Source organism: Chitinophaga rupis (genome assembly GCF_900109685.1).
Classification (GTDB): Bacteria; Bacteroidota; Bacteroidia; order Chitinophagales; family Chitinophagaceae; genus Chitinophaga; species Chitinophaga rupis.
In genome coordinates this window covers 173014-230684 of sequence record NZ_FOBB01000010.1, presented here as the reverse complement: position 1 = coordinate 230684, position 57671 = coordinate 173014, and the positions used below count along the sequence as shown (strand labels likewise).

Genomic DNA, 57671 nt, shown 5'->3' with positions numbered 1-57671 from the left:
TGCCCTCAGCGCCTGTCACAAGGTGGAGGTGCCGGTTTCCACGGAATTAACACCCGATGTTTTTCCGCAGGATTCCGCACAGTTCGTACAGGCTGCGGGCCCGGCCTATGTTGCGCTACGCGGTAATTATGGCGTTGAGTATTTCTTTATGCAATCTTATAGTACGGATGAAGGCATTATGCCTGCCCGGGGCGGTAACTGGTATGATGGCGGGCAGAATAAGGAAATGCATTACCATAGCTGGACAAAAGACAACGGTTATGTGAATGGTAACTGGACCTGGCTGGTAACTACTATTGGCGCCACCAACCAGGCGCTGTCTATCCTGACTAAAAATATGCCGGCCGGCGCGTTTAAACAAACCAGCCTGGCTGAGCTTAAAATGGTGCGGGCGTTGGCTTATTTTATGCTGATGGATAACTATGGGAATGTACCTATAGATACCCTGTATGGCGATTTTACTCCCAAGCCTAATATACCCCGTGCACAGGTATTTAATTTTATTGAAAGCGAGATCAAAGCCGCTATTCCTTCTTTAAGCACCGTAACCGGTATTACCACCTATGGCCGGCCTAACCTGTACACCGCTTATGCCTTACTGGCTAAAATGTACCTGAATGCAGAGGTGTATACCGGCACGCAGCGTAATGATGATTGTATTGCCGCCTGCGACAACATCATTAAATCCGGTAGATATGCATTAGCGCCAAAGGATAGCTATCTTAAGATCTTTTATCCTGACAATGGACCGCTAACGCCTGAATTTATTTTTGCTATTCCTTACGATGCAACAGCAGCCAACACTTTTCCTTTCAGAAGTGTGAATATACATGCCCGTTACGATGTACCGCGCAGCGAAACCAAAAAATTCAGCCTGCCATTTACGCCGGGTGGTCCTGCAAGTACCCTGCCTGAATATTATGCCTTCTTTAATGATCCCAACGATGTCAGGAACGGACAATGGCTTACCGGTTTGCAGTATATGAATGACGGTGTTACGCCGGTAACCGTTGCCACTACTAACCTGGGCTATGACCAGTTTTATTCAGGAAGCGATCCTTCCGGTGCATTATTGTTCCATGTAAAGCTCACACCTGATATTGTTTTAAGGCAGGGCGATGCATCGCAATTTGATGTGGGTAACGATGAAATAGGCTGGAATATGGGGTACCGCAATATCAAGTTCTATCCCGATGCAAGCTCACCTACCCGTAACCAGAACAATGATATACCGGTATTCAGGTATGCGGATATATTGCTGATGAAGGCAGAGGCAATATTGCGGGGCGGTGCTGCCACCAACGGCCAAACAGCTTTATCTCTTGTGAACGATGTAAGGGCGCAGCGTACTACAACGGCCCCCTGGACGGCCGTAACGCTTGCCACTTTGTATGCAGAGCGTACGCGTGAATTTGCCTGGGAAGCCTGGCGCCGGAATGATATGATCCGCTTCGGCAAGTTTGAGGATAAGTGGGGCTTTAAGACTAATACCGAAACTTATCGCCGGATTTTTCCAATCCCTACCTCGGCATTAAGTCTTAATCTCGCGCTTACGCAAAACCCTGGCTATTGAGTGTTGTAAGCCATCGGTGAAGATTTTATATAACCCGGGGATCCGTTCCCGGGTTATTCAATTTCAGCATGTTATTTTATACCTAAAGCAAGGTCGATGATGAGAAAGTTTATTTTATTGTTATGCTGCGTAGCCCTTTTGCTGAAAGTAAATGCACAACCGGATGCACAGGCATCTTACGGGCTTATTAAAAGAATGCTTCCCCAACAGGCAGCTTTTTTCAAAGTGGAGGGCTTATCCCGGCAGGATGGAAAAGATGTGTTTGAAATTGAAAGCAGCGCCAATAGAATTATTTTGAGAGGCAATAATGGTGTGGCCGTTGCTGCGGCACTGTATTATTACCTTACTGAATATTGCCATTCCCAGGTCACCTGGAATGGTACCAACCTTCATCTGCCCCAAAAGCTTCCGGTTCTAAAAGAAAAGGTTCGCAGGCAAACACCCTATCAATACCGCTATTATCTTAACTACTGCACTTTTAACTACAGCATGAGCTGGTGGGATTGGGACCGTTGGGAAAAAGAAATTGACTGGATGGCGCTGCATGGCATTAACATGCCGCTGGCTATTACCGGTGAGGAATATACCTGGTACACGGTGTATAAAGAAATGGGCTTTAGCGACCAGGAGCTGGCCGACTTTTTTTGCGGCCCTGCTTATTTTTCCTGGTTTTGGATGGGTAACCTGGATGGCTGGGGCGGCCCGCTGCCGCTTAGCTGGATGCAAAGCCATAAAGTGCTGCAGCAGCAGATCCTTAAACGGGAAAGAGAGCTGGGTATGACACCCGTACTTCCTGCTTTTACCGGCCATGTTCCGGCTGCGTTTAAGAAAAGATTTCCAGGAGCAAAGCTGAAAGCAACCAACTGGACAAACGGTTTCTCCGATACCTACATCCTGGATTCGGAAGACCCGCTGTTTGCAACCATCGGAAAGAAATTCCTGGAAGCGCAAACCCGCTTGTTTGGTACTGATCACTTGTATTCCGCCGATACCTTCAATGAAAATGAGCCTCCTTCTGATGATCCCTCTTTCCTGTCAAAGCTGAGTGCAAGGATCTATGAAGGCATGCGGCAGGCAGATACTGCAGCTGTTTGGGTGATGCAGGGCTGGCTGTTCTACAGTGACCGGAAGTTCTGGAAAGCCCCGCAGATAGAGGCCCTGCTAAAGGCCGTTCCGGATAATAAAATGATATTGCTGGACCTTGCCGCAGAAATAGAGCCTGTGTGGAAAAGAACAGCTGCATTCTATGGCAAACCCTGGATCTGGAACATGCTTAACAATTTTGGCGGCAACGTAAACCTGTTTGGGAGAATGGACGGCGTTGCCGGCGGGCCTGCCATGGCTTTAAATGACAGCGCTTCCGGACGTTTATCAGGCATTGGCTTAACCATGGAAGCCATTGAACAAAATCCTGTGATCTATGAGCTGATGATGCAGCATACCTGGCAAATAAAACCTGTTGACTTAAACGAATGGCTGAAAAAATATGTGCTGAACCGTTATGGTGTTGCCAGCGACAGCCTGGTGAAAGCCTGGCAGGTATTAAGGGCCACCGCTTACAATGGAAAAGATATAAGGGATGGCGCAGAATCAATTATTACGGGCCGGCCCACATTTGATTCAACCACCGTATGGACGCGCACCCGGCTCAATTACCCGCCCGGAGAGCTGTTACCCGCGTGGGACTTATTCATTCATGCTGCAAAGAATGGCATAAATACAGACGGCTTCCGCTACGACCTTGTTGATATTACCCGGCAGGTGCTTGCCAATTACGCGCTTCCCTTACAGGCAAAATGGAAAGGCGCTTTTAAGGATAAGGACAGCACAGCGTTTGCGGAATACAGCCGCCGGTTCCTGCAGCTAATGAGCGATATGGATGCCCTGTTGGCAACACGTAAAGATTTTATGCTGGGCCCCTGGATTGCAAGCGCACGCCGTTGCGGCACTACCGCTGCAGAACAGGCGTTATATGAACGTAATGCCCGTGACCTGGTAACGCTATGGGGCGATGCCGAGAGCCCCTTACATGAATATGCTAACCGGCAATGGAGCGGTTTAATAAATGATTTTTATAAAAAAAGATGGGCGCAGTTTTTTCAGATGCTGCAACAATCGCTGCGTATGCAAACGGAGCCAGACCTTAAATTGTTTGAACAGCACATTAAGCAGTGGGAGTGGAGCTGGGTAAATGAGCAAAAAGCATTTCCTGTACAGCCGGCAGGCAGCAGCATAAGCAAAGCATTACAGGTGTATGAAAAGTACAGGCCTGCCATTAGAGCAGCTTATGAGTAGGTAATGCGTGTTCAATGCCATCTGTTGCACACCGTGCACCAGCACATTCAATGTCCGCTGCTCACCTGCGTAAGTGAAATGAGAAAACGCATCACCATTTAAAAATTGAGTAAGTCCATTTGCTTTTTGTAATGACCGGGGGAGGTTCCTGTGATCCTTTTAAAGATCCTGGAAAAGTAGTATACATTTTCAAAGCCTGTTTGCGCCGCAATTTCAGAATAGGTCATCTGGGTTGTTACCATCAGGTATTGAGCCCGCTCGATCCTTTTTTCATGGATGTACTTTACAGGCCTTTCTCCGGTGTAGTGATAAAACAGGCGTGAAAAATAATCGGTATGCAGGTTCGCTGATTTTGCCAGCTGAGTGACCGACAGATCCTGATCCAGGTTTAGCTGAATATAATTGATCGCATGCAGGATCTTAGCCGGTATCTGACCCGCTTCGTTATGTTTAAAGATCTCCGGCGACAGAAAGCGGGAAACCAGCTGCAAAAGAATGCCATGTGTTTCTATAAAGGTTGACATGTTTTGCTGGTTATTGCGCTCCTGGTACTCTTTGTAGAAAATATTTTTTTCGTATACTTTGGGATTGTCTGACCGGTTGATCCCTCTGCCCGGGTTGATCTCCAATAAACGTTTAACGTTCATAATATCCATTTCTGTAGCTTTTATGCTGAAAATGGACCGGTTATTTGCAAATAGGGAGATGCCATCTGACGACTCTTCGAAAAACTGTACGAAATACTGTCTGAGATAGCTTTGGCAGGTAAGGTTACATAAGGTGAAGCTTGGTATGATGTATAAAAAACCCGGCTCAAGCCTGACATTAGCTGAAAGATCAGAAATTTCGCCGGCCCCTGCATCAATATAATATAGTCTGAAATAGGGGCTGATCACATTTTTATAATTCCATTTTGAGTCAAGCTCCACACGATCGACATTCAATAACGTAAAAGTTTGTTTAAGCGCCCGTTTGATCATACCGTGTAATAAATTAAATGAACTTTCTGCTCCCCTGATAGCAAAATAAGTAAATAGCCGGTTTTGTATAAAAAAAAGTCCGGTTAGGCTAAATATTTGGCAAACAGGGCTGTAACGATGCCAGCCCCAATGCCCGGCCCCTGGTCCCTGAAAATGTGTAAAAATTGCCGGCGGTCATATTTGAACTTTTTGAACCGCCGGATTTAATATCTTTATTATGTTAAGGCCTGCTACGCAAACGCCAGCAAGAAAGCTGGAAGAAACCCTGTTGAAACTGCCGGTAGCAGCACCCTATAGCAACACCACGTTTAATTAATACCATTTGACAAAAATGGAGGCTGTTGAATGGTTTATTTATGAATGGTTAAATAAATGTCTGTCAGACATTAATAATAGCCGCTGAAGAAGGGCTTGCTCCATTATGAACCACGTTAATGTTATGAAAAAACTGATTGCGCTTATCGGAATATTTATCTCCAATCCTTCCTCAGGTCAGCAATATAAAAGTCTTCCCATGTGGGATCATACCCTGCCTGTAGAGCAGCGTGTGGCCGACCTGGTTAGCAGGCTAACGCTGGAAGAAAAAGCAGCACAAATGCTTAATGCTGCCCCTGCCATACCCCGCCTGGGCATACCGGCCTATGACTGGTGGAACGAGACCCTGCATGGCGTTGCCCGTACTCCTTATCACGTAACTTCTTATCCCCAGGCCATTGCCATGGCAGCTACCTGGGATACCGCTTCACTATACCTGATGGCAGATTATTCGGCCACTGAAGGCAGGGCCGTTCATAACAGGGCAACTGCAGAAGGGAAGAACAATGAGCGGTATATGGGGCTCACCTACTGGACGCCCAATATTAATATATTCCGCGATCCCAGATGGGGCAGGGGACAGGAAACCTATGGAGAAGATCCGTACCTGACGGCAAAACTGGGAGCCGCCTTTGTACGGGGGCTGCAGGGCAATGATCCCAAATACCTGAAAGCAGCCGCCTGCGCCAAACACTTTGCAGTGCACAGCGGCCCGGAACCTTCCAGGCATTCCGATAATTTTAATCCTTCGCCACATGATCTCTGGGATACTTATCTGCCTGCCTTTCATGAGCTGATCGTGAATGCGGGTGTTGCAGGCGTTATGTGTGCATACAATGCAGTGAATAACCAGCCATGCTGCGGTAACGATCTGCTTATGACCAGCATCCTTCGCCGGCAATGGAAATTCACAGGCTATGTGACCAGCGATTGCTGGGCCATAGACGATTTTTTTAAGTACCACAAAACGCATAAGGATGCAACCGCCGCTGCGGCGGACGCCCTCATTCATTCAACAGATATTGAATGCGGCACCTCGGTGTACCATTCGCTGATAAATGCGGTACAAACCGGTTTGATAAGCGAAAAACAATTGGATACTTCATTAAAAAGATTATTTACCGTGCGCTTCCGGCTGGGCATGTTCGACCCGGTATCGGAGGTGAAATATGCGCAAACCCCAGGGTCGGTCCTGGAATCACCGGAGCATGATGCCCATGCCCTGAAAATGGCGAGGCAATCCATTGTGCTGCTGAAAAACACGGACGGCGTGCTCCCGCTCAGTAAGGCCATCAGGAAGATAGCTGTGATAGGTCCTAATGCCGATAATAAAATAGCTGTTCTTGGCAACTATAACGGCACGCCGTCAAAGGTGGTGACGGTTGTGGAGGGGATCAGGCAAAAACTGGGGCCTGGTGCAGAGCTGATCTTTGAAAAAGCGATCAATCACACCAATGATACTTTGCTGGCCTACCGGGATATGACGGCAATGCTTTCCTTTAAAGGCAGCCCGGGTGTGCAGGCCGAGTACTTTAATAATGAGCGGCTGGAAGGCGCACCTGTGCAGACCGTAATGGAAAAGGATATTGACCACTACTGGGCGGAAGGGCAAACACCTGTACCCAACATCGGCACCATCCATTATTCGGCCAGGTATACCTCCTTTTTAAAAGCAGCTGCTACAGAAACCATGAATTTTGAAATTGAGGGAGATGACGGGTACCGCCTGTTCATTAATGATAAAATGGTTGTTGATGCCTGGACCAGAAACCGTTGGGGCGCAAGGCCGTTTACATTGCCCGTTCAAAAAGATAGCAGCTACAAGCTGGTAGTGGAGTTCTACCAGAATGAGGGGAACGCCTCGATCCGGCTGAAAACAGGCGACAGGGTTAAAACAGACTTCGCAGCCCTGGCAGCCAGGCTGCGGGAGGTAGATGCCATCATTTTTGCCGGTGGTATCTCTCCACAGCTGGAGGGAGAAGAAATGCCTGTAAAAGTACCGGGGTTCGATGGCGGGGACCGGACAACCATTATGCTGCCTGAAGTACAAACCCGGCTGTTAGAAGCCCTGCAGCAAACCGGCAAGCCGGTCATCTTTGTTATGATGACAGGCAGCGCCATTGCCATTCCCCGGGAACAAGCGCGTATACCCGCTATTGTGAATGCATGGTACGGCGGCCAGCGTGCAGGAACCGCCATTGCAGATGTATTATTCGGTGATTATAATCCTTCAGGACGCCTGCCCGTAACGTTTTATGCCTCCGACAAAGACCTGCCCGCATTCACTGATTACTCCATGCACAACAGAACCTACCGCTATTTCCGGGGTAAGCCTTTATACCCGTTCGGATACGGTCTAAGCTATACGAATTTCAGGTATAACGGACTTAAGGTAGCTGAAAGCGCCCGTAAGGGAGCACCGGTTAATATCAGCGTGGAGCTCACCAACACGGGAAAGCTTGACGGTGATGAAGTGGTGCAGCTTTATGTAAGCCATCCCGGAGTGGCAAACGCGCCGGTCAGGTCACTAAAAGGTTTTCAGCGCATACAATTGAAACACGGAGAAAGTAAGCACATATCATTTACCCTTACAGCAGAAGATCTTTCCCTCATTGATGAAAAGGGGAACCGCTATCAGCCGGAAGGGAAAACGGTGCTCAGCATAGGAGGGGGGCAGCCGGGTATGGACAACGCTGCTACAGGTAATGTGTTATCCCATGTTATAATGATCCAATAATCTGATCCGCCCGCAAAGCGGTATTTACAAAAGAAAATCATGCGATATGAAAAAGATAGTTTTTAATCTTGCCATTCTTTTATTGTTTACCATACCAGCTTTTACACAAGGCGTTATTGAACACGCAGCTCCTGGTTTTGATTCCCTGCGTGCAGGTATAGCGCATGGCCGGATTGATACCATCAGCTATAACTCAGCAACCGTGGGTAATCCGCGGAAAGCGCTGATCTATACGCCACCGGGATTTTCCAAAAAGAGCAAATACCCGGTGTTATACCTGTTGCATGGTATTGGCGGCGATGAAAAGGAGTGGCTGAAAGGCGGTACTCCGCAGGTAGTTTTGGATAACCTGTACGCCGAAGGAAAAATTGAGCCGATGATCGTTGTGATGCCCAATGGCAGGGCTATGAAAGATGACCGGGCCACCGGTAATATCATGGCTCCTGACAAGGTACAGGCGTTTGCTACTTTTGAAAAAGATCTGCTGAACGATCTGATCCCCTACATACAAAAGAAATATCCTGTTTATACGGACCGGGAGCACCGGGCCATTGCCGGCCTGTCAATGGGAGGTGGACAGTCACTGAATTTTGGCCTGGGAAACCTGGACAAGTTTGCGTGGATCGGAGGCTTTTCATCCGCGCCGAACACTAAAACGCCGGAGCAGCTGGTACCCCATCCCGTGGAAGCAAGGCAAAAGATTAAGCTACTCTGGATCTCCTGCGGGGCCAGTGATGGATTGGTTTCCTTTAGCAAACGCACGCATGATTACCTGCAAAAGAACAATGTGCCGCATATCTATTACATTGAGCCGGGCGTGCATGATTTCAAAGTATGGAAGAACGGATTGTATATGTTCTCTCAGCTGATCTTTAAACCGGTGGATACTGCTACGTTCTCAAAATATCCGGTGGTGGGCGCGCCTGCGGCAACCAATGTCCGCAATGCAAAATATCCGCAGATACTGGCTGACCACCGTGTTATTTTCCGGATCAAAGCGCCGGAAGCGCAGAAGGTGCAGGTTGACCTGGTCCGTAAGTATGATCTGGTAAAGGACACCGGCGGTTTATGGACCGTAACAACAGATTCCATCGGCGAAGGATTTCATTATTATTCCCTGCTGATAGATGGCGTGGCCGTTGCGGATCCCGCCAGTGAAACTTTTTACGGTATGGGAAGAAGGGCAAGCGGTATTGAAATACCCTTTGCCGGCGGCAGCTATTATGCGCTAAGAGATGTGCCGCATGGAGATATCCGCATCAGGAAATATTTCTCAAAGGTTACCGGTTCATGGCGGCAGCTGTACATTTATACCCCGCCCGGTTATGATGCAAATACAAACGAAAAGTATCCTGTGCTCTACATTTTACACGGTGGCGGGGAAGACGAAACCGGCTGGGCCACGCAGGGCAAAACGGATCTGATCCTGGATAATCTGATCGCTTCAAAAAAGGCGGAGCCAATGCTGGTCGTCATGCCGGATGCAAATGTAGGTGGCGCTGCGTTTGACGAATCTGTTTTGAAAACATTTGAATCGGAGCTGAAGGAGATCATTATTCCCCTGGTAGAAAAAAACTATCGCGCTGAAACAGATGCAGGTCACCGGGCATTGGCTGGTTTATCTATGGGCGGCATTCACACCCTTTACACCGGGATAAAGAATACGGAAATGTTTTCCTGGCTGGGAGTATTCAGCTCGGGCTGGATCCAGGCCAGGCAGGCTGATATTGCAGCGGCCCAGTACGATTTTATGAAAACCAATGCGGCCATGATCAATAGTAATCTGAAAGCGCTGTGGATCTCCATGGGCGGAAAGGAAGATATTGCCTACAGGAATTGCCAGCTGATGCTGACAAAGCTGGATGAGCTGAATATCAAACACACTTATAGCGAATACCCCGGCGGCCATACCTGGCCCGTATGGCGGAACAACCTGTTTAATTTTGCACAGCTGCTTTTTAAATAAAGATTGAGCGGAATATGGCATTGCCGGGCAGATGCAATACCCTGCACTGCTCCGGTCACTATCTAAGGGAAATTATCCTTATATTAGTATCGCAATTAACCGTCATGAAAAAAGTAACCCTGTCCCTTTTAGCGCTGTTTACAGCTGTTTTGTCCCTTTCCGCACAAGACTCTGCGAACCGTATACAAACTACGCACATCGCAAATATCCTGGACAATTATAGGAGCCTCAATAATTATTTTACTGCCACCGGTTTCCGGCCGGTAGGGAACACGGTTGGTAGTCCTTACCTATACGATGATTGGGGACGACTGTCAATAGACTCCATGGAAAACAAACCTGTAAAGCATTCAATGGTTTACGACGCCAACCTGGACCTGGAAAAAAACACCCTCATTATCCGCGCCGCCAGCGAGGGAAAGGCATATACCCCTGAAAGCCGCTATATACAAGCCTTTCACCTGGTTAAAAATGATGTGGCAGCACATTTTGTGAATGTGGATATAGATGGCCGTTTACAGTTTGTGCAGCAGCTTGCAGCAGGTAAATATTCATTAGTGAAAGCTGTAAAAGTTAAATTTGAACGCGCCAATTTTGTGGATAAAGGCGTAACGCAAACAGGACATAACTACGACGAATATAAAAGAAGCTATACCTATTTCCTCCTTAAAGACGGGATCCCCACTAAAGTAAGTTTAAAAAGAAAAAGCTTCTTATCAGCTGTAGAAAAGGATCCTGCAGCTGCAGCCGCTGCGAAAAAGTTCCTGGACAGCAACGACGCGTCTTTTGATGAACAAACCGCCGCTGGCCTTGTCAACGCCATTAATCAATGATAACATAGCTAGGATCTTTGCAGCCATCAGCCCTTAACAAGTGGTACTTTTGTCAATACGACACTTAATATTATACGTTTGCATTTTTACATAATTTGGGTATTTTTACTTTCATGCGCGACGATATCCCCGAATTGCAAAACAAAATATACCGCGGTGATACACAAGCATTTAAAGAATTATACGATTACTGCTGCGCTCCATTGCTGCAGTTAGCCCTGGCCATTGTTCATAACAGGGAAATGGCAGAAGAAATAGTAGCAGATGTGTTTATTGCCGTATGGAGAAAAAAGAAGGACCTCCATCAGGTAAGCAACCTGAAATGGTACCTCTATGCTGCCACCCGTAATATTGCGCTGAACTACCTCCGTAAATATGCCCATAAAAAAACGCTGCATCTTGATGAAGCATATTCGCTGGAATATGAAATAAACCCCGAAGCGCAGCTTATCAGCAATGAAATGATGCGGCATATTAATATGGCCATCAGTGAGCTGCCCCCGCAGTGCCGCCTGATCTTTAAACTGGTGAAAGAAGACGGGCTCAAATACCGGGAAGTAGCCGTTCTGCTGAATGTTTCCATAAAAACCGTTGAAAATCAGGTGGGCATCGCCCTGAAGAAGCTTACCAAAATGAAATCATTCCTGATCACGCCGCTGCCCGGCGGTCAGTGATCCTCCTTCAAAAAAAAATTCCTGCCCCTTTGGGGGTATTATCTCCTTCGTGTTGTCTTTTACCCCGGAGCGCACCCTTATTCAACCATTTTCAATAAGACTATGAGCAACGATCGTATGTGGATATTACTCGGAAAACAGCTCAGCGGCGATATTTCACCCGCCGAGCTGTCAGAGCTGGAAGCATTGCTGAAAGATGATCCGGAGGCCGCTGCTTCCGGGGAGCTTGCTGCCAGCATCTGGCAAACGCCTATACAGGAGGTAAGCGCCACTCATGATAGTAAAGAACGCATCTGGGATGCGGTGAGCCCGCAGCTGCAGCCGCGCCGCCAACGCACTATTGTGCGCAGGCTGGTGGCAGCAGCTGCTGCGGCAGCTGTATTGGGGGTAATATGGACCGGATGGAAATTTACACGTCCGGCTGCTCCTGTATTGCAGCAGCTCAGCTCCGCTCCGGGAGGAAAATCCAGGGTAGTGCTTCCCGACGGCTCCATCGTATTGCTCAATCGCAATACGCAGCTCCATTACGAAAAGAATGGCTTTGGTAAACAGCACCGGGAAATTACGCTCAGCGGCGAAGCCTTTTTTGATATCGTGAAAAGTGAGGGTGTTCCTTTTATTATCCATGCAGGAAAAGTGAACATCCGCGTACTGGGCACTGCTTTTAACGTGAAAGCCTATGCGGGCGACAGCGCCGTGTTCACTACACTGGTCCGTGGAAAAATAGCCGTATCGTTCCGGGAAAAAACCGTGGTGCTGCAGCCTGATGAAAAATTAACGGTACCGCTAACCCGCCCGGTGGCTGTCTTTCAGCAAAAGCACCTGGAAAAGGACAGCAGCGGTCAGCTCCCTGAAATATCCTGGCTGAATAATAAGCTGGTATTTGACAATAACACCTTTGGCGAGCTGGCAGCTAAAATGAACCAGTGGTACGGCGTTACTTTTCATTTTGAATCTGACAGCCTGGAGCAGCTGCGGTTTTCCGGCATCATTGATACAGAATCAGTAGACGAGGCGCTGAACATGCTGCAGCTCTCACGCCCTTTTAATTTCCAGGTTAACGGGAAAGAGGTCCGCATCAGTAACTGATAACGCATTATTCATCTTCAAAAATAAATACTATGACCTAAAAGCATTACACATCCACGCACTTTACTTTTTTCACCCTCTTACATTCCATGTTATGAAAATAATGTTCCTATGGGTTTTGCTGCTCACCGGCATCATGCCCGCATACGCTACCTCTGCCACCCAGGAAAAGATCAGCATCTCCCTGGAAAAGGTGAGCATTAAAACAGTGCTGAAAACCATTCAGCAAAAAAGCCGCTGCCGGCTTATCTACAACGACGACATTCTGCCGGAAAAACCACCGGTATCCATTCATGCCGAAAATGCCACGGTAGAAGAGCTGCTTACCCAAACCTTTGCCGGCACCACACTCCGCTACACTGTGATGAATAACAATGCTATTGTGATCGGATCCGGACATGTAAGCGCCGCCAGAATAAGCGGTACTGTAAAAAACGAACATGGCGATCCGCTCATTGGCGTATCCGTAAAAGTAAAAGGTACCAATGTTGGTACTATGACCAATGAGAACGGCCATTTTGAGCTGCAGGCTGCTACCGGCGTTACCCTGGTATTCAGCTACGTAGGTTATGAACAAACGGAAATAGTAAGCACCGGGGATCCTGTCAGCATTATCCTGAAAGAAAGCGCCAGCGGCTTAAATGAAGTAGTAGTGGTAGGTTACGGCACGCAGAAGAAAACTTCCTCTACCGCGTCTGTAGCAGCTGTGCAGGGAAAGGAGCTGGCAAAATCGCCGGTTACCAACATCTCCAATTCGCTGGCGGGTAATGTTTCCGGCATCAGCATGCGCCCGAATGGCGGTCAGCCGGGCAGGGATAATCCCGATATACATATCAGGGGCATTGCCACCACCGGCAACAATTCTCCGCTGATAGTAGTGGATGGGATCATCCGTAACAACATCAACGAAATTTCGCCCAGCTCCATTGCCTCCGTTACTGTATTGAAAGACGCTGCTGCAGTAGCTCCTTATGGATTAGGGGGCGCCAATGGTGTTATCCTCATAACGACCAAACGCGGCAACACAGGAATGCCAACGTTGGCATTGAATGCGTATTACGGTTTTCAAACGCCTACCTATTACCCTAAAATGCTGAATGCACAGGACTATATGCGCCTGCGTAATGAAGCCTACATGAATGAAAATCCCGGTGGTACACAACAACCTTTCAGCGATGAACTCATTAACACGTATGCAGATCTGAACGCTAAAGATCCCGATAAATACCCCATCAGCAATACCAAAGACCTGGTACGCATGCACGCGCCCATTCAAAACTACAATATGCAGCTAAGCGGCGGCACCAAAGTAGTGCGGTATTATGCCGGTCTTGGTTTCCTTAAGCAGGATGGTATGTTTGACCCGGTGAATTATAAACGTTACGATTATAACGTAAACATGGAAATAAGCGCCACGCCTACCACTACGGTATCACTGTCGCTCATTGGCGCTATTGAAAATACCAACAGCGTAGATGCCGCCACCACGCCGGGCCAGCTGTTCCGCAGCGCGTACAAGCTGATCCCCATTACCAACCTTTATTATAGTAATGGCCTCTGGGGCGAGTTTGCAGGTAACTCGCCGGTAGGGATCCTGAAAGCAGGCTACTCCCACCGCAGTGCCACCTCCCTGCTTAGCACCCTTGCCGTGGAGCAGCAGCTGCCTTTCATTAAAGGGCTTAGCATAAAGGGAACCTTCAGCTATGACCCCAATGACTTTACGGTTAAAGGATGGCATACGCCGTTTTACTTTTATTCACAGAATACAGCAACTACCCCTTACTCCTATACGAAACAGGTCTCTACTTCGGAAGGAAGCGCTGCTCCATACACCTGGCTGAACCAGGAATATTCAAAAAACCAGTACTTCACCTACCAGGGATTCCTCAACTATCATAACACCTTTGGTAAACACGATTTCACCGGGCTGCTGGTAGCAGAAGCGCGTAAGAATGACTCTACCGGCTTCTCTGCCCGGCGCAATAACTTTGCAGTGAACATCGACGAGCTGGGTATGGGCAGCTCCAACAAAAATGATTTTGACAACAACGGCTCTACCATTACCGGCAGCCAGCTTGGATTTGTATACCGCGTAGGTTACATCTACGATCAGAAATATCTTTTTGAAGCAGCCGGCCGGTATGATGGTCACTACTACTTCGCTCCCGGTAAACGCTGGGGCTATTTCCCCGCCTTCTCTGCAGGATGGATCATCTCTGAAGAGAATTTTATAGCGGATCATCCCTCTGCCCTGGAATATCTTAAACTAAGGGCATCCTGGGGAAAATCAGGCAACCTGGCAGGGAGGGCATTCCAGTACCTGAACGGCTATAATTTGTATGGTAACGCCTACGCCTATGGCAACGGCAGTATGGTGCAGGGATCCAACATCACCCAGGAAGCCAATCCCAATATTACCTGGGAAATATCCACCAAAACGGATATAGGGATAGACGCTACTTTATGGAAAGGTTTGCTTACACTGGAAGTAGATTATTTTCATGAAAGAAGGACCGGCATGCTGCTGCCGCCGGCAGTAACAGTGCCGGTAGAATACGGTCTGAGCCTCTCCGACGAAAACCAGGGCATTATGGAAAACAATGGTATCGACATTTCTGCCGGTACCACCCACCGTTTTTCCAATGGCCTGCAGCTAAACCTGAACGGCAATTTCAGCTACGCCAAAAATAAAATGATCCAGGTGTTTGAGACCTCCGCCACACACGATAATCCCAACCGCAGCAGAACAGGCCGGCCCATGGGTACGCAATTCGGCTATCATGCGCTGGGATTGTTTTCCCAGGCAGATGATAAGAACAGCGATGGCATTATTAACAGCGAAGACGGATATAACGTTACCCAGTTTGGTGTGCTGCATCCCGGTGATATCCGTTATGCAGATATAGGCGGCCCCGATGGCAAGCCCGATGGAAAAATAGACTCATATGATGAAACCGTGATCGGTAACCCGGTATATCCTTTCATTACCTACGGCTTCACGCCCAGTGCCTCCTGGAAAGGGTTTGACGTTAGCTTGTTCTTCCAGGGAGCTGCACTGGCCAGCCTGAACTTCCGCGGTTTTCAAACGGTGCCCTTTAACAACAACAATAGTAATTCGGCCTACGAATACTATAACAACCACTGGACGCCTAACACACCCGATGCAAAGTATCCGCGTGCAAACCAGTCGCCCTACGCCAATAACACCCAGAACTCTGATTTCTGGATGATGAAAACGGGTTACCTCCGTTTAAAAACGGCTGTGCTGGGATACACGCTTCCTGCCAAAATTTCCAAAGCGATGAAGATGCAGAGCGTTCGTTGTTATGTATCCGGGCAAAACCTGCTCACTTTCAGCAAGATGAAATTCATGGACCCGGAGGTAGGCTATACTGACCTGGAAACAGCCTATCCTAACCAGAAGGTATTTGTGTTTGGACTAAATGTGAATTTTTAGATTCATCCTGTTAAACTAAAATATTATGACCCGATTCATACGTCTCTTGCCCGCTGTTATACTGTTGCTCAGTATACTGTCATGCAAAAAGGAATTTCTGGAAAATACAGATAAGTCAAAGCTCACGGATGCCATCCAGTGGAGCACCGAAGGGAATGCCGATCTTTTCCTCAATGATATCTACAGCGCATTGCCTAACTATTGGAACCAGCCGGAAAACCTGGATAACTTTACCGACGACAATGATGCCGGATTTTATTATACATCCTATAACTGGAAGCAGGGCATTGTAGAAGCCTCCTCCAACGACTATACCGTATGGGGTGGCATCACTGGTTCCGGAGATCTCACCAACTGGACAACTACCTTCACCAACATCCGCAAATGCAACACCTTTATTACAGAGGTACGTAATAACGCAGCCAACTTCTCGCCGGAGTGGCTGAGCAAACGGCTGGATGAAGCCCGGTTCCTCCGCGCCTTTTTTTACAGTGAGCTGTGGATGCATATTGGCGGGCTGCCCATTATTACCGTTCCTGCCGACAGGCGTACTATGGACAGCGCTGCCATTTATACTCCCAGGAGCACCTTTGCGGAAACAGTGAATTTCATCACCACGCAGCTGGATTCCATTACGAAAGATGGTAACCTGCCGCCTAAATACAATAAAGGCGATGCAGATGCCGGCCGGGCCACCCTCGGCGCTGCGCTGGCCTTAAAGGGATGGGTGGAGCTTTATGCCGCCAGCCCTGCATTCAACGCTGCACAACCCGCCGCAGGTAATGATCCCCATAAAGTAGCCGGTTATAATGACTACGATGCTCAACGCTGGAGCAAGGCCGCTGCTACATTCAAACAGTTCATTGACAGCTATGGCAACGGTAATGCATATGAGCTGTTTCCCGATCCTTCCGCCATCTGGTACGAAGCCAATGAATACCATTCGGAAGTGGTGTGGGACCGGCAGGTAGTGGCCAACATAATGGGATCTTCCTTTGAACAATACGGCGGCCCGGTGTGGATCAACGGCGCCTACTACACCTGGGGTAACTACTGCCCCACGCAGGAGCTGGTAGACCAGTTTTTTATGGCAAATGGAAAATCCATCACTGATCCCACTTCCGGCTATGATCCGCAGCACCCCTACATAGGCCGTGAGAAGCGCTTCTACGACTGGATTGTGTATGACGGCGCGCCCTATAAAATGACCTGGATGGACAAAGGCGATACCATATATACCCGTATTGATAAGGTACGTCCTTCCAAAAACCAGATTGATTTTGGGACTGATGATGTAGGCAACACCGGCTACTATTTTAAAAAGCGGCTTAACCCGCTGGTACGGCCCGGCGGGGGCGCAGTAAGCGGCGCTAACTTTATTTATTACCGCTATGCGGAAGTATTGCTGGGATATGCGGAAGCACAAAACGAAGCTGTGGGACCTGATGCCAGTGTATACAATGCCATTAACCAGATCCGCAAAAGAGCGGGCCTGCCCGACCTGGCGCCCGGACTATCCCAGGCGGAAATGCGGACCGCAATTTATCACGAAAGGAGGGTAGAGCTCTGTTTTGAGCAGAAACGCTTTTATGATATCATCCGCTGGAAAACCGCCAGCACCGTGATGAATGTGGACAAACATGCTATGAAAATATCCAATACGGTACCCAATAACAATTCAGGCGTGTGGAAGTACGAAGTTGTGCCGCTGAACCATCCGCATGTGTTCACCCCGAAGATGTATCTGAACCCGGTGCCGCAGGATGCAAGAGACCGGAACCCGAAGCTGGTGCAGAACCCGGGATATTGAGTGTAGATATTCATTTAAAAAAGTTGCAGGTCATCCCTGCAACTTTTTTGTTTTTATAAGCTATATTGGTGAAGCCAACCCTAAACCGTATGAAATTAATAACAACATTTACCCTTTTTCTTTTATCAACCATTTCCTTTGCCCAGACAAAGGACCTTTCTACCCTCCCTTCTTATGACTGTTCTCTGAAAAAAGTAATGGCAATTATTGGCCGGCAAACAACAATTGCATCGCCGGATAACGGCACAGGGCTAGAGGCGATGCTTGCCGATTATTGCAGCACATTTGGAAATAACTGTGTCCGGAAAACAGAGGCAGCATTAACCGATAGTGACTATGCAAAAGATCTTTTAATGGTGGGCGTTTTGCATGATCTTAAAAAGTGGGTGCAGCTAAAAACACCCATTACGACCATTGCCAATGGATTTATAATTAATGACAAAACATTTAAAGATAGCGCAGATGGTTTCGTTTATGTAGATACCAACAGAATAATTATCAGCGGGAATAGTCTTAAAGCCGTTAAAGATGCGCAATTGGCGCTTACCGGCGGGCACGACATCTTAATTGTACAAAATGGAAAAATAACCTATTTCGGCAATAGAAAAGATGACACTCATTTCGATTGGTTTAACCTTCAGAATCTGAAAGAAAGCAACTACAATAAAGTGGAATCTGAATTATTTTCTGCCATTTATATTTCAAAAACATTTAAGGACACGATAGACTATCCAAAGTTGAATACAGAATTGAGATCGTATGCCCGGCAATTCCTGAGCATTTATAAGCTGAAAATGCCCGCAAAAAAGATCAGCTGGTTTGTTCATTCAAACATGAATGAATATGGTATTATGTCGGGTATGTTTGGATTAACCTGTCCTGGAAATAATTCAGCAGGGTTTAGTATCCGTGGCGAGATCCATACCAATGGATTTAATACAGGATTGGTTAAACATGAGTATTCACATTTCCTTTTCGATAATGCTATTCCCCAGGATAATAACCCTGCCTTTTTTGTAGAAGGTTGTGTTGAGTATGTAACGAATCTTAACGACAAAGATCTGTATAATGAGAGAGTTGAAGTGGCAAGGAAATTCAGGGATACTTTAAACTACACGGATCTGATAATAAACAACCGGGATTTTTATGGGCAGTATTCCAGCGCTAATTACTCCATCTGTGGAGTGTTTGTAAAGTATCTTATCGATAAATTTGGCGTTGAGGCATTCAAAAATTTCTGTTTGGCAGATAATAAGAAAATAAAGACAAAGGATCTTTTCAAAATGGATTTTGACACACTTGTAAATAATTACAAGAGTTGGTTAACCACACTATAAACAAGTTTTTACCTATATTACTATAGTTATTTTTGTTTGGGATACCTAGTAGATAAGTTGAATATTTAAGGCGGCATCTATCATTAAGATCTATAAATTCATTGTACTGTTATGAAAATAAAAGCATATGGAATTAAAGAGGAAGGTGGAAAGGCGGAGCCATTTTACTATGAAAGATCTGTTGGTGAAAATGAGGTAAGGATAAAGATCCTTTATTGTTCTATTGCAAGAGGGGATGTTCAATTCATCAGTAATGACTGGGGTGATACAAAATATCCGCTTGTTCCGGGCCATGAGATTGTGGGAACTGTTGAGGAAACCGGCTCCGGGGTAACTGCGTTAAAGGCTGGTGATCTTGTGGGTGTTGGTTATCAGCAGGAGGCTTGTTTTGCATGTGAGTGCTGTAAAGCAGGTAATGAGCAATTTTGCACGCAGCAAAAAGTAATTGGTGTGCATTGCTATGGTGGCCTGGCCGAACATATTGTTGTTGATAACCGGTTTGCCTTTAAACTTTCACCGGCGCTTCACTCAGCAAAGTCCGTCCCTTTGTTATCATCCGGACTTACCGTGTATACAGGAATTGTGAAAGCACAATTGCCGGCTAATTCCGTTGTAGGCGTTCTGGGAGCCGGTGGCCTTGGACAGCTGGCAATCCAGTTCTTACATAAAATGGGACATAAGGTTTATGCATTTTCCCATTCTTTGGAAAAGAAAGAAATGATTAACCAGCTGGGAGCTGAATTTATACTGAGCTCAAGCCCCGGTAATCTATCAGAATTAGATAAGAAATTTGATTTTATTATCTCCACGTTGAATGTAGAATATGATCTGGATGCTTTTTTGAAGATCCTTAAACCGCAGGGAAAGTTTTGCGTAGTGGCTTCACCTTTAAAAAAGCAGTCAATCAGCATTGGCCTGCTATACGATTATGCGCAGCGGACTATTTATGGAAATTATGTGGGGAGCCGCAAGGATATGGTGGAGATGCTTGATTTTGCGGCCAGGCATAATATTGAGAGCATGGTGGATGTTATGTCATTCTCTGAAATGAATGAAGCAATAGAAAAGGTGCGGACAGGAGAGGTAAAGATCCGTTTAGTATTGAAAAACCAGGAATAATATGAACTCACAGGAAAAAGTGTTACACTGTTATAATACGGTAGCGGATGACTACGCGGTTGAGCGTTGGGATGAGCTCAACAAAAAACATGTAGACCGGTTGTTACTAAAGGAATTTGCAGCTGCCAATAAAGACAAGGGACTCTGTGCCGATTTTGGCTGCGGCCCCGGACAAACAACAAAATTCCTGTACGACAATGGCATGAAAAATATCGTTGGTACTGATCTGTCGCCTGCGATGGTGAGTGTAGCCCGGAAGCTTTCCCCCCAGATTAATTTTGAAACAAAGGACTTGTTAAATATCGATTATCCGTCAGGGCATCTTGGAAGCGCGCTTGCATTCTATGCAATCGTACATTTTACGCTTGACCAGGTGAAAACCTGTTTCGGAGAAATAAACAGGGTGTTGAAACCCGGGGGAGATTTTTTATTTTCTTATCACGTGGGAGATGAGATCGTTCATTTTGACAAAGCGCATGATAAAGAAGTGGATATTGATCTGTTCTTCTTTAAGACAGATGATATAGTGGAATTACTTTATGAAACGGGGTTTAATGTCATTGATGCTATAGAAAGGCGGCCACATAAGGATATGGAATACCAAACCAGGCGGGCCTATATCTGGACTGAGAAGAAGTGAGGGGATGAGATTGCTATAAACTACTGGACAGTACCTTAAAATATTTGTGGGTCTTCCAATGCTTTTTACTGCCGATGACATAAAATTTTCTCCTGGCGCGGGTCACTGCTACATTGAGCATGTTAGGGGTCTTTGAAGCCCAGGCTCTGGAGCCATTGTTGCCGGGATCACTGCCCAATACCAAAAAAACGATGTCGGCTTCCTTACCCTGGAAGGTATGGATTGTTCCGCATTGCACATTGGAATTAATCTTGGATATTGCCTCAATGCAGGCTACAGCAACGGTCTTAAAAGGGGATATAACAAATATACTATCGCCCGGTTTTCCTAATAATTGGATCTTTTCTTTGAGCAGATCAATTTCCTCTTTTACTATATGCTTTTTATTAATGGTAGATCCGGTTATGTCAAACCATTGAGAATTACCGAGAGCACAATCGAACGGGACATCGTCAATGGCTTTTACCATTTGACCACTGTAGGCAATTTCATTAGAAATATCAAACATCGGGCTGTTACACCGCCGGTGCGTACGTAATGGGAATCCTGTCCATATCGGCTCATCACCACCTTGATCCATCCAACTGCCTATCGCTGTTACCCGATCAGCAAGTACTTGTGCGGAGCTTCTCAATGGCGACCATACCAAATCATTTTTGTAGGTTGCATTCAATATTTTTATAAGGGTCCCCGGAATGGTGACTACCGGCTCGATCTGTAACGGATCGCCAATGATAACCGTTCTCTTCGCTCTGTAAATGATGCCTGCCACGGATTGGGGAGTGGCCTGACCCGCTTCATCAAGCAGTACCCATCCGATACTTTCTTTTCCAAGGCTACGGAACAGACGGCTAACAGAGGCCAGTGTTGTGGAAATAACGGGTATGCAAAAGAAGAATGATTGCCATAAACTGAGCGCAATGCGATCACTGACTTCAGCCTTGCCGTCCATTAGATCAATCAGCAAACCAATATTATTCCTAAACTGTTTGGCATTAGACAAAACGGCATATTCATGCAATTTCAGGCTCTTTAAAAATATTTCACTTCTTAGCTTATTAATGCCGGCAGATGACCATGGGTTACTTTTATGAAATTCCTTCTTATCACTTTGTAGGGCCTCTAATAAATGTTCATCCGGAATATTCCTATAATCGATGCCATAAAATTCATGAAGATTCCTGCGCCTGTCATTATAGTTGGTAATGCGCTGAATGATCGTTGCTAATTGCTGTTCTAAACTTCTTTTATCTTTTTCTTTTGCATCAATCTTCGTTTCCAGCTCATCCAGTTTTTTTCGAAACACTCCTCGTTCATCTGAAAGGTTGTTGTACTCAGCTAGTAAGGACAGGAAAGGGTTGTTCCATCTTTTAAAGCCTGCGGTGTTAAACAGTTTTTTAAAGAAGAAGAAACGGGGTTTCACAGACTGGTGTAACTGGATACGGTGTTGTACCTGAGAGATGTCCTTCTCAATAACTGTTATTTTTTGAAGAAGGGACTGTGTATCTGTATGGATGCTTTGCAGATGTTCAATTACTATTTGTATTTTACCCTTAATTTCAGCTGCCAGTTCCCGGTCTTCGAAATAGGCCGGAATCATCTGGTAAAAATCGGAAGCGTCTTTTTTAAAGTCCCCGAACTCTTTCAATAATACATGTAACTCGGCTTTTGTATTATCAAATAAATCCTGATATTCTGGTGTTCGATCTTCACCTTCAGTATTGCTATATATCGATTTGAGGAACTCTTGAAAACCTGAGGTCTTCTCATTTTTATACCAAAACCTGCCCTTGAAATTAGTCCGATTCTCTGCATTGCCCAATGCGGCCGCCAATGCTCCCCAGCTTTTGCCGTCAATCAGCTGCTGCGAGTGATCTGTGAAATAGCTGGCATCTGTGAAAGTGTTCCTGTCAATTTTACGTTCGTCAGGGAGTTCTTTAGAAATATTTTCTACGGCTGAATTATTGTTACTGGCGACAACAATTCCTACATCATCAAAGATCTTACTCTTTGTGAGAAAATAGTAGGCGAATCTATCATCCATTTCCAGTTTGGTTCCTTTGTTAAACAAACCTGTTACACCTACCTGCATAAGTTGCTGAGCACGTTGTACTATTATTTCGGCCACAACATCGGACAAAAGCGTAGTTTTTCCGGTACCCGGCGGACCGTTGACTCCCAAAATACCACTATCTGCCAGTTCAGAGAGACATGTACTGACCGCACCAAGTTGGGCTGTATACAGGCTAAACAAAGGGTTGGATGGCCACCGGCCAGCGGGGAGCTGCGCAGGATTTAAAGCCTCGAATACAGCATTTACGTCTTTTAGAAAATCAACTTTCGGCTTTTCACTTACTTCCTCTGTGAGATATTGACGGAGCCCCTTACCGAAAGTCTCTTTGGTATTGAGCAATTGTTGAAGGTCGTCCAGATAAAAGCTGTTCAAAAAAGGAATGTCATTTTTTGCACGCTTGGATACGCGGATGGATTGCACATAAACCTGCTCTTCACAGGGCATTCCTTTTATACCCAGCTTATTTAAGACTTCTATTTCTTTCATTAAATGTGCGGTTGTTATTACTGGTGACAGGCTTTTTTCCAGGTTTTCGGCGTCAGGATTGATTGGATGACGCTCAGTAAATTGATCCTGAACTTCTGATAAACGATCGTTTAGCGTTGATAAGCTCACTCCATCCTGCAGGCATTTCAAACCGTGTATGTAGGATGCCTGCAAATACGGATTTTCGGCAACTAAACATCCCTGCTCATCCAGTATCAGGGTAGCCATGCACGTGTCCCCGGTTGGCTTTTCTTTAAAATCGCCGTCTGGTTCATAACCCGCTTGTTCTTCGATCAATTTGACTATGTGCTCTTTGCTATGTTTTCCTAAGAAAATAAAATGCCTCAAGTTGCTGTTTGCCTCTGGTACATAAGGCAATTCCCAAGGCAGAGGCTTATTGAAGTCCAAAATTTTTGCATCACGGGGGACATCCGGCAGACTAAATATTTCAATGTCCTTCCAGAAAGACAGTATGTTTTTTTGCTTTTTCAATATAGTAGATTGGAATGATGGGTTTGGGTTTTAGCAATTTAAGGAAAAATGCTGGAACAGCCGTCTTGCCATAAACCGGGTAGAAAGGATCGAATCGACAAAAACCTGAACAAAATCTAAGAAAGATTTTTTATTTCTTCGCACGGCTACGAACTCAGAAATAATTACTAAAATTTAAATAAGTTCAACAAAAGCGTTATGCGTAAACTATTCTTATCGTTGCTGGCAATGATATCTTTTCAATTCCTGTTTGCCCAGCAAAATTCTCTTACCCAATTTCCACAGGGATCTGCCCCCAACAACGTAGGCAAACGATTGGCCTACCACTTCGTGGACGGCAGACATGAACTCTATGCAGGACGGTACATTCACTATGCTGAAGTCTGCACCTGGAACGGTGCTTTGGACTACGCTGTAAAAACCCGGGACCAAAAGCTCATCAAACTTTTACAGGATAAATTCGAGCCCCTCTTCACCCGGGAAAAACCATTACTGCCGCCCATGAACCATGTGGATTACAATATGTTTGGCAGCATTGCCCTGAAACTCTACCAGGTAACAAAAGACGAACGCTATAAGAAAATGGGACTGGCCTACGCCGATACTCAGTGGGAAGTGCCGGAAGATGCGAAGCCGGATGAAAAAGCCTGGGCGGATAAAGGATATTCATGGCAAACCCGTTTGTGGATCGACGATATGTATATGATCACGGTTGTGCAGATCCAGGCCTATAAAGTAACCGGCGACCACAAATATATTGACAGAGCCGCAAAAGAAATGGTACTATACCTGGATGAGCTGCAACGCCCGAACGGACTTTTCTACCACGCTCCGGATGTTCCATACTATTGGGCAAGAGGAGCTGGCTGGATGGCAGTAGGTATGCCCGATCTGCTTCTTGAGCTGCCTAAAGACCATAAAGACCGCCCGCGTATTATGCAAGGTTATCTTACCATGATGAAAAGCCTGAAAGAGCACCAAAGGCCAAATGGAATGTGGAACCAGCTTATTGATGAAGCAGATTTTTGGCCGGAAACATCCGGTACAGGAATGTTTACTTATGCATTTATCATAGGCGTTCAGCAAGGGTGGCTGGATGCAGCTGAGTATGCTCCGGCAGCACGGAAAGCGTGGATGACTATGGTCTCGTATATTGATGAACGTAATAATGTAACCGAAGTTTGTACGGGCACAGGCAAAAAGAATGATAAGCAGTATTATCATGACCGCCCACGTAATGCGGGTGACCTTCATGGGCAGGCACCCTATCTGTGGTGCGCAGCTGCACTTTTAGGGAAATAGCTGCGTAGTTTTATGCTGCCGTTGGTGTGTACGGTCTTCCACAAAGGCCGGAACACCAACGGCTTAGCTGAATACCGGTTCCCTTGCCTGTGATCTGATAGCTCCCCTTTTGCATTCCACGATTTTGGAACGATTCGACAAAAAGTTGAATAAACCGTACGAAAAAAGAATTTTTACTTCGTACTACAATATTAAGATTAATGATTCCACAGAGATAGACCACGTTGATCAGTTTCCCGCTAAAGGAAAAAGGCGCGTCCACTTATGAATTACCCAGAGAGGCGGGGATTACTCAATAGTAGACCACTATAAGATTGCATCAGCCAATTATGAACCTTCCGCTCATTAATGGGCAGACGGGTATTCCATGTGCATCAACCAAATACATGCTCATATAAATTTCATCGCGATAACGACTAAATGATCAATATGGAGAAAAACTATACAAAAACCAAGAAAACCCGGGCCGCTCATCTGCATATGAGGTTCTTACTGCCTGGATTATCCGCGGCCTTATTGTTTTTGCTGTTTTCCCTTTGTGCCCATGCACAAAATCAGACCATAACAGGCCGGGTTACGGATTCCCTGGGTAATGGGATAGCTGGTGTTACAATCGCCGCTAAGGGAACAACCGTGATTGCAAAAACGGATGCATGGGGAAACTTTAGCATTCAGGCCGGCAAAGGAGTAACCCTGAGAGCATCACACGTAAGTTATAACAGCAGGGAGATGGTACCGGATGGAAAACCTTTGACCATAATACTGCAACAGGCTACCAACGACCTAAACAATGTAGTTGTTATTGGTTATGGTACTATGCGGAAAAAAGATCTTACCGGGGCAATAACTTCTATCCGCCCAAATAAGATTGCAGACGAGAATCCTAAAACGGTCCAGGACATTATACGCGGAACACCCGGTGTGAGCGTAGGCTTTGATGCTTCTGCAAAAGGAGGCGGTACGATACGGATCCGTGGCCAGCGTTCGGTTTATACGGATGGCGGGCATAATGATCCTTTGCTGATACTGGACGGTATGATCTTTTATGGAGAGCTGTCTGAAATTAATCCCGACGATATTGACCAGATTGATATCCTTAAAGATGCGTCAGCAGCTGCAATTTATGGAGCAAAATCAGCGAACGGGGTGCTTATCATAACCACAAAAAAAGGGAAGAAAGGGAAGCCTACCATTAGTATGACGGCCAATTTTGGGCTTGCTGATATGGCTGCAAACAGGAAGGTTTTTGGCCCCGAAGGTTATATGCAATACCGGGAGGACTGGTATAAGGGCGCTACGTATGGCATCAATCCAGCAACCGGAGCTTATGAGCCTTATATATCAGAAGCGGCAACAGCGGGTAAATCAGGATACTATGAAATGCCTACCGGTGAAATGCTGAACAAATATGGGATCACTATTGACGACTGGAGAGCCTATTCAACGAATCCACCTAATGCATCTGATAACGAGATCCGGGCCAGACGATTAGGTCTTCAATTTACAACACTGGATAACTATCTGAAAGGTAAAAGCTTCGATTGGTACGACCATAGCTTCCGTACCGGTTTTAACCAGGATTATAACCTCAGCGTATCCGGCGCCAGTGATAAGATCAATTATTATTTGTCAGCAGGTTATCTGTCTAACCAGGGAGTGGTGGTAGGTGATAATTACAGGGCAGTACGCTCCAACCTGAAAGTAGATGGCAAGGTCACCGATTGGCTGGATATCAGCGCCAATGTTAATTTCCAGGACCGGTCCGACGGAAATATTGCAGTTAACTGGGGATCGCAGATCACTAATAACAGCCCTTTTGCATCTTACAAAGACGAGAATGGCAACCTGGAAATACATCCTATGGGCGATGAAATGACGGCCAGCAAAGGGTATAATTTTGATTTCAATAAACAGTATATGAAACTTGAAAGAGGTTATACTGTTTTAAATACCATTTTTTCTGCTAAAGTAAAATTGCCTTTTAATATCAAGTACTCTTTCAATGTTTCTCCCAGGTATCAGTGGTATTATAACCGCTATTTTGAATCGGCGGAGAACCCCGACTGGCTGCCCATTAATCATGGTGTAGACCGGAACTGGGCAAAACGTTTTGACCTGTCTTTGAATAATACGCTCAGCTGGGAAAAAACCTTCGCCGAAAAGCACACGGTAAATATCACCCTGGTTCAGGAAGCAGAACAACGGCAGTATTGGAGTGATGTTATTAACGCACGTAATATTTTGCCAAGTGATGCATTGGGATTCCATGAAACTGCCACCGGCGATCCGCTTAACAGCAGTTTTAACACGGACGATTCCCGTGAAACTGCTGACGGTATGCTTGCGCGCTTATTTTACTCGTATGATGACCGTTATATGTTAACGGCCTCTGTGCGCCGTGACGGCTACTCTGCTTTCGGTACTTCGAATCCGCGGGCCACCTTTTTTTCAGCAGCTTTGGCCTGGACGTTTACCAATGAAAAATTCTTTAAATGGAATGTATTGAGCAATGGTAAATTGCGTTTGTCCTACGGACAAAACGGGAACAGGTCGCTCGCCAATCCTTATATCGCATTGGCCAATCTTGCTAATGGCGCAACCACCCAGGGATACGTAGATGCGAACGGTAATTATATCCAGTATTATTACTTAAGGATTGACCGCATGGCAAATCCTCATTTACAATGGGAAAAAACCACCGCATATAATATCGGGCTGGATCTCGCTTTCTTAAATAACCGGATCAGCACTACGCTCGATTATTATTACATGCCCACCACTAATATGATCATGAGCCAGTCGTTGCCTGATTTTTCAGGATTTACCAGTATCACTACCAATTTAGGGGAAGTACAGAACAAAGGGTTCGAAATTTCAGTCAGCGCACAAAATATAAGAACACCCAATTTCAGCTGGAATACCACTTTAGGGTTCTCGAAATATAAAAACACGGTTAAGCATCTTTATTACCAGTATGAGGATGTGTTAGATGCCAATGGAAATATAATAGCCACAAAAGAATCTGATGACATATCCAACGGATGGTTTGTGGGACAACCGATCAGCACCATCTGGAACTACCGTGTAACGGGAATATGGCAGGTAAATGAGGCAGCTGAAGCTGCCAAATACGGCCAACGGCCCGGCGATCCTAAAGTAGCTAATAATTACACGGCAGATGATATTAAAAATACGGACGGAACTACAACAGCAGTTTACAATAATAAGGATAAGGAATTCCTGGGGCAAACCACCGCACCCGTTATGTGGTCATTGCGGAATGATTTTACCTATAAGAACTTCAATTTCTCATTCAACATCTATTCTTACTGGGGTAATAAAAGCACCAGTACATCTTACCTGAACCAGGATAATGGCGTTTCGCAGGTCACGTACAATGCCAATACGTATGAAAAAACCTATTGGACACCTGATAAACCGAGCGATTTTTTTGGGCGGCTGGATGCGAGAGGGCCTTCCGGAGTTTCCGCACCCAACAGGGTATTCGATCGTTCTTTTATCAGGCTTGATAATGTAACAATTGGTTATACCATGCCCCACAGGCTTATTTCACGGGCAGCGATTGAAAACCTGAAATTATATGCTACTGTTCGCAATGTGACTGTCTGGAAAAAAGATAAGAACTGGGATTACTGGGACATAGAAACCGGTGATATCGCACCGAGGATCTATACACTTGGATTAAACCTGACATTCTAACGCGAACTACACGTGGCTAAAATCAAGTAAAAATATTCAGATGAAAAATAATTATACAACGAAAATATCCCTGGTGGCGATTGCATTAGTGATGATCAACGCCTGCAGTAAGAGCTATCTTAAGCCGGATCCCTTATCTTTTTATGAGCCTGAAGCTACTTTCTCTACCAGGTCAGGCCTGGATGCTGCCATAGCGATGTGTGACAAGCATTTGAGAAGCTATTGGAGCTACATTACGACAAGGGATATTTCGGTTCCCATTAACACCGAATACATGTTGTCAGACATGGCGGTATCCGGTAAAACGGACGACGGAAGCATTTTTGCAGATGTGGCTACACGCCTTACGCCAACAGATGGGATGTATACGAATGATGTGAACATGCTGAGCTATTTCTGGGGAGAAACTTATAATGGCATTAAGTATGCCAATACGATCACCTCGTATATTGATAAAGTTCCCGGCCTGGATGAAGCTACCAAACATGAATATCTCGGCAGGGCCTACTTTCACAGGTCATTCCGTTACCTTGCCTTATGTTTTCAGTTTAACAATGTTCCATTGATCACCAAAATCCCATCTACTCCAAAGCAAAACTATAAGAGCACCAGCCGGGAAGCTATTTTGGAAATGATCACTAAAGATATGGAGAACGCTGTAGAATGGGTACCTGATCAGTCCCAAATGGCTTATGTAGGAATGATCAATAAAGGCGCCTGCCGCCAGCTGCTGATCAAATGCTACCTTGCCACCGGTCAGTGGGACAAAGCCATTGCGCAAGCCGATGTATTAATTAATAATTCAGGCTATTCATTAATGACATCTACATTTGGCACGTTTGAAAGCCCGCTGGAAGCCACCTGGCATATTACGCGGAATGTGATATGGGACCTGCACCGCCCTGTGAACAAATGTATCCCGGCAAATAAGGAGGCCATTCTCGCAATGCCCAACCGTGATAATACAGATGCTGCAATAAAAATGCGTACCATGCGGAACTGGGGCCCGATGTGGAATATTTCTGCATTAGTTTCCCCTGCAGGAAAATTTATGCAATGTTACGCTTCATCAAGCAGCTCCTACCGGGTTAACCTGGATTTTAACTCAGCTGTGGGCCGTGGTATTGGAATGATCAGTCCTACCTATTTCGCACAACATGATCTCTGGAACGTAAACGGAATTAATGACACTGCAGACCTGCGCCATAACAGCAGGGTAGGTAACTGGGCAAGAATGGATTCGCTGAAATATAATGACCCTTCAGATGCCCTGTACTTCGGTAAAAACGTGAGACTTTATAATGGCACCAGGCTTTTGTGTACGGATACGGTGCGTAGCTGGTTCGACTGGCCGCATTATAAAGTTTTTGCAAATGATCCTGATCATATCGGCAATCCTGCGAGTAATAACAACAGGGGAGGATCGGCCGACTGGTATTGTTACCGTCTTGCAGAAACCTATCTGCTTCGCGCCGAGGCCCAATTTTATAAAGGAAATATAGGCGCAGCTGTAGCAGATGTAAATATTGTAAGACAAAGAGCAAAATGCCAGCAATTATACACTACTGTTACTATTGGCGATATTGCTAATGAACGTGCCCGTGAATTATGGATGGAAGAGTGGCGGCACATGGAGCTAAGCCGTATGTCCTATAGCCTGGCCTTAAGCGGTAAAGCAGATGAATGGGGAAATACCTATAACGTGAATACCCTTTCAGACAACAGTTACTGGTATCAGCGCATACAACATTACAGCAATTATTATAACAAACACAAAGTAACTGTTAAGGGCAGATCCTATACTATAGCGCCATATAATATCTATTGGCCAATTCCTCAATCGTCTATTGATGCAAACCTCTACGGAAAACTGAGCCAAAACCCCGGTTATAACGGTTATGTACCTGGCGTAGAGATGTGGACGAAATGGGAAGATGCTGTTGATGATGAGGACAAAAAATAAGGGGAGAGGTGTAAGTTTATGCCTACTCCCTTGGTAATGAATCAAAATATTCTATGGGCGACATTTTAAAATACTTCTGAAAGTTGCGGCTGAAAAGGCTTTGCGAGCTGTAACCGACCATCTTTGAAATTTCGTAAAATGAAAATTCATTCCGGGAAATTAAGCTGGCGGCTTGTTTAAGACGCGTGATGTCAATTAGCTCTTTGGGGGATAGCGAGGATAAGGATTTGATCTTGCGGTATAAGGTAGTGCGGCTCATGAACATGTGTCCGGCAAGCATATCAATGTCAATGTTCGGGTCCTTAATATTTGTTCTGATATATTCATCCAGCTTCTTTAAAAAGGCTTCATCTGTTTTTGAATGCGCCATTACCCTTACATCTTCAAAAGGCGAGCTGGCAAAATGCTCCTTTATCTTACGGCGGTTTTTAAGCAGGTTGGCGATCTGTACCTGCAGCAATTCTGATGAGAAGGGCTTTTGTATATAAGCATCGGCCCCTACTTCCAGCCCTTCGATGTGGGCCTTGTAGGTGTTTTTAGACGTTAATAAAATGATAGGGATATGGCAGTATTCAACATCGGATTTAATGAGCCGGCACAGCTCAAACCCGTCAATTCCCGGCATCATGATATCTGATATGATGAGGTGAATAATTTCTTTGTCTAAAACGGTTTGTGCAATTTCTCCGTTGGTTGCAAGGTGCAGCTGGTAGGAATCTCCCAAAACTACAGATAAGAACTCCAGGATATCTTCATTATCGTCAATAATAAGAATGCTTTCGGTCATACTATTTTATCTTTTTCCAGCTGCTTAATTGAAATTCAAATTTTTGGTGTATCGGCAGCTGCAGTTCAAATATAACTAAATCAGTTTTTCCGGAGATCAATCGCAGGGAGCCGTTGTGCAGCTCTGTGAGCGATTTAGCCAATGATAGCCCTATACCGGTTCCCGGTGTATCATCTCCACGAACTCTCACAAAAGGCTCAAATATCTGGTCTTTGAAATCTTCCGGTATGCCTTTTCCATCGTTGTTAAACCGGATCGTAAAGTATTCATCGGAATCGCTGACCGTGTTTATACTAACCGTGGCAGTGGTGGCTGCATATTTAACAGCATTCGACACTAAGTTGGTACATATTTTACTGAGTGCCTCCCTGTCTACAAAAGCCATAAAGTGTTTCTCCGGTAATACTACATTCAGATCAATTTTTTTTCTTGCAGCCTGGTCTTTAAAGCTCGTTACCAGATCCGTTATCAGCACAGCAATATCTGTTTTTACAAAATTCAGGCTAAACTGGTCCGCTTCAGTTTTTCTAAAGTCGAGTAGCTGGCTGGCCAGCTCTATCAGGCGCCGGGTATTCTTTTCAGCTATTGCGAGGCTTTTCTTAACGTCCGGTTCCTTGTCAAATTTTTTGCTCAGCCACTCAATAGGCCCCGCTATAAGCGTAAGCGGGGTTTGTATTTCATGTGTGATATTGGTAAAAAATTCGATTTTAGCCTGATAAATTTCCTTTTCCTTTTCATGTTCAAATAACTGCAGCTTCCGCAGATTTCTACGCTCCAGGTACTGGCGGTATAAACGGTCCGTGATGAATATAATAGTGCCTAAAAGCAGGAGGTATAAAATATAAGCGAAATTGCTTTTCCAAAAAGGTGGCAGGATCTTGATGTATAGCCGCCGCTCCCGGCCCGTCCAGCTTCCGGTGTTGCTTTCAGCGTGAACAATAAATTCATAAGTGCCGTGGGTAAGATCGGTAAAATAGGCTTTGCGGTTAGTAGTAAGATAGGTCCAGGATTGGTCAATGCCTTTCATCAGGTATTTGTACCGCGTTGCTGTGGGCGACGAAAAGTTCAACGCAGCAAATTCAATACTAAAATTGTTTTGATCGTATTTCAATATAACCGTGTCTGTGTACAAAATAGATTTGGAAAGGGGGCTGTTATGCCCGCCGGGTACTGCTTCTGTATTATTAATCTGGAAACCTGTAATATAGGTAGGCGGGCTAGGCTCCCTTTGGTTAAATAAAACCGGGTCAAAAGCAATCATTCCTTTAACGGAGCCGAAGTACATCTTACCATCGGTATGTTTATATGCCGAGTTGTAGTTGAACTGGTCCGTTATCAATCCGTTGGCCTGTGTGTACACTTTTACCTGTCCGGTATGCAGGTCAAAACAAATAAGGCCTTTGGATGAGCTGATCCACAAATGTTTTGACTGGTCTTCGAGGATGCTGTACAATACGTTGCTGGGCAGCCCGTTTGCGGTTGTATATCTTTTAATAGTTTTCCGGTCGGGGCTTAGTTTTATAAGGCCACAGCCGGTTGTTGCAAACCATAGAGCATGGTTGCTGTCTTCAAAAATATTGTACACAGGAAATTCGTTAATGGTCTTTCCCCTGGTGGTATCGCTAAAATGTAAGTTCCCGCGCCGGCCGGTTGCAGGGTTATAATAAAATGCACCTTCCTTTACGCTGCCTGTCCAGATATTCCCCCCTGAGTCTTCAAATATATCGTAAATATAAGTGTTGTATGGTATCTGGCTAATACGCTTGAATGTTTTGTGATGTGCATCATACTCAAACAGCCCGGCATTACGATAGGCCGTACCCACCAGCAGCTTATTGTTTTTTGTCCGGTAGAATGAGATCACAAAATCGCTTACCGGGCCGGTGCTGTCACCAATAAGCTTAAACCGGTCTGTAACCAAGCCAGTACGCACGTCCATTATTTCCATGCCCTGTAAAAAAGGGCCGATAAATAACTCATTCCCCCGGGAAAACAGCCCATGTATATTATCGTAAGAGATACTTCCTTTTTTGCCGGTAGCGGTGTAGTTTGTAAATATTCCTGTTTTTAAATCCAGTTTGCTGATACCGGCATCTTCGGTGCCGATCCATAAGTGGCCGCTGCTGTCAGAACAGATCTCTCTTACCGCATTTCCTGAAATAGCATTAGTTCCCGGCAGCGGATAGTACTTTTCAAATCGCGCATTGACCTTTGAATAATAATTTAACCCGCCAAAAAAGGTACCTGCCCACATCCCTCCCTGGTTATCCCTGCATATTGCATAAACAGCATTGTCTGCCAGGGCATAAGGGTCGCCTGGCCGTTTTCTCAGGCTTATGCTCTTATGGGTGGCATAGTCGTAAATATAAATTCCCGATTCAGTAGCGATCCAGTATTGCCCATCGTTACCCGCTGTAATGTCCCGGACAAATATGTCTTTATTTTTATCAGCATCCAGTGATAAGGATTTAACGATGCCGGTTTTAGTATCATAGCTTTTTAATCCCTGCTTAAAACAACCTATCAATAGTTCGTTATTACGGATGGGGTATATTTTGCTGATAGACCGGGCATTTGCGGGTAAATTTTTATTAATGATCCTTATCCTGGTGGCAGGCTTTGTTTTTGGGTTGTAAATATGAATATTGCCATCATTATCTCCCATCCATAAATTCATATTTGAATCCAGCGCAATACAGGATGCCTTTATTTTTAAATCCTCAACCCTGTTCTCTGCCTGTATGTATTTATACAGGGAGAACTGAATGAGGAACCACAGGTTATTATCCTTGTCTATTACAATATTGTTGGTATATTCTTTCGGGACGGTTTCCAGCTCAGTGAGCACTTCCTGGTAGGGGTTATATTTAAAAATGCCTTTGCCGGTAGCTATCCAGATCATCCTGTTTTTATCCTCGGCTATACAGTTAATAACATCATTCCCTAAGCTGCCGAATTTATCATTATTGTTTTTGTAGGCTTTAAAAGAGTATCCATCAAAACGGTTCAGCCCACCACGTGTTCCTACCCATATTAAACCGGTACTGTCCTGTATTACAGCGGTTACAGAATTGTGCACTAACCCATCATCTACCTGGTAATGCTTAAAATAATGTTGTCCATAACAGGAGGAAATGGTAACCTGGAATAGTAAGCTCAGCAAAGCAATATAACCGGAGGATCTCATAATTACTAAATCCAAATATAAATAATGAGATCAAAATACTATGGGTTTTAAAAGAAATTGTATCACCTGTTGCGATGCCTTTTATATATTGGTACGATTCGTCAAAACATTGAACAATATTAGAAAAGCCGGTCAGGAGACCCCGGCCGGCTAGTATATTTTTTGATATGTACATTGTTAAGCCTGCTGATATCTGTTCTTAAACTCTTCAACGAATTGTTCAAGTTTAATCCGGCCGCTCGCTTTTCCACCAGTGGCAAAAAAGTCTTTTGTAACAATACCGGCTCTTACACCTTGGCCCAGTTCCGTGATCAGACCAGCTAATTCAGGCGGTAATCCGGCAGACAGCATACCTTGTTTCAGCTGTTCATCAGGAATAGCGGTCCAGGTCAATTCCGGTTTCCCGATTGCCGGGCCAAACAGGGCGGCGATCTTGTTTCCGGTCGAGATATCACTGATGATATACTTAACCTCGAAGCCATTTCCTTTTGCCTGTAGCTCCTCTGCTGCAGCCGCAGCGATATCATCGGGATGTGTCAGCGCAAGCTGGTCATCTCCGCTGTAATTATTACCGAAGAGGTTCATATTTTTGATCAGTGGTATATCCCTGAAAAAGTTAACGTAGAAAAAGCCCGATCTCAGGATAGTGATGTTCACACCGGACAGCTCCCGGAATATTTTTTCTACGCGGTGCACGCCCTGTACAGGACCTGTGCCTTCAGCGGCATCCGCACCAATACTGCTCAGCATAACCACACGGGGTACACCCGCGGCCTTAATGGCCTGGGCATAAGCCTGCCCTGCATCTGCAATGTTCTGGATCATGTTTGAGGGGCCCATTGAGGGCGGCATCATGGCATAAACTGCATCGGCGCCACTGAAAGCACCGGTTAAGAATGATGCGTCACTGATAGATCCTACGGCCGCTGCTGCACCTAAAGCCTCAATTTCGTCTTTGCGTTCAGCCTTGGTAGTTATAACGGTTACCTGGTGTCCTGCTGCTACCAGCTTTTTTACTAATGGTTTGGCTACATTTCCTAATGAGCCTGTTGTTGTAATTTTCATGGTGCTTTATGTTTTGTGTGGGGATTAATAATTAAGTACCGGATAATCTGTATACCCTGCTTCACCGGGGGTATACAGGTTTGCATAATCAATTTCATTCACGGGCTCGTTTTTTTCCATCCGTTTTATAAAGTCGGGATTTGAAAGGAAGCTCCTGCCAAAGGCCACCAGGTCTGCTGTTCCGTCCTGTAACATTGCTTCCGCGGTTTCTGCGGTTAATCCGTTACAGTAGATCAGCACCTTTGAAAAGGTGTTTCGTATAGCCTGGTGTGTTTTCTCCGGGATGCCCGGGTTATTGGAGATATGGAGGTAAGCGATGCCCAGACGGTTTAATTCAGCGGCCAGGTGAACATAGGTTTGATGTACTTCCGCCTCTTCATACGCCGGCATATCGTTCGATGTTAAGAATGGTGAGATGCGCAGACCTACCTTTTCTGCGCCGATGGCAGCTGCGATCTTTTCTGCAATCTCCAGCGTTAAGCGGCTGCGGTTTTCGATCGATCCGCCATAGTGATCGTTACGATTGTTTATATGCGGGTTTAATGATTGCTCCAGCAGGTAGCCGTGGGCACCGTGCAGCTCTATACCGTCAAAGCCAGCCGCTATGGCATTTTCCGCGGCCTTAACATGATCATGGATCACGCGGTCAATACCCCGGGCATCCAGCGCTGCAGGCACGGAATATTCCTTCAGGCCGGTATCTGTATAGATCTCACCGGCTGCTTTAATGTCCGACATACCAACCGGCTGATAGCCTTCCGGCAAATTGGAAGCATGGGCAATCCTGCCGGTATGCATCAGCTGTAAAAAGATCCTGGAACCGTTTTCATGCACCGTTCTGGTTACAGCTTTCCAGCCCTCCACCTGTGCCTCAGAAAAAATGCCTGGAATACGCGGGTAGCCTAATCCTTCAGGGCTGGGCGATGTGCCTTCCGTAACAATCAGCCCGGCGCCTGAACGCTGTTTGTAATAGGTGGCCATGAGTGCATTGGGTATATTGTTCAGGGCCCGGCTCCGGGTCATCGGAGCCATTACGATGTGGTTTTTTAATTGTAGTGCGCCGTTATGGAACGGCAGGAATAACTTTTTCATCTTGCTATGTGTTGTTTGACATAGCAAAGTTGCGGCTTATGGTGAGCTGATAATAGCGCAAAAAGACGCAAAATCAGTCGGATCCGGTGGAGGGGTTAGGATTGGGTGGAAAATCGTTTGGGGTTGAGGCCATAATGTTTTTCAAACAGCCGGCTGAAGTGGCTCAGGTTGGAAAATCCCAGCTCATAGCCCACCTCCGCAACGGAACGCTTGCCTTGCTTTAACAGGAAGGCCGCTTCTTCCATCCGCGCCTGCTGATAGTAATTATAGACAGTGCTGCCAAAAGTTTGTTTGAAAAGCTGTTTAAGCTTGGTTTCGCTCATAGCGGCAATTTGTGCCAGCTCACGCAGCACGGGTGGCACACTCAGATCGCTGAGGATCTCATTGCGGATATGCAGCAATCTTTCCGCATCTGCACTATTGATGCTTTGATACGCTGCACTTTCACGCGAAGACAGCTGATGAAAAATCAGGTAAAGCAGTTCCTGTACTTTGATCTGCATGTAGAAGCGGCTCAGGTTATCATTCATATTCACCGCGGCAATATTTTTAAGGAGCAGCTTTGTTTCGGCGGTCATGCTTTCAAAGAAAAGAAAGGAATTACCGCTGCCGGTAATTGTTTGTAGTACTGAATTGGGATCTTTAACGGCTAATAATGCCGTTAAATAGGACGGTGTAATGGCCACCACCACATAATTAATATAATGATTTGCGGGAAAGCGTATGACGGAGCTAAGATCGTTGGAAGTTACCTGGATAGCTGAATCATCGCGGTTGGAGAAAAGTACCAGGGGATTATCATTAAAAGCAATTCCAAGTGACTGTTCATTGCTGTAAAAAAACACGGTGATCAGCTCATTTCCCAGCCCGGATGAATTGCGTTTGATGATGAGATCTTCCTGGAGTAAATAATGATGGATCGTGATCTTGAACTCCGGGCCGAACGTGAGCTTGCGGATGTATCCCTGTCCCAGCTGCGCGGGCATTGTCATCAGGTCATTATGCACTGGTGCGCCGATATGGCGGGCAAACTGTGTCAGAAAATCGAAACCAGGAGTAGAGGAAAAACTGAATGTCATTGATGTTAAGTGCGTTGGTTGCGTAGTTGCAAAATACGAAAAACCCGCTACCATTTAAATCTACATGTTCGTTTGCACATGTATCTTTCATTTTGGCGTATCCGACCTATCATGTCCCTTGCGTAGGCATCTTCAGAACTCAGGGTTGATAATTCCCAGTTATCAATTATATTTGGAGTCCGGCTGAAATTTCAGCTGCAAACGGGGAGCTGTTACCGGTTTTCCTTCCTATGATGGGGTTTTTGAACAATGAACTTAAAATGAACAGTCTGTTTTGAGCCATCTTAAATTTTTAATACGTTTTTTTATCTCAATTGGTTTACTGCTGCTGCCGGCTTTGGCTTTTGCACAACGGGACCATTATAATTTCTCCAGGCTTGATATGCACGGCGGGCTTTCACACAACCAGGTGAATGCAGCATTAAAAGATCCGGATGGCTTTTTATGGTTTGGTACCGCGGCCGGACTTAACCGCTATGATGGATATATGTGCAGGATATTCCGTCAAAATCACAGTGACAGCTCTTCGCTAAAGAATAATAATGTCCTGGCGCTGTATGAGCTTCCTGACAGAAAGATGTGGGTGTCGACAGGAGGAGGGGCTTGTATTTATAATCCAGACACAGAAAAGTTTGATGCGGACTATTTTAACTATTTACAGATGCTGGGGTTACCTCGGGGAGTGATTGCGGGTGTCGTGAAAGGGAATGACGACAGATGCTGGTTCCTTTACAATGACCTGGGTTTATATTTATATTCAGCTACTGATAAAAGAGTAAAGCCATTCAGGTACCAGGACACCCTCCATTCTCCTGGAAGGATCACTTCCGTTAAAGAAACAAAAGACGGGAAGTTATGGATCGTATATCAAAATGGATTTTTGCAGGAATATGACATCGCATTGGATAAGGTTATATTCTCCAGCACTGCATTGCAGGATCAGCATAAAGGAAATAATTCCAATAGCCTTTTTATAGACAATGATGGAGATGTTTGGATCTGGTGCTACACCTATGGAGCTTTTCTTTTTCATCCGCAGGATAATACGGTCAGGCAGTTTAATAAAAATTCCTCTCCGGCCAGGCTGATTTCAGAAGTAGTAAGCCAGATCATTCAGGATAATAATGGTTTGATCTGGATAGGAACCGACCATGGAGGAGTAGCCCTGATCGATAAGAAGAACAGCTTTCAAACCAGCTACCTGCTGAATGATCCCCTGGATCCTAAAAGCCTGAGCCAGAACAGCATCAACACGATCTATAAAGACGATAACGGCATTATATGGCTGGGAACCTATAAGCAGGGGGTAAATTATTTAAACAGCAACATCGTACAATTTCCATATTATCATCACCAGGAAATGAATGCAAAAAGCCTTCAATACGATGATGTAAACCGTTTTGTTGAAGACAGGCTGGGTAATATCTGGATCGGGACCAATGGCGGGGGACTCATTTATTTTGACAGGAAGAGCAATACTTTTAAACAGTATCAGCACGATCCAAACAACCAAAACAGCCTGACGGGTAATGTAATTGTAAGCTTGTGGATCGACCATACAGGTATACTCTGGATTGGAACTTACCTGGGAGGCCTTGACAGCTTTGACGGAAAGAAGTTTACACACTACCGGCATGACGATCATGATTCTTTAAGTTTGGGAGACAACAGGGTTTGGGAAATATTTGAGGACCGGGACCAGAATTTATGGATCGGTACTTTGGGCGGCGGCCTGAATCGTTTTAACAGGAGTACAAACAAGTTTGACCATTATAAAGGCCAGGCAGGAGGCGCACTTTCCGATTATATTTTCAACATCCTGCAGGACAGAAAGGGTAATTTATGGATCGGTACAAATGCCGGGGTGGCCGTTTTTGAAAAGAATAAAAGCATTCCGGTCTTTTATCAGCATACAAACAACAAAAATAGTTTAAGCAACAATATTGTTTCCTGTATTATGGAAGACAGCAAGGGACGGATCTGGGTGGGAACGGGGGACGGTTTGAATTTGTTTAATGAACGGACAAAAGAATTTCAGATCTTCACTACCTCAGATGGTTTGCCCGATAACATGGTCCTGGATCTTCTTGAAGACGATCATCAGACATTCTGGCTTTCTACGCCCAATGGTTTGTGTAATGCCATTCCAAAGCAAACGAACAGCGGACTTACTTTTTCTGTTATCAGGTACGACGAGACGAACAACCTGCAGAACCGTGAATTTAATGAAAATGCAGCGCTCAGAACACGGGCGGGTGAGTTGATCTTTGGTGGTCCCTTTGGGTTTAATATTATTGATCCGGATAACATAAAAAAGCCAGCCTACCATCCTAAAATTGTTTTTACCGGTTTACAGATCCTAAATAAAGAAGTGGCGCCGGGTGAGCGGATCAATAACAGGACCCTGCTGCCACAAGCTTTGCCAAGGCTGCAGCACATTGACCTGAAACATAAAGAGAACGTTTTCTCTATTGAATTTGCTTCCCTTGATTTTGGCGGCAATGCATCTAATAAGTATGCATACATGCTGGAAGGGTTTAATACAGACTGGTTTTATGCAGATGGCAGCCAAAGAAGGGTTACTTACACTAACCTTAATCCCGGTCATTATGTTTTTAAAGTAAAGGTTTTAGGCCGGGATGGTTCCTGGAGTAGCATTAAGGCTTTGCGGATCAATATTGAGCCGCCGTTCTGGCGAACTCCTCTTGCATACATTATATATCTGTTGATCATGGCGGGATTGTTCTTACTTGCCCGGCGTATTACATTAGACCGGATACGCATGCGCTTTGAAGTGCAGCAGCAGCGAAGGGAAGCAGAAAGGGCGCATGCGCTGGAACAGTTAAAGACAAAATTCTTTACCAATGTAAGCCATGAATTCCGCACACCGTTAAGCCTGATCATTGCCCCATTGGACAAGATCATTAAGCATACTACGGATGAAGAGCAGGCAAAGCAATTAAACCTGGTGCAGCGTAACGCAAAACGCTTACTGAACCTGGTAAACCAGCTGCTGGATTTCAGGAAGATGGAAGTGCAGGAAGTAAGATTACATCCTGCCATAGGCGACATTATCGGGTTTAGCGGGGAAATCAGCCGTTCGTTTGCGGATATTGCGGAAAAGAAAAAGATCCAATTTTCATTCTCCGCTAACATTGACAGCCTGGAAATTTATTTCGATAAGGATAAGATTGAAAAGATCCTCTTCAACCTGCTTTCCAATGCCTTTAAATATACGCATGATAACGGCGCGGTGAGCATTAACCTTATTTATAAGCCGCCGGTAAATAATGAAGGGGATGGAACCCTTGCCATTGAAGTAAAAGATACCGGTATCGGTATCCCGGCCAGCCAGCACGAAAAGATCTTTGAACGCTTCTTTCAAACAGAGGTGCCGGAAAGCATGGTGAACCAGGGAACCGGGATCGGCCTGGCTATTACAAAAGAGTTTGTGAAATTACATAACGGGATCATCACTGTAAAAAGCGAGCCGGATCAGGGCACCTGTTTTACCGTGCTGCTTCCTGCCAGGAAAATTTATGAACCTTCAGCCCGGGCTGCGACCGCCCCTTTACCGGCAGAAATTGGAGAATCCATAGTAGTAGAAGAAAGTAAAAAGGGCGATAAGCGGAAAACCATACTCATAGTGGAAGACAATGAGGACCTGCGCTTTTATTTAAAGGACAACCTGAAAGGACAATATCATATAGAGGAAGCCACGAACGGAAAGGAAGGCTGGGAAAAAATAAAGCAGCTAAACCCTGACCTGGTGGTGAGCGACATTATGATGCCTTTAATGGACGGGGTTGAGCTGGCCAGAAAAATTAAGACCGAAACGCTCACGGCCCATATTCCCGTTGTGTTGCTTACCGCCATGGGAAGTGAAGAGAAACAGCTGGAAGGGTTGAAAGCAGGTGTGAACGATTACATTACCAAGCCTTTCACCTTTGAGATCCTGGCTTCCCGCATCAATAACCTGCTGGCACAGCAAAAATTATTGCAGAAAAGGTTCCAGAAGCAGATTGAGGTGAATCCCGGAGAGGTTACCATCACCCCTGTGGACGAGAAATTCCTGAAACAGGCATTGGAAGCCGTTGAAAAGCAAATAGATAACCCGGATTTTTCGGTGGAAGATCTTAGCCGCGAGATGTGCATGAGCCGTGTTACCTTTTATAGAAAGATAGTTTCGCTTACCGGAAGGTCGCCCCTGGAGTTTATCCGTTCCATCCGTTTGAAAAGGGCAGCCCAGCTAATGGATAAAAGCGGAATGTCAATTGCCGAAATTGCATATGAGGTAGGATTCAATGATCCCAAGATCTTCTCCAAATTTTTCAAGGAAGAGTTTAATATGTTACCCTCACAATACATAACAAATATTAAGAATAGAGATAATTAGTTTCCTCTCTGTCAAAAAGATGGCAATGAAAATCAGCTCTTTGTAACATTTAACCCCCTAGTTTGAAACATTCAACCGCCTGCTTTCAAACGGCCAGGTAATAGCTTTACAGCATTCTAATCCACGTGTATGAACTTGAGATTGCTGCTGTTTAGCCTGTTGGCTTCTGCGTTTTTGAATGACTTATTGGCAGTTCCGCCCGCCTATGTCAAACTTCCTGATGGCGTAATGCTTTTTACAGATCCTTTGCTGACGGGCGCACCGAATGCCGTAAAGCTGGAAGTGATTGCGGATAATATTATAAGAGTGATCGCAGCTCCCGGAAAGGAAATAGCTCCTGGTAACAGCCTGATCACGGTTTACAATAAAAAGCCCGGACTTACCTGGAATGTGATCCCTTCTAAAGAAAGCCTCACACTCAAAACCTCCAGATTAATCGCTACTATCGACCGTAAAACCGGGGCCGTTACGTTCACGGATCTTACCGGCAAAAAAATACTGGCTGAAAAACAGCCGTTAGGAAGGAATTTTCAATCCGTAGTATTTGACGGCAAACGGTCTTACACGCTCACGCAAACCTTTCAGACCACGGGCAATGATGCATGGTACGGATTGGGCCAGCACCAGGACGGTATCATGAATTACCGGGGGCAGCAGGTTACTTTTTTCCAGAACAATACCGAAGTAGCCATTCCATTTTTGATCTCCAGTAAAAATTATGGCATTCTGTGGGATAATTATTCCCTGACCAGGGCCGGCGATGTAAGGCCCCTTCACCCGCTTTCCTCCATGCAGCTTTTTTCAAAGCAGGGGGAGCCGGGCTGGCTTACAGCTTCGTACATCAACAATACGCATAACCCCAAAGAGATAAGTACGGAGAGGGCAGAGGCAAACATTAATATGGAGTTCCTGGGAGACTCAAAGATCCAGCTACCCCGGGAATTTACGCCTGCTACGGGCATGGTAAGCTGGGAAGGGAGCCTTGCCAGCCATCTGTCGGGCCTTCACCAGTTCCGGTTCACCTATGGTGGTTCCCTGAAAGTGTGGCTGGATGGAAAGCTGGTTTTAGACCGCTGGCGCAAAGCCTGGAACCCCGCATCTGCATTGGTGCCCTGGGATTTCAAAAAAGGAGAGAAAATACCTGTTAAAATTGAATGGATCCCTGAAGGCGGCGAATCCTATCTTTCTTTGAAATGGCAGGAGCCATTGAGCGAAGAAGAGCAAAACAGTTTTGGCTTTTGTTCCGAAGCCGGCAAACAGGTTGATTACTACTTCGTTTATGGTAATAATATGGATGAGGTGATCTCCGGTTACCGGGATCTTACCGGTAAAGCACCTATAGTGCCGAAATGGGCATTGGGTTTCTGGCAAAGCAGGGAACGATATAAAACACAGGATGAGATCCTTACCACGGTTGATGAATTCCGCAAGAGAAAGATCCCTATTGACAATATTGTGCTGGACTGGAGCTATTGGAAGGAAGCCGAATGGGGCAGCCAGGAATTCGATGAAAAACGTTTTCCTTCTCCCGACAGTATGATCGATGTGCTGCATAAAAAATATAACACCCGCATCATGATATCGGTGTGGCCTAAATTTTATGACGGCATCTCAGCGTACAACGAGTTTGATAAGAACGGATGGTTGTATAAAAGGAATATAGCCGACCGGCAAAAAGACTGGATCGGCGCGGGATATGTATCTACTTTTTACGATGCCTTTAACAGGGATGCCCGGAAAGGATTCTGGAACCTGATCAATGATAAGATCTATAGTAAAGGCATTGACGCATGGTGGATGGATGCCAGTGAGCCGGACATTCTCTCCAATGTAAGCCCGGATAAAAGAAAGCTGCAAATGACACCCACTGCTTTAGGCAGTGCAGCCGAATTTCTGAATGCCTATCCCCTGCAAAATGCAAAAGGGATCTATGAAGGGCAGCGTTCAACGGATCCGGATAAGAGGGTGTTTTTACTCACGCGCTCCGGCTTTGCAGGTTCACAGCGTTATGCCGCAGCCATATGGAGCGGTGATATTGGTTCCACCTGGCAGGATATGAAAGCGCAGATAACCGCAGGGGTGAATTTCTCTATGTCAGGGCTTCCCTATTGGACTATGGATATAGGCGGTTTTGTGGTGCCCGGAAAATTTGAAAAGCCGGATAGCGAACACCTGGAAGAGTGGAGGGAGCTGGCGACCCGCTGGTCGCAGTTTGGCGCATTTGCTCCTTTGTTCCGTTCCCATGGGCAATTCCCTTACCGCGAGGTATTTAATACTGCCCCGGAGGACCATCCTGCCTATAAAAGTTTTCTCTATTACGATAAGCTGCGTTACCGTTTACTTCCCTATATCTATTCGCTGGCAGGGTGGGGCTACCATAATGACTATACGATTATGCGGGGCCTTGCAATGGACTTTGCAGCAGATACCGCTGTGCTGAACATCGGGGATCAATATATGTTCGGCCCTGCGCTGCTGGTAAATCCTGTTTATGAATACAGAAAAACGGAACGTGCCCTGTACCTGCCTCAATGTGCCGGCTGGTATGATCTCTATTCGGGGAAATGGTATGCCGGTGGTCAGAAAATTATTGCCGGAGCGCCTTATGAACGGATGCCGCTGTTTGTAAAAGCCGGATCCATCCTGCCTTTCGGGCCTGAATTGCAATACACCACAGAAAAAAAGCCCGATACCATCACCTTAAACATTTACACAGGTGCGGATGCATCCTTTAACCTGTATGAAGATGAAGGAGCCAATTACAATTATGAAAAAGGCGCTTTTTCCATCATCCCGGTACAGTATAATGAAGCAACAGGAACTGTTACCATCGGCGACCGGAAGGGATCGTTCAACGGGATGCTGCAAAAAAGAACCTTCCGTATAAATATGATAGCGCCTGATAAAACCAGGCGCCTGGATCTTGATACAGCATGCGATAAAGAAGTGATCTATGAAGGGAAACATCTAAACATAAAAAATAGCCAATTTTAAATTCACACGTATGAAGTCAGCTAAGATTATTCGCTTGCGAATATTGCTGTTATGGGGGACAATTATGATTTTTACCCTAAGCAAAAATGCCTTTGCACAAACTGCAAAAGTGAGTGGAACCATCACCAGCCAAAGCACATCCGCCCCGGTTCCGGGTGCGTCGGTTAATGTGAAGAACACACAAACCGCCGCCATTGCGGATGAATCAGGAAAGTTTTCCATTAATGCATCCACCGGCGATGTGCTGGTGATCACTTCAGTAGGGTTCGTTGCAAAGGAGGTGAAGGTTGAATCACCGGAGTTAAGGATCCAGCTGCAGGAATCGGAGAACCAGCTGGAGAATGTAGTGGTGATCGGTTACGGCACACAGAAGAAAAAGCTGGTAACAGGCGCCAATATACAGGTAAAAGGCACCGATATTCAAAAGCAGAATACTACCAATGCGCTGCAGGCTTTGCAGGGGCAGGCGCCCGGTGTGCAGATCACCTCTTATTCAGGCCAGCCCGGTTCCGGCATGAATGTTATTATCCGTGGTAAGGGTACGGTGGGCAATTTTTCTCCGCTGTATATTGTTGATGGTGTTCAAACCGGTGACATTTCATACCTGAATCCTGCCGACATTGAATCCATAGACATCCTCAAGGATGCTGCTTCCGCTGCTATTTACGGATCACAGGCGGCCAATGGCGTTATCCTGGTTACCACCCGCTCAGGGAAGAACAATCAGAAAGCACAGGTTACCCTGGATGTTTTTTACGGCGCCCAGAACGTTGCACGTAAAGCAAAGCTGCTGAATGCAAAAGAGTATGCCATCATTATAAATGAAGCGGCTGTTAACTCAGGTAAAGCGCCTTACTTCAGCAATGATGTAGTGAACAATTTGCCCGTAAATACCAGCTGGATGGATCAGATGTTTAAGAGCAATGTACCTACCCAGAACTATGTGCTGGGCGTACAGGGCGGCGGTGCAGGCTCCGCCTATTCTCTTTCACTGGGATATACAGGTCAGGGCGGTATTGTAGGCGGCTCCAATATTTCTAACTTCGAGCGCTATACGTTCAGGATAAACTCAGATCACAACTTATACCAGAATATCATCAAAATAGGCGAGCATCTTACGTTCAATTACCAGAACAATCATGGGATCTTAGTGGATGGCCAGTACAATAACACCTTACGTTCGTCTTTTAGTACAAGCCCTTTCCTGCCCATGTATGATGCGAACGGCAATTATTTCAGCAGTGACCAGAAAGGCTGGTATCCGGGAAAACCGGACCAGGCATGGAACAATACAGAATCCAACCCTTATGCGGTAATGGATTACACTACGCGCAACCGGAACAGCACACAGGGTTTGTTTGGCGATGTATATATACAAGCTGAACCCATTAAGGGATTAAAATTCCGCTCCAGCCTGGGTTTAAATTATACCTCTAATCAAAGCCATGGTTATACGCCGGTTTATCACCTCTCTATTTATGCGTTTAATGACACTTCCAAGGTAAGCCAGTCAATGGGTAACGGGCAAACCATTCAGTTCGATAATTTGCTGAGCTATGATTTCAATGTGGCCACTGATCACCACTTCAGCGTAATGGCCGGCAGCTCTTCGCTGAAAGCAAAAACAGTGGGTATGAATGGTAATAACTGGTACCTGCGTGTGGCCGATCTGCAGCATGCTTACCTTTCCGTAGCCCAGAATGTGAACAGGGGTGCACCCTATATGAGTGTTGGCGGGGGCCCCACTGAAAATGCTTTGCTGTCTTATTTCGGGCGGCTGCAATACGATTTCCGCGAAAAATATCTGCTGAATATCACCTTCAGATCTGATGGGTCATCAAGATTTGCACCCGGTCATCGCTGGGGATATTTCCCTTCAGTGTCCGCAGGATGGGTTACCTCTATGGAAAGCTTTATGCAGGGCGCTCATTGGCTGAATTTCCTGAAGATCCGCGGCAGCTGGGGCCGGGTAGGTAATCAGAATGTAGCGGCATATCAATATTTATCTCCTATCAGCTTCAGTAATACGGCCTATATCTTCGGACCCGTTGAAGGGGCAAATACGCAGGGCGCCTTCCCAAGCCGTATCGCAAATCCTAATGTAAAATGGGAAACCTCCGAGCAGACCAATATCGGCTTTGATGCTACTGTGCTGAAAAACCTGAACATAACTTTTGACTATTACAACAAGAAAACAAAGGACTGGTTAATTACCGTGCCTATTCTGGCTACTGCCGGCGCCGATGCGCCGCTGATCAACGGGGGGGATGTAACGAATAAAGGCGTTGAGCTGGCACTAAATTACCAGAACAGCATTGGTAAGAACTTCAATTATTCAATTGGTGTGAACGGCGCTTATAACAGGAACAGGATAGGAAATATTCCCACAAATGATCATGTGCTGCATGGCAATACCAATGTGCTGTATGCCAATGCGGGTGAGTTTTACCGGGCGGCAAACGGTGAGCCGGTAGGTTATTTCTGGGGATATAAAACGGACGGCATTTTTCAAACGGCGGAAGACGTGCAGGCCTATAAAGGCAAAACCGGTACCCCCATTCAGCCTACCGCCCAGCCAGGGGATGTTCGTTATGTTGATCTGAACGGCGATGGAGCCATTGATGCTAATGACAAAACTAAGATCGGTGATCCTAACCCGAATCTCACATTTGGTTTTAACGTAGCGCTGGGCTATAAAGGTTTTGATCTGTTTATACAGGCATCCGGTGTTTCCGGCAACCAGCTGGTGCAGTCCTGGAGAGGCCCGGGTGGCTTTGGTAATTATACTACACAGATCCTGGAACGCTGGCATGGTCCGGGAACATCCAACAGAATTCCCCGCGTAACGGAAGATGGCGTTAACTGGGCGCAATTCTCAGACCTGTACATCTATGATGGAAAATATCTTCGTATCAGCACCATCACGCTTGGATATGATTTTGCAAACCTTGTTAAGAAAAGCTACCTGGGCAAGCTAAGAGTATATGCTTCTGTGCTGAATGCTTTCACTATTACCGGTTACAAAGGAATGGATCCGGAAGTTGGATATAATGAAGGCTTTTCATCCGGGGTGGACATTGGATATTATCCCAGGCCCAGAACATACATGGTTGGGGCAAACATCCGCTTTTAAATTTAAAATGAATCAGCAATGAAAAACTTAAAAGTATATATACTGTTTACTGCATTGTTATCATTGGTAGCCTGTAGTAAAAGCTTCCTGGATACGGAAGATGTAACATCCGCCACAGAACAGAACTTTTACAAAACACCGGATGATGCCTGGAAAGCGCTGGTAGGCGTATATGATGGATTGCAGCGTGTTTGGTCAGGTGGTGTTGCTTTTCCTGTGGCATCTGTGGTGATGTCGGATGAAACCTTCGGGGGCACCGGCAATGCGGACGGATTCGGTTTTCAGATGATGGATGAATTTGACAAGCTCCGCTCACCTTCTGATCAGAATATGTTTGGCGATAGCTGGAGCCTTTATTACAAGGCTATTTACCGCGCCAACATGCTTTTGCTGCACATGGACGGGGTGGATTGGAAAGGAAATGACGATTTACGCAAGACCTATGAAGCGGAAACAAGGTTTATACGTGCATACTGCTATTTTGATATGGTGAGGCTGTGGGGCAATATTCCATTGATCACAAAACCTACTACCGATAATGTACCCCAGACTGGTGTAGACAGTGTTTACAAGCTCATTACAGATGATCTGAAATTTGCGGCAGCCAATCTTCCCGCCACCAGTTACGGCAGCCAGGATGCTTCCACCCGCGGGCGGGTAACCAAATGGGCCGCTGAATCTTTGATAGGCCGTGTGTTCCTTTACTACACCGGCGCATATAGCAAAGCAGACCTAGTAGGAGAGGTGTCAAAAGCACAGGCACTTGCTTACCTGGAAGATGTTATTAACAACGGAGGATTCGGGCTGGTTGACAAATTTGCCAATTTATGGCCTGCTGCCTCTCTCAATAATTACGTGGGAGAGGATAATAAGGAAACCGTGTTTGCCATCAAGTATACCTACACCAGTGATTGGAATGGCAATGTGGATGGCAATAACTGGATGGTAATGTTCGGTATCCGTATCCAGAATATTTACCCGTATGGAATGGGCTGGGGAGGCGCAACCGTGAACCCTAAGCTTTGGAATGCCTACGCCCCGGGCGACAGCCGGAGAAGCGCCTCTATTATTTCTATAAAGGATGAAGGACTTGATTTTCAGAATATAAAAGATCAGAGGGAGTATACAGGCTACACCATTAAAAAATATACACCCATGGTTGATGCGGCAGGAAAAAGCCTTGCTGAAAAAATGGGTGGTGCAAGCTTCATGATCAGTCAGTTCCAGGATTATGTATCTATCCGTTACGCGGATGTATTGTTAATGGCTGCTGAATTAGGTGCTGCCGGTGCACAAAATTACTTTGATGATGTACGCAAAAGGGTATTGGGCACCAGCTTTGTCCAGATCCCGGTGACCCAGGCAAATATTATGAATGAAAGAAAGCTTGAGTTTGCGGGAGAAGGCATCCGCTATTGGGATCTGCTGCGCCAGGGTATCAATGTTGCGGCAGCTGCCATTGCCGAGTCAGCGACCGTTCAAAATGGCGGGGTGAATACAACCAAAACCATTCTGGCATCAAAGGTCATAGAAACAAAGGGCCTGGTGCAAATACCTTATACACAGATCACTTTGTCAAATAACGTATTGAAACAAAATGCGGGATGGTAAAGGCCGATTTAAGTCGTTCACCGGGGGGCTATTGTAACATTCTGGCCCCCTGGTTGAATCATTTGACACCCCGGTTTCAGAGAGTAGAACAATAACTTTATAATATTCAATCCACGTATATGAAACTACAACTGTTGCAACTTATCCCGTTTGCCTATACTTTATTCAGGCACTTATTAACAGGATCTTCCGCCTATAGGCGAGGTCCTGCGGACCAGATTATCTATCCTATCCCTATACCTGCTGGTTCACCCCAACCAGTCAGGTTCAGATCCGTCAAGATGAAATGCCATTCCCGCTGAAGAAAAGGATAATAATCTAGTCAAGTTAAAATTATTAAGTATGAAGTCAACCAAAATGATTCGCTTGCGAATATTGCCGCTATTGGGTATTCTTTGGGGATCCCTTTTCAGCATAAACCTCTCTGCACAAACAATAAAGATCAGTGGTACCATCCTCAATCAGGCTAACGCTACCCCGGTTCCGGGAGCATCCGTTGCTGTAAAGGGCGGCAATCGCTTTGCCATTACCGATGAAGCGGGAAAGTTCGCGATTGACGCATCGGCAGGGGAGGTATTATTGATTACAATGATCGGCTACCTGAAAAAGGAAGTGGTTATTGACAAAAGCACTTCCATCCAGGTGAAGCTGACCGAGAACGTTTCACAGCTGGGTGATGTGGTGGTGATCGGTTATGGCAAAATACGGCGGCCGGATGTTACCGGCGCCATATCTTCTGTTTCCGGTGATGAGATCCGTAAAACACAACCCGTAACCCTTGACCAGGCATTGCAGGGCAAGGTGCCGGGCTTAGTAGCGCAACAAATATCAGGTCAGCCAGGTGGAGCGGTGTCTGTTCAGATCCGTGGCCTGTCTTCTTTTGGTGGAAGTGCTCCTATGTACGTAATTGATGGGGTCATTATTGGCGGTACAGCCTCATTAGGTGCGGGCGTTAACCCATTGGCGGGGATCAATCCTTCTGAGATTGAATCCGTTGATGTGTTAAAAGATGCATCTGCAACAGCCATTTATGGATCCCAGGCAACAAATGGCGTAGTAGTAATAACAACCAAAAGAGGACAGGTAGCTCCGCCAAGCGTTTCCTATGAAATGTACGCAGGCTACCAGCAGATACCTAAAAGGCTGCCTGTGATGAACTTAAGGGAGTATGCAGCTTTCATCAATGAAAGGAACACGGGTTTAGGCTGGGGATTTGATACCCGCCCGGAATTTGTGAATCCAAAATACCTGGGCGAGGGAACTGACTGGCAGAAAGAGCTTTTCAGGAACGCGCCGATGTACAACCATACGTTAACCGTTAGCGGCGGGGATGTAAGAACACAGTACCTGCTGTCCGGTTCTTATTTCAACCAGGAGGGTATAGCCCTTGGGTCCGATTTTCGCAGGGTTTCATTAAGGTTGAACCTCGATAATAAAACCACCAGCTGGTTAAAGATAGGTACCAGCCTGCAGCTGGTAAATATCAAAGAGAATGTAAATTCAACCAGCTCAAATGTAATTGGTACCGCCTTAAGCCAGACACCGGATATAGCGGTAAAAAATGAGGATGGCAGCTGGGGCGGCGCTTATAACCCTAATGGCTGGGTAAATAGCACGGTGAACCCCTATGCGATTGCCCTCATTAATAAAGACCAGGTAAAAAGGAACCAGCTTTTTGGCAATGCCTATGCAGAAATTGCTTTTACCAGGGATCTTACCCTCAGGAACGAAGGCACTGTAAGCTTTTCAATGGCAACAGAAGACCGGTTTAATCCTTCCTATACATTTGGCCTTGTAAAGAACAATATCAACAGCGCATCCTATAATTTTTCACAAAGCTCATTTACAGTTCTCAGGAACTACCTGACCTATTCACACCTGTTCGTGAATAAGTACAATGTAAATGCGTTGTTAGGACATGAAGCGCAGTTAAGCACCAATGAAAATTCATCTGCAGGCAGAACGAATTTTCCTTCCAACAGTGTGCAGGTGATCAGCAGCGGGGATCCTACCACCGCCACGAACTCCGGAACCAAAGGACAAAGCGCGCAGGAATCATACTTTGGCCGCGTAAACCTGGGCATTAATGATAAATACCTGTTCACCGCCAATGTGCGGGCTGATGGCTCTTCCAAATTTGCCCCTGAAAACCGTTGGGTAACTACCTACTCAGGCGCATTTGCCTGGAAGCTGAATAATGAAAATTTTCTGCAGGGATCTAAATATGTAAATGAATTAAAGCTACGCCTGGGTTATGGATTAACAAATAATCAGAATATCCGGGACTATGCCTATACCTCAACGCTGGCTACGGTAGCTACCGGCCTTACAGGCATTGCACAGCTTACCCAGAATGTGGGCAACCCCTATGTACAATGGGAAAAAACAAAGTATGCGAATGTAGGACTGGATGGTGCGCTCTTTAACTGGCGGATCAACTTCTCAGTTGATTTTTATAACCGCAGAACCGATGGACTTGTACTACAGATCCCCCTGCCATTGTATTCCGGTACAGCGATCGGTTATGCACCCGGCTCGCTGGATGCCCCGTACGTAAATGTGGGAACTGTTAATAACAAGGGTTTTGATTTCAGGATCAGCGCTACCAACATTAAAAGTAAAAGTTTCAGCTGGAAAACGGATGTAACCGTTTCGCGTAATATTAATGAGGTGCTGAAGCTCAACACGGATGGCGCCTCACTGAACCGGCAGTACAGCAAAACTGTTGTAGGCAGGTCTATTGGCGAGCTTTACGGATATGTGATTGACGGAGGGGTGTTTGCAACAAAAGAAGATTTTAAGACCCATGCACTACCCACTAAAAATGGTGCGCCCCTGCCGGTAGGCGCTGCGGGTGGCAGTATCTGGTATGGTGATCTGAAGTTCAAAGATTTTAATGGGGATGGGGTTATTAACGAACAGGATCAAACCTTCCTGGGTTCACCCATACCCAGGTACCAGATTGGCTTAAACAATACTTTCTCCTATAAGAATTTTGATCTGAATATATTCTTCACCGCAAATACCGGCAATAAAGTATTTAACCAGCTGCGTGTAAACGGGGAATACCCCGGTACAAGCTTTGGATACCTCCGGGCGCTTTCCAACTACGCAAAGCTGACCCTGATAGACCCGAATGGATCTGCTACCGACATTAATAATGTGCAGGTTACCAATCCGGATACCCGGATCCCCGGGATCAGGAATGATAATACCAATGATAATAACAGGAACTCTGACAAGTTCGTGGAGAACGGAAGCTTTTTACGGTGTAAGACAATTTCTTTAGGATATACGCTTCCTGAAAGCCTGACAGCGAAAGCCAATATTAAATATGTGAGAGTTTACTTCAATGTTTCAAATGCCTTTATCATTACCAGCTACAAGGGTATGGATCCTGAGATCGGATCATGGGATCCGCTAAGCGCAGGCATTGACGGAGGTTATTATCCGCAGCCCCGGGTATTTACCATTGGTGCGAATGTAAAATTGAGTAAATAAAATATTCATCTGTTTAATATAAATAGTTATGAAATCAATATTCGACAAAATAATTGTTTTCCTGTTAACGGTGATCGTGATGACAGGATGCTCCAAAAGCTTTTTGGATCGTCCGCCGCTGTCGCAAATAAGTGCTGATAACTTTTATCAAACTCCCAATGATCTCAGGCTGGCTACAGCTGCATTGTATGCCGGTACGCCCTGGGGAGACTGGAACTATACCTGTTATTTACCGGTGGGCGATGTGCTGAGCGGGAACATGGCTGTTGGTTACTGGGGAGATGCCGTGCAGCTGAACACTTTTACAATTACAGGCTTAAATGGCATCATGATCTCTAACTGGAAAGGGATGTATAACGTTGTTGCGCACTGTAATGTTACCATTAATGCCATCACGCAAAAGGCGCCTAATACCATCCCTGAAAAGGACAGGAATGCGGCTATTGCGGAGGCGCGCTTTATACGTGGATTTGCCTATTACAACCTGGCGGTGTTATGGGGTGCTGTGCCTGTTATTGAGGATAACAGTAAGCTGATCATATCTCCGCTGATCAACCGCATAAAAACGGAAGACGTATTTAAGTTCGCTATTAATGACCTGACCTTTGCAGCGGAAAATCTGCCGCCTGCTGATGCCGCCGGAAGGGTTACTACCTGGTCCGCACAAGGGATGTTAAGTAAGGTTTATTTGACAGCAGCCGGGTTAAACCAAAATGGCGGCATCAGGGATCAGGCTTACCTGGATAGCGCAAGGAAATACGCAGGTAATGTTTGTAAGAACAGCGGCCTGGCGCTGCAGGCTAATTATGCCGACCTCTTTAAAAGTCAGTTTAACGATAACCCGGAATCATTATTTGCATTACAGTGGGCTCCGGGTGGCGGCTGGCTGGAAGGCAATATGCTGCAGATCTATTCACCGGGTGGTACGGAAATATCTGCCAATGGCTCGGCAGGCTGGTTTAACATCCGCCCAACCATAGATATGTATGAGCTCTACTCCACCAGGGATTCTATAAGGCGCAAGGCTACTTTTATGATCAATGGTGATTATTACCCCGAGCTGAATGCAGCGGGTGGTGGATATAAATACACTGGTGATTGCGGGTTGAAGAAACATATTATCGGTACGAACAAGGATAATAATTCGCCCACCATGAACCTGACCTCCTCATCAGAACACAATGCATTACTAAGACTGGCGGATGTGTACCTCATTTATGCCGAAGCCATACTTGGCAACAATGGTGCAAGCACCGACGGTGATGCGCTGCTTTACTTTAACAAAGTGCGTGAAAGGGCCGGCATTGCACCAACTACTAAAATAGATATGGACACCGTGTATAAAGAGAGAAGGATAGAGCTGGCAGCAGAGGGGCAATATTGGATAGACCTGGTGAGGTTGTCTTATTACAACCCAACAAAGGCAATCAGCAAATTAAACGGGGAAAGGCGTGTAACCTTTACCCTGCCCAATGGTGTGTTAACACCCGCCGCTCCATATGGTGTAATTACGCCTGCAACTATTCAAAGCTTCACTTTCCCGATACCTTCTGCTGAGGTTACTGCCAACCCGAAATTGCTGGAGCCACCGGTATCCTATTATTAAGCAATACTAAAAACATTATACCGTGAATAAAATAATATTCAATCAGCGCTATAAAAGCCTGCTGTTCCTGGCAATTGCTGCGGCCTTTGCATGCATGCAGTCCGGCTGTAAGAAGGATGCAATGGACGGCGGCGCTCCTGTAATAACAAATGTCAGGAATTATGCCGCTTCACCTGCCGACACCCTTGTGAATAACATCACCACCGGCCAATGGGTGGTTTTGATCGGGCATAACTTAAAAGATGCGGTACAGGTTTCCTTCAATGGCATACCTGCTACCATCAACAGCGTTATGTTCTCTGATACCAGTGCTGCCGTGCTGGTACCTGCGGTGATCCCGTTTCCGTCGGTATCTGCAGAAAATCTGAATACGATCCGCTATGTTACCCGGAAGGGAGCTACCACTTTCACCTTTGATATTGTGGCCCCGCCACCTACCATCACCAGCATTTCCAACGAAAATGCCAATGAGGGTGATTCCGTTTATATCAACGGGTTGAATTTATTTTTTATACAGGAACTAACCTTTGCCGGTACGCCGGTTACGAAATTCAGCACAGCCGGCGATGGTACTTCCATTGGATTTGTATTGCCCGCGCTTACCCAAAGCGGACCGGTAGTGGTGAGCACCAAATCCGGCACGGCTTCTACTCCCTTTAACGTAAATGATGCTACAACCGGGATGCTCTGTGATTTTGACAAGACAAATACTTTCAGCTGGGGTACCGGCATTGAAAGCAGCAGCGTCAATTTTCCCGGCAACAGGGGTAATTACGCGGTACTGAGCAATGATGTTCTGCCGGCCGGCGACGGCACCTGGTGGGGCTGGCAACGCAGCATAAATACCAACGATGTACAGTGGGTCCCTGTGGACAGTTTAGGGCTTTCCCTCGATGACTATGCCCTTAAGTTTGAGATCAGTGTTCCCACCGCATGGAGCGGCACTTCCATTTATGTAATAAAAGGTTATGCATTTGACTATATGGCCCGCTATGAGCCCTGGCAGGGTACCGGCGGCGTTGTAACCCCTTTCACTACCAAAGGATGGCGCACCGTAACCATTCCATTGTCGCTGTTCAGGAACAATGATGGTAAAGGATCGGCTGCTGCAAGCCTGACCGCTTTGCTGGGTGCATCCGGCAACGGGGCGGTAAATATCCAGACCAAGAACTTTTCGGCTTCACCATCAGCATCCGGCTTAAAGGCCGCTATTGATAACATCCGGGTAGTGAAGATCAGGTAGGGGAATTTTTTAACCAAATATCATCATTATGAAAACTCAAAGTTGGCGTATGCTCACCGGCCTTCTAATCATGGCTGCAGTGTCGGCATATTGCAGTAAAAAGGGTGTGGTAACACCGGCATTATCGGTTTCACTATCTGATATTGTTTTTAAGGCAACCGGGGATACCGCTGAGGTAACGGTCACCAGTAACGTAGAATGGAATATCAGTAACCCTGCATCTTCCTGGTTGCAATTGAGCAAAACAGGCGGCAACAGCAGTCCGGCTTCTATTCACCTGACCGCTGCCGCCAATACTACCGGAGCTTCCCGCTCCGCAGTGCTGGAGGTTAACGCGGGAAACAGCCAGGTGCGCAGGATTAATGTAACACAGGCCAGCAGCTTATATCCGGGCTATAATATATCTCCGCAGCCGGCTGATGCAACCGGCATGGGAAGTACCGCCGTGCAGCTGGCGGCTAAATTTCAACTGGGCTGGAACATTGGCAATACGCTGGAAGCGATCGGCGGGGAAACCGCATGGGGTAATCCACTGATCAGCGAAAGCTATATCAAAGCTGTAAAAGCGCAGGGATTTACCGCCATCCGCCTGCCCTGCTCATGGGACTATTATTCCGATAAAACCACCGCCAAGATCCAGGATACCTGGCTTAACCGGGTAAAGCAGGTGGTGCAATATTGTGTGAATAACGATATGTATGTGCTGCTTAATATCCATTGGGACGGTGGCTGGCTGGAAAACAATATTAACGCCCAGAAGAAGGATTCCGTTAATGCCAAACAACAGGCCTTCTGGGAACAGATTGCTACGGCCATGCGTGATTTTGATGAGCACCTGATGTTTGCAAGCGCCAATGAACCCGCTGCCGATAATGCCGATCAGGTGGCGGTACTAGCCAGCTATCATCAAACCTTCGTTAACGCAGTACGGTCCACCGGCGGGCGTAACAGCTACCGGGTGCTGGTGGTACAGGGGCCCTCAACGAATATTGAAAAAACATATGACCTGATGAATACCCTCCCCACAGATCCTGCGAAAGACCGCATGATGGTGGAGGTGCATTATTATTCCCCTGCCCAGTTCTGTATACTGATGGATGGCGATGCCTCCTGGG

The 57671-nt window shown here is 46.0% G+C and carries 30 protein-coding genes (2 of these 30 only partly in view); 23 read left to right on the top strand and 7 right to left on the bottom strand.

From position 1 onward, the window contains the following. On the top strand, positions 1-1573 hold the 3' portion of the coding sequence (locus BMZ54_RS28180) for a RagB/SusD family nutrient uptake outer membrane protein (RefSeq protein WP_089919830.1). It extends 47 nt beyond the left edge of the window; only the last 1573 of its 1620 coding nucleotides appear in the window; its start codon lies off the left edge, out of view; the stop codon is at positions 1571-1573. 99 nt (positions 1574-1672) lie between these two features. Then, complete coding sequence (locus BMZ54_RS28175) at positions 1673-3868, top strand: alpha-N-acetylglucosaminidase (RefSeq protein WP_238386711.1); 2196 nt, start codon at positions 1673-1675, stop codon at positions 3866-3868. A 98-nt stretch (positions 3869-3966) separates the two neighbouring features. On the opposite strand, the gene BMZ54_RS33395 is transcribed toward BMZ54_RS28175, so the two are convergent. Further along, positions 3967-4524, bottom strand: a complete 558-nt coding sequence (locus BMZ54_RS33395) for a helix-turn-helix domain-containing protein (RefSeq protein WP_238386710.1) — start codon at positions 4522-4524, stop codon at positions 3967-3969. Positions 4525-5287: 763 nt separating this feature from the next. Between BMZ54_RS33395 and BMZ54_RS28165 the strand changes: the two genes are divergently transcribed. The 10 genes from BMZ54_RS28165 to BMZ54_RS28120 all read left to right on the top strand — a co-directional run bounded on the left by BMZ54_RS28165 (position 5288) and on the right by BMZ54_RS28120 (position 20825). Beyond that, positions 5288-7900 (top strand): glycoside hydrolase family 3 C-terminal domain-containing protein, encoded by a 2613-nt coding sequence (locus BMZ54_RS28165; protein ID WP_089919824.1) that lies wholly within the window; start codon positions 5288-5290, stop codon positions 7898-7900. Between the two features lie 46 nt (positions 7901-7946). After that, entirely contained in the window at positions 7947-9866 is a 1920-nt protein-coding gene (locus tag BMZ54_RS28160) for an alpha/beta hydrolase-fold protein (RefSeq protein ID WP_089919822.1), read from the top strand. Positions 9867-9970: 104 nt separating this feature from the next. Further along, on the top strand, positions 9971-10699 hold the full coding sequence (locus BMZ54_RS28155) for a hypothetical protein (protein WP_089919821.1): 729 nt from the start codon (positions 9971-9973) through the stop codon (positions 10697-10699). 113 nt (positions 10700-10812) lie between these two features. Continuing rightward, a complete protein-coding gene (locus BMZ54_RS28150) occupies positions 10813-11373 on the top strand; it encodes an RNA polymerase sigma-70 factor (protein ID WP_089919990.1) in 561 nt (186 codons plus the stop codon). 102 nt (positions 11374-11475) lie between these two features. Next, positions 11476-12462 (top strand): FecR family protein, encoded by a 987-nt coding sequence (locus BMZ54_RS28145; protein WP_089919820.1) that lies wholly within the window; start codon positions 11476-11478, stop codon positions 12460-12462. 94 nt (positions 12463-12556) lie between these two features. Beyond that, complete coding sequence (locus BMZ54_RS28140; RefSeq protein ID WP_238386709.1) at positions 12557-15919, top strand: TonB-dependent receptor; 3363 nt, start codon at positions 12557-12559, stop codon at positions 15917-15919. Between the two features lie 25 nt (positions 15920-15944). After that, positions 15945-17729 (top strand): RagB/SusD family nutrient uptake outer membrane protein, encoded by a 1785-nt coding sequence (locus tag BMZ54_RS28135; protein WP_089919817.1) that lies wholly within the window; start codon positions 15945-15947, stop codon positions 17727-17729. An 89-nt stretch (positions 17730-17818) separates the two neighbouring features. Then, positions 17819-19066, top strand: coding sequence for a hypothetical protein (locus BMZ54_RS28130; RefSeq protein WP_143081165.1), 1248 nt, complete (start codon positions 17819-17821; stop codon positions 19064-19066). 111 nt (positions 19067-19177) lie between these two features. Beyond that, entirely contained in the window at positions 19178-20185 is a 1008-nt protein-coding gene (locus tag BMZ54_RS28125; protein WP_089919814.1) for an NAD(P)-dependent alcohol dehydrogenase, read from the top strand. 1 nt (position 20186) lies between these two features. Next, positions 20187-20825 (top strand): class I SAM-dependent methyltransferase, encoded by a 639-nt coding sequence (locus BMZ54_RS28120; protein ID WP_089919812.1) that lies wholly within the window; start codon positions 20187-20189, stop codon positions 20823-20825. 13 nt (positions 20826-20838) lie between these two features. On the opposite strand, the gene BMZ54_RS28115 is transcribed toward BMZ54_RS28120, so the two are convergent. Further along, a complete protein-coding gene (locus BMZ54_RS28115) occupies positions 20839-23877 on the bottom strand; it encodes a DEAD/DEAH box helicase (protein ID WP_089919809.1) in 3039 nt (1012 codons plus the stop codon). A gap of 198 nt (positions 23878-24075) precedes the next feature. Between BMZ54_RS28115 and BMZ54_RS28110 the strand changes: the two genes are divergently transcribed. The 3 genes from BMZ54_RS28110 (at position 24076) to BMZ54_RS28100 (ending at position 30862) form a co-directional block, all read left to right on the top strand. Further along, positions 24076-25179 carry a glycoside hydrolase family 88/105 protein gene (locus BMZ54_RS28110; RefSeq protein WP_089919807.1) on the top strand — a complete coding sequence of 368 codons (1104 nt, stop codon included), beginning with the start codon at positions 24076-24078 and terminating at the stop codon, positions 25177-25179. Between the two features lie 429 nt (positions 25180-25608). Beyond that, a complete protein-coding gene (locus tag BMZ54_RS28105) occupies positions 25609-28899 on the top strand; it encodes a SusC/RagA family TonB-linked outer membrane protein (RefSeq protein WP_089919986.1) in 3291 nt (1096 codons plus the stop codon). A gap of 40 nt (positions 28900-28939) precedes the next feature. Beyond that, positions 28940-30862 (top strand): RagB/SusD family nutrient uptake outer membrane protein, encoded by a 1923-nt coding sequence (locus BMZ54_RS28100; RefSeq protein WP_089919806.1) that lies wholly within the window; start codon positions 28940-28942, stop codon positions 30860-30862. 22 nt (positions 30863-30884) lie between these two features. On the opposite strand, the gene BMZ54_RS28095 is transcribed toward BMZ54_RS28100, so the two are convergent. From BMZ54_RS28095 to BMZ54_RS28075, 5 genes are all read right to left on the bottom strand, one after another. After that, positions 30885-31649, bottom strand: a complete 765-nt coding sequence (locus BMZ54_RS28095) for a response regulator transcription factor (RefSeq protein ID WP_089919804.1) — start codon at positions 31647-31649, stop codon at positions 30885-30887. A 1-nt stretch (position 31650) separates the two neighbouring features. Beyond that, positions 31651-34836: a ligand-binding sensor domain-containing protein gene (locus tag BMZ54_RS28090; protein ID WP_089919984.1), complete on the bottom strand. Its 3186-nt coding sequence runs from the start codon at positions 34834-34836 to the stop codon at positions 31651-31653. A 177-nt stretch (positions 34837-35013) separates the two neighbouring features. After that, a complete protein-coding gene (locus BMZ54_RS28085) occupies positions 35014-35901 on the bottom strand; it encodes an NmrA family NAD(P)-binding protein (protein ID WP_089919802.1) in 888 nt (295 codons plus the stop codon). Between the two features lie 24 nt (positions 35902-35925). Next, entirely contained in the window at positions 35926-36993 is a 1068-nt protein-coding gene (locus BMZ54_RS28080) for an alkene reductase (protein WP_089919799.1), read from the bottom strand. Positions 36994-37088: 95 nt separating this feature from the next. Continuing rightward, on the bottom strand, positions 37089-38072 hold the full coding sequence (locus BMZ54_RS28075) for a helix-turn-helix transcriptional regulator (RefSeq protein ID WP_089919798.1): 984 nt from the start codon (positions 38070-38072) through the stop codon (positions 37089-37091). Positions 38073-38346: 274 nt separating this feature from the next. Between BMZ54_RS28075 and BMZ54_RS28070 the strand changes: the two genes are divergently transcribed. The 8 genes from BMZ54_RS28070 to BMZ54_RS28035 form a co-directional block, all read left to right on the top strand. Continuing rightward, positions 38347-42468 (top strand): hybrid sensor histidine kinase/response regulator transcription factor, encoded by a 4122-nt coding sequence (locus BMZ54_RS28070; RefSeq protein WP_089919796.1) that lies wholly within the window; start codon positions 38347-38349, stop codon positions 42466-42468. A gap of 129 nt (positions 42469-42597) precedes the next feature. Next, a complete protein-coding gene (locus BMZ54_RS28065) occupies positions 42598-45462 on the top strand; it encodes a TIM-barrel domain-containing protein (protein WP_089919794.1) in 2865 nt (954 codons plus the stop codon). A 64-nt stretch (positions 45463-45526) separates the two neighbouring features. Continuing rightward, positions 45527-48595 carry a SusC/RagA family TonB-linked outer membrane protein gene (locus tag BMZ54_RS28060; RefSeq protein ID WP_238386708.1) on the top strand — a complete coding sequence of 1023 codons (3069 nt, stop codon included), beginning with the start codon at positions 45527-45529 and terminating at the stop codon, positions 48593-48595. Between the two features lie 18 nt (positions 48596-48613). Continuing rightward, on the top strand, positions 48614-50206 hold the full coding sequence (locus tag BMZ54_RS28055; RefSeq protein ID WP_089919791.1) for a RagB/SusD family nutrient uptake outer membrane protein: 1593 nt from the start codon (positions 48614-48616) through the stop codon (positions 50204-50206). Between the two features lie 342 nt (positions 50207-50548). After that, positions 50549-53707: a SusC/RagA family TonB-linked outer membrane protein gene (locus tag BMZ54_RS28050; RefSeq protein ID WP_202909383.1), complete on the top strand. Its 3159-nt coding sequence runs from the start codon at positions 50549-50551 to the stop codon at positions 53705-53707. A 28-nt stretch (positions 53708-53735) separates the two neighbouring features. Then, positions 53736-55313: a RagB/SusD family nutrient uptake outer membrane protein gene (locus tag BMZ54_RS28045; RefSeq protein WP_089919790.1), complete on the top strand. Its 1578-nt coding sequence runs from the start codon at positions 53736-53738 to the stop codon at positions 55311-55313. A gap of 22 nt (positions 55314-55335) precedes the next feature. After that, positions 55336-56556, top strand: a complete 1221-nt coding sequence (locus tag BMZ54_RS28040) for a glycan-binding surface protein (RefSeq protein WP_089919788.1) — start codon at positions 55336-55338, stop codon at positions 56554-56556. 28 nt (positions 56557-56584) lie between these two features. Beyond that, positions 56585-57671, top strand: partial view of a cellulase family glycosylhydrolase gene (locus tag BMZ54_RS28035; RefSeq protein ID WP_089919786.1) — the 5' portion only. The gene runs 368 nt beyond the window's last position; 1087 of the gene's 1455 nt are visible here — the first part of the coding sequence; it begins with the start codon at positions 56585-56587; the stop codon falls past the right edge of the window.

Bases quoted from the DNA above. Each gene is read 5' to 3' on its own strand.
- BMZ54_RS28090 (WP_089919984.1), bottom strand. From the start codon at position 34,836: ATGAGATCCTCCGGTTATATTGCTTTGCTGAGCTTACTATTCCAGGTT.
- BMZ54_RS28080 (WP_089919799.1), bottom strand. From the start codon at position 36,993: ATGAAAAAGTTATTCCTGCCGTTCCATAACGGCGCACTACAATTAAAA.
- BMZ54_RS28110 (WP_089919807.1), top strand. From the start codon at position 24,076: ATGCGTAAACTATTCTTATCGTTGCTGGCAATGATATCTTTTCAATTC.
- BMZ54_RS28075 (WP_089919798.1), bottom strand. From the start codon at position 38,072: ATGACATTCAGTTTTTCCTCTACTCCTGGTTTCGATTTTCTGACACAG.
- BMZ54_RS28060 (WP_238386708.1), top strand. From the start codon at position 45,527: ATGATTTTTACCCTAAGCAAAAATGCCTTTGCACAAACTGCAAAAGTG.
- BMZ54_RS33395 (WP_238386710.1), bottom strand. From the start codon at position 4,524: ATGGATATTATGAACGTTAAACGTTTATTGGAGATCAACCCGGGCAGA.
- BMZ54_RS28125 (WP_089919814.1), top strand. From the start codon at position 19,178: ATGAAAATAAAAGCATATGGAATTAAAGAGGAAGGTGGAAAGGCGGAG.
- BMZ54_RS28095 (WP_089919804.1), bottom strand. From the start codon at position 31,649: ATGACCGAAAGCATTCTTATTATTGACGATAATGAAGATATCCTGGAG.
- BMZ54_RS28065 (WP_089919794.1), top strand. From the start codon at position 42,598: ATGAACTTGAGATTGCTGCTGTTTAGCCTGTTGGCTTCTGCGTTTTTG.
- BMZ54_RS28045 (WP_089919790.1), top strand. From the start codon at position 53,736: ATGAAATCAATATTCGACAAAATAATTGTTTTCCTGTTAACGGTGATC.
- BMZ54_RS28120 (WP_089919812.1), top strand. From the start codon at position 20,187: ATGAACTCACAGGAAAAAGTGTTACACTGTTATAATACGGTAGCGGAT.
- BMZ54_RS28165 (WP_089919824.1), top strand. From the start codon at position 5,288: ATGAAAAAACTGATTGCGCTTATCGGAATATTTATCTCCAATCCTTCC.
- BMZ54_RS28145 (WP_089919820.1), top strand. From the start codon at position 11,476: ATGAGCAACGATCGTATGTGGATATTACTCGGAAAACAGCTCAGCGGC.
- BMZ54_RS28160 (WP_089919822.1), top strand. From the start codon at position 7,947: ATGAAAAAGATAGTTTTTAATCTTGCCATTCTTTTATTGTTTACCATA.
- BMZ54_RS28085 (WP_089919802.1), bottom strand. From the start codon at position 35,901: ATGAAAATTACAACAACAGGCTCATTAGGAAATGTAGCCAAACCATTA.
- BMZ54_RS28055 (WP_089919791.1), top strand. From the start codon at position 48,614: ATGAAAAACTTAAAAGTATATATACTGTTTACTGCATTGTTATCATTG.
- BMZ54_RS28105 (WP_089919986.1), top strand. From the start codon at position 25,609: ATGGAGAAAAACTATACAAAAACCAAGAAAACCCGGGCCGCTCATCTG.
- BMZ54_RS28050 (WP_202909383.1), top strand. From the start codon at position 50,549: ATGAAGTCAACCAAAATGATTCGCTTGCGAATATTGCCGCTATTGGGT.
- BMZ54_RS28150 (WP_089919990.1), top strand. From the start codon at position 10,813: ATGCGCGACGATATCCCCGAATTGCAAAACAAAATATACCGCGGTGAT.
- BMZ54_RS28140 (WP_238386709.1), top strand. From the start codon at position 12,557: ATGAAAATAATGTTCCTATGGGTTTTGCTGCTCACCGGCATCATGCCC.
- BMZ54_RS28155 (WP_089919821.1), top strand. From the start codon at position 9,971: ATGAAAAAAGTAACCCTGTCCCTTTTAGCGCTGTTTACAGCTGTTTTG.
- BMZ54_RS28135 (WP_089919817.1), top strand. From the start codon at position 15,945: ATGACCCGATTCATACGTCTCTTGCCCGCTGTTATACTGTTGCTCAGT.
- BMZ54_RS28100 (WP_089919806.1), top strand. From the start codon at position 28,940: ATGAAAAATAATTATACAACGAAAATATCCCTGGTGGCGATTGCATTA.
- BMZ54_RS28130 (WP_143081165.1), top strand. From the start codon at position 17,819: ATGAAATTAATAACAACATTTACCCTTTTTCTTTTATCAACCATTTCC.
- BMZ54_RS28175 (WP_238386711.1), top strand. From the start codon at position 1,673: ATGAGAAAGTTTATTTTATTGTTATGCTGCGTAGCCCTTTTGCTGAAA.